Source organism: Megasphaera paucivorans, from assembly GCF_900103535.1.
GTDB classification, from domain to species: domain Bacteria; phylum Bacillota; class Negativicutes; order Veillonellales; family Megasphaeraceae; genus Megasphaera_A; species Megasphaera_A paucivorans.
Genome location: NZ_FNHQ01000013.1, coordinates 1 through 57,671 on the forward strand (window position 1 = coordinate 1; position 57,671 = coordinate 57,671).

Genomic DNA, 57,671 nt, shown 5'->3' on the forward strand with positions numbered 1-57,671 from the left:
GAGTCGGACGGGAGGGACTGCGATGGTGAAAGTGATTACGGCCATACGAAACAAGGAATTAGATCAGGCGTTTGCCGACTGGACCAAGGGGTTTACCGCTCCAGTCAGCCGCACTTTCCGTGGGACGATGAGACGAGTCATGCGGAAGATTCCCTTTCAAACGCATGTAGGGATTCATCACGGACGCATTTGCAATAATGGCCCGTCCAGCAGTGCCATAGGGAAGTTAGCTAACAGTTTCTCAACGCCTGCATTTTTATAAAAAAACGATGTCGATGAGGCTAGCTATTATCTAGGTCAATACATTCACCGAGAACTTCTTGACACATACCCGATGCAGAACAGCCCTTTTCAGGTGTTTCTGTATTATGTATAATTGTATTAGGTCCGCTATGCTAGTCAGATATAAGGCGGAAAAATGGTAGGGATCAGGTATGCTGGAGATAGTAGAAGCATTTTGCTTAAAACATAATTTATTTGCCCCCGGGGATACGCTCGTTGTTGCATGTTCCGGCGGGCCTGACTCACTGGCGCTGCTGGATGTGCTGGCGCGGCTGCAGGAGACGTATGCTTTGAAACTGGTCGTTTGTTACGTCCATCATGGCATACGCAAGGCAGCAGATCGTGAAGTTGGGTTTGTCAGTCGGGCGGCACAGGAGCGAGGCTGTTTGTTTGTTACCGAGCGGGTTGATGTCCCGGCACTGGCAGCGGCACGGCACGAATCGGAGGAGACGACAGGCCGGATAGAACGATACCGTATCCTGCGCCGGACGGCTGCGACGTATCATGCGGCGGCTATTGCCGTGGCACACCACCAAAACGATCAAGCCGAAACGGTGCTGCAGCATTTACTGCGCGGCAGTGGGCTGACCGGCTTAACCGGGATGCATCCGAAGAGCGGAGATATTATTCGTCCCTTTCTGGCGGTTACGCGGAAGGATATCGAAACGTATATTTCCGGGCAGGGACTGATTCCCTGCGATGACGAAACAAATCATTTGGATATATATCTGCGAAACCGCATACGGCGGCGCCTGCTGCCTGAACTGATGCAGTATAACCCCAATATCGTCAGCGATCTGAATCGCCTGGCAGATATTGTACAGGGAGAAAACGAATATATGGAAAAAGCGACAGCTGCAGCATATGCCGAATGGGTGTGTCAAGATACCCCGGGATGCCATATAGCTAAAAAAAAGCTGACCTCTTTGCCGGTAGCCTTGCAGCGGCGTCTGGTACGGAACATGTTTCAGCAGATTTCCGGACAGGCCGGCAATATTCCGTTCCATTATACAGAACAGTTACGGGCGATGGCCTCTCAGGATACGGGACGGCAGTTCCGGTGCCGGACGATATGGGCATATACGACGTATGACAATTTGCATATCGTTCCGGCAGACACTGCGATTCCGGTGATTCCCGATGCCCGGCGCCGGGATGATACCAAGGTGCCGCTGGACGGACCGGGAACCTATCAGCTGGGACCATATACCCTGACCGTTGTGCTTTCACGGGAACGGCCGCAGGAGAAGGATCTGCACGTGTGTGTACTCGATTATGATACACATTCTGCTTTTTATGTATTGCGTTATCGTCGTCCCGGTGATAAAATTCGACTTGGACCACATAGCAGCAAAACGTTGAAAAAGTACTTTATTGATAAAAAAATACCACTGTCACAGCGGGACAGTATTCCGCTGATAGCACATAATGAGAATATCCTTTGGATATTCGGACAGGCAGCGGCATTTGAAGCTTCGGTACAAACGGAAACACCACTATATATGATAGGCACTATTACAGGAGGAGATTTGCATGCATAGCGACTTACAAGAAATTCTTTTTACGGAAGAACAAATCAAACAACGGGTACGAGAAATGGGGGCTCAAATCACCAAGGATTATGCAAATGAAGAAATCGTACTGGTAGGTGTCCTGAAAGGTGCCGTTACTTTTTTTACGGATTTGGCGAGAATCATTGATCGGCCCGTGGCCTTTGATTTTATCAGCTGCTCAAGCTATGGATCGGGGGCGACGTCTTCCGGTCAGGTGGCAATAAAAAAAGATCTCGATAAATCGGTAGAAGGCAAAAACGTGCTGCTTGTCGAAGATATTATAGATACAGGTATTACGCTTAGCTGGCTGCTGCCGCTGTTGAGAGCCCGCAAAGCGAAATCCGTCAAGCTTGCGACGCTGCTGAGCAAACCGTCACGGCGCAAGGTGGATGTACCTGTCGACTATAACGGATTTGAAATCCCCGATGCCTTTGTAGTAGGGTATGGACTGGATTATGACGGGCGGTACCGTAATCTTCCGTATATCGGAGTTTTAAAACCGGAAGTATATTCTAAATAAAAATCATTGTTGGTTTTACTGAATTGTGGTATGATACAATTGTATTGGTATGACTACCCAATAACAGTTCTAGATTGAAATGAAAGGAGCAGTATTTTGAGTAAATTTGTACGCAATGTAAGTCTTTACTTGCTTATTATTATTGTTGCCGTGTCACTTATAGATGCTTTTACGACCAATAAAGCCGATAAATCGGAAATTACGTATACGAATTTCCTGAATCAGGTCCAGCAGAAGAAGGTAGACACCGTTCAGATTACCAATGATCATGCTATTTCCGGTAAGCTGAAAGATGGAACGGCCTTTACGTCGTATGCTCCCACGGATGTGGCACTGATGCCGGCTTTGCGCGACGCAGATGTCAATATTATCGCCAAGCCGCCGGAACAGCCATCCTGGTGGATGAGCATGCTGAGCTCTGTATTGCCTATCCTGATTCTTATTGGTGTATGGTTCTTTATCATGCAGCAGACGCAGGGCGGCGGCGGCCGGGTCATGAACTTTGGTAAAAGCCATGCGAAAATGCACGGAGAAGGGAAGATCAAAGTATCCTTCAAGGATGTGGCCGGCGAAGATGAAGCAAAGGAAGAATTAGCAGAAATTGTAGAGTTTTTACGCAATCCCAGCAAGTACAACAGCATAGGTGCCAAAATCCCTAAAGGCGTCCTCCTTTTCGGACCTCCGGGGACCGGTAAAACGTTGCTGGCCAGAGCCGTTGCCGGTGAAGCCGGTGTACCATTTTTCAGTATCAGCGGGTCTGATTTTGTAGAAATGTTTGTCGGTGTCGGGGCATCCCGTGTGCGTGACCTTTTCACACAGGCTAAGAAAAATGCACCTTGCATCGTCTTTATTGATGAAATTGATGCAGTAGGCCGTCAGCGTGGTGCCGGTCTTGGCGGCGGGCATGATGAACGGGAACAGACCTTGAATCAACTCTTGGTGGAAATGGATGGGTTCGGAGCGAACGAAGGTATTATTACCATTGCCGCGACCAACCGTCCGGATATCTTGGATCCGGCGCTGCTGCGTCCGGGCCGTTTCGACCGTCAGATCACTGTGGATCGTCCTGATTTGCGCGGACGTGTTGCGATTCTGCAGGTCCATGCCAAAGGAAAACCCTTGGCGAACGATGTCGACTTGAAAACGATTGCCAAAAAAACACCGGGCTTTACGGGTGCGGATTTGGGAAATCTTCTGAACGAAGCGGCACTGCTGGCTGCTCGCGCCAATAAAAAAATCATTGGCATGCCTGAATTGGAAGAAGCCAGTGAAAAAGTATGCTTTGGTCCGGAACGCCGCAGTCATGTGATCAGCGAAAAAGAAAAACGACTGACAGCGGTTCATGAATCAGGGCATGCCATTGTAGCACAATTGCTGCCAGAAGCCGATCCGGTGCATAAAGTCACGATTATTCCGCGTGGCCGTGCCGGCGGGTATACGATGATGCTTCCGGAAGAAGATCGTTCCTATGAAACAAAATCCTATATGCTGGCGCAGATCCGAGTCGCTTTGGGCGGACGAGCGGCAGAACAGATTATTTTTGATGAAATCAGCAGTGGTGCTTCCGGTGACTTGCAGAGCGTGACCAATATCGTACGGCAGATGATCATGCGTCTCGGCATGAGCTCCAAACTGGGGCCGATGGTATTCGGCGAACAGCAGGAACAGGTCTTTCTGGGCAAGAGCCTGGGACATGAGCGGAACTACGGCGATGGCGTAGCGGAACTCATCGACAAGGAAATGCACGATATGGTATCAGAAGCATACGCCGATACGCTGAAACTTCTCCATGCGAATATAGATGCCTTGAGAAGCATGGCCGATGCGCTGATGCAGGTAGAAACGATCGACCATCATCAGGTGGAAAATATTATTAAATACGGTTCGTTGGAAGCGCCTGAAGAACAAGCTCCGGCCAAAGCGGAAGAATCCGCAGTACCGCCGGCAGAAGAACCGCAGGTACCGGAACAGCCGGTGAAAAAAGAAACAGAAGACGAACATATTGGCATCAGCCCATGGGGCAATGTCATTTCGGATAATAAAGAGTAAAATGTAAGAAGCAGTAGTAAACAGAGTAAAGACGGCGCACCCTTTTGCGTCGTCTTTTGCGTAAAAATGCCGGAAAACGGGATACTTGGAGCAATTGACACGTGAGTCATATATGCTACAATGAAATTGTCAACGTCATTTATTTTTTGAAAATGGGGTGGAACTGTGAGAAAAGATATCTTGGAATATTTACTGAATCATAAAGGTGAATACGTTTCCGGACAAAAAATTTCTGAAGAACTGGGGATTTCCCGTACGGCGGTGTGGAAACACATCCGTGTGTTAAAATCGCGGGGATATGTCATTGAATCGTATACGAAACGAGGCTATTGCTTGATGGAAGCGCCGGAACTCTTGTTGCCGGAGTTAGTTGGGGAAGGACTGCAGACGAAAGTTTTCGGCAAAAAAATTCACTACAAAGAAAAGGTAGACTCGACGAATAATGTGGCTAAAAAATTGGCGGAAGAAGGGGCAGAGGAAGGAACGATCGTCTTGGCAGAAGAACAATCCGGCGGCCGCGGCCGGCTGGAACGGAGCTTTTTGTCGCCGTTTGCACAAGGGGTGTGGTTTTCCCTGATTTTGCGACCGACCTTTTTGCCTATGGAAGTTTCTAAAATGACACTGCTGGCGGCGGTTGCGCTGACCAAGGCACTGCATAAGATGGGACTTGTGGAATGCGGCATTAAATGGCCTAACGATATTCTGGTCAAGGACCGCAAGGTCGTCGGGATATTGACCGAGCTCAATGCCTCGATGGAACGTATCAACTATCTGGTCATGGGCATCGGCATTAATACCTCGCTGACCAAGAAAGAATTGCCGAAGGACTTGAGAAAAACCGTCACGAGCTTTACCATTGAAAATGTTCCGGTTCATCGCCAGGCGCTGCTGCAGGAAGTATTGCTGCAACTGGAACGGTATTATGAAATTGCGGAAACAGAAGGGTTTAAGCCGATTCTTGCAGAATGGAAAGTCTTATCCATGATGATGGGCAAGGAAGTAGAAGTAAGTGAACCAGGCCGATCCTTTACAGGCAAAGCCGTAGATCTTGATGACAGCGGCAATCTTATTGTTGAAACAGAAGCGGGACGAGAAACGGTACTTGCCGGAGATGTACGGGTACGTGCTGTACAATAATTTATTGTTAACCTATAATTGATTATAAAAATTGACAATTGAATTCTTTTTTGCTACCATAAGAAGCGGACATCATATATTTTGATACGGGAGGGACATACATGCCTATTCGAAAAATGATTGGTGCCGCTTTTTTTGCGGCTATTATTGCTATTTTATCTCAATTTGCGATTCCTATCGGATCTGTTCCGCACACGCTGCAGGTCATGGCGGTGACGTTGGCCGGTGTTGTTTTGGGACCGCGCTATGGGGCACTCAGTGTCTTGGTCTGGTTATTATTGGGGGCGTTCGGTTTGCCCGTATTTGCCATGGGTGGCTCCGGACTGGGTTCGGTATTTGGCCCGCTGTGCGGATTTTTTCTCGGCTTCATTTTTGAAGCGTGGATCTGCGGCTATTGTTATATTGGCAGCCGAGCCAAAAGAAAAGAACGACTGCTGGCCTTTGCGGTCGGTGTTTTCTCTATTCTGCTGGTGTACATACTGGGTGTACTTGGATTTATGGCGTATTTCCATTGGATGCTGCATAAGCCGATGGCCCTGTATCAGGCCATATTACTCTGTGCCGCACCCTTTGTGCCGTTTGATTTGATTAAAATGGTCATCGGTGTGACTGCCGGATCTAAAATTACGCAGGCTTTGGAAAAAACGGGGTTGAGTTTTCGGAATATAGGGAAAAAAGCATAGCATATATTTTGTTTATACCTTCAAAAAGTTCTGTATTTTTCATACAAACAATGGTATTATATAGGGCGTAAGCTAGAAATTGAAAATGTATGGGAGATAAAACTATGTTACTTGTAATTGATGTAGGAAATACCAATATTGTATTAGGTGTGTTTGACGGAAAGGATTTGCTTGATCATTGGCGCATTTCTACAGATCGTCTGCGTACAACAGATGAATATGGGGTATTGATCCGCAATCTTTTTAATTTTAATGAAGTGAACGCCGATCAAATCGACGCTATCATAATTTCTTCCGTAGTACCACCTGTTATGCCTACACTGGAACGCATGTGCCAGCGTTATTTCGGAGTGATGCCGCTGATAATCGGACCGGGTGTTAAGACGGGCATGGATATTAAATATGACAACCCTCGTGAAGTAGGAGCCGACCGGATTGTAAATGCAGTAGGGGCCTATGCTAAATACGGCGGACCGCTGATCATTATTGATTTTGGCACGGCGACGACTTTTTGTGCCGTATCAGCAGGCGGTGATTATCTGGGCGGGGCGATTGCGCCGGGGATCGGCATATCGACGGAAGCCTTGGTGCAGCGGACGGCGAAACTTCCGCGTATCGAGGTTGTTACGACGGAACGCGTTATCTGCCGCAACACCGTACAGAGCATGCAGGCCGGTGTCTTCTTTGGCTTTGTCGGCCAGGTAGAAGGGGTCGTTGGAGAGATGAAAAAGGAATTAGGCGGTAAAGCCAAGGTCGTAGCGACCGGCGGGTTATCCGTCATTATTGCCCCGGCTGCCAAATCGATTGATGTAGTAGAACCTATGTTAACATTGGAAGGACTTCGGGTTATCTATGATCGGAACCATTAAACCACTGTCTATCGGCAGTGTTACTCTGGAAATTCCCGTGATTCTGGCACCCATGGCCGGCGTCTGCGATTTGCCGTACCGTGTGATTGCACGGCACTACGGAGCCGCGATGGTTTGTGCAGAAATGGTCAGTGATAAGGGGCTGTTATATCACAATAGACATACACAAGAGATGCTCCGCATAGATCCACGTGAGCATCCTCTTTCTATGCAGATATTCGGATCCGATCCGGCGACCATGGCCAATGCGGCGCAGGAGGTAGAAAAAGCAGGAGCAGACGTAGTGGATATCAATATGGGCTGCCCTGTAAACAAAGTCGTAAAAAATCAAGAAGGATCGGCGCTTATGAAGGATCTGCCGCGGGCAGAAGCGATTATCGCCGCCGTCGTATCGGCAGTTTCGCTGCCGGTAACTGTGAAGATGCGCACCGGCTGGGATGCAGACCATAATACGGCCGTGGAACTGGCAAAACGGGCCGAACAGGCCGGCGCAGCTGCGGTCACCGTTCATGGGCGGACCCGGGAGCAATTTTACATGGGAAAAGCCGACTGGACAAAAATAAAAGATGTCGTGCAGGCCGTGACCATTCCCGTCATCGGCAACGGCGATATCACAGACGGTCCTTCGGCGCTGCAGATGTTTGAAGAAACGGGCTGCCGAGGGATTATGATCGGCCGCGGTGCACAAGGAAACCCTTGGATTTTTCCGCAGATCATCATGTATCTGAAAACAGGAAAAATCCTGCCGCCGCCGACAGCAGCAGAACGCTATGAACAATTGCTGGAACATTTTGAGAGCCTTCTGGCGTATAAAGGAGAATATATTGCACTCCGGGAAATGCGGGCGCATGCCGCCTGGTATACAAAAGGAATGCACGGATCAGCTGCCCTGCGCGAACGGATCAACCGAGCAGCGGGAGTAGCGGAATTCAGAAACATAATCCGGAAACTGCTGTAATCTATCCGGGTCGGTTCCTGCTTTTCCGACGGTATATTTCCTGCCATGTGCCTCTGTTGACAGACAGGGCATATAAGAATATAATAAAATGTACTTGTAATTGAATAGATACACGTATAGTGCCAAGGGCTGCTTGACACTATTTTCTGTATATGACCATACGAGCAAAGGAGCACAGCTATGACTGAAACATTAATCACTGAAGAAGGTCTGAAAAAACTAACCGATGAACTGGAAGAATTAAAATCTGTCCGCCGCATTAAGGTTTCCGAACGTATTCAAGAAGCGATCGCTTTAGGTGACTTGAGTGAAAACTCTGAATATGACGATGCTAAAAACGAACAGGCTTTTATCGAAGGACGTATTGCCGAATTGGAAGGCAAAATCCGCACGGCTAAAATCATAAAAGAATCGGAGGACAGCGCGGCCAGAGTCAGCCTGGGTTCTAAAGTCGTTTTGGAAGATGTAGAAACAGGCGACCGCTTTACCTATACTGTCGTTGGCACAGCAGAAGCCGATCCGTTCAATAATCGTATTTCTAATGAATCACCCGTAGGCGCGGCGATTTTGGGTAAAAACATCAATAAGCAGCATCCTGTCATTGTATCTGTAAAAGCACCGGCGGGACAACTCAAGTATCGTATATTACCGCCCGATGCGGAATAAGAAGCAGGAGGGAACTACATGTCCGAAGAAAAGCAAGCAACACCTGTTATAGAAGAAGAACAGTTAAATGATCAAATGATCGTACGCCGGGAAAAAATGAAGGAATTCAGCGAAGCCGGTGTGTATCCGTTTGGTGAAAAATACAACTGGGATCATCATGCCCGGGACGTAAAAGAAAATGCCGAAGCGCTGGAAAAGGATGAAGCAAAAGTACGGGTTGCCGGACGTTTAATGGCGATCCGCCGGCATGGCAAGACGGCATTCTGTGTATTGCGTGATATTACCGGCGAAGTACAGCTCTATTTCCGTAAAGACATTCTCGGAGAAGATTCGTATACACTCTTTAAACTATTGGATATTGGCGATATAGTAGGAGTGGAAGGTACTGTATTTACGACTCATACAGGAGAAACTACGGTCCGTGTCGACGAATGGAAGATGCTGTCCAAATCACTGCGGCCGCTGCCGGAAAAATGGCATGGCCTGACGGATACGGAAACCCGGTACCGCCAGCGCTATTTGGATCTTATTGTCAATCCGGAAGTCAAAGATACCTTTATCAAACGCTCCAAAATTATTAAAGGGATCCGCAAATATCTCGACGAACGAGAATTCCTGGAAGTAGAAACGCCGATGCTTCATACGATTGCCGGCGGCGCGGCAGCCAGACCGTTCAAAACGCATCATAATGCACTGGACATGGATATTTTCCTGCGTATTGCTCCGGAACTGCATTTGAAACGTCTCGTCGTCGGCGGGATGGAACGTGTATATGAAATGAACCGCTGCTTCCGCAACGAAGGCATTGATACCCGCCATAACCCGGAATTTACGACGGTAGAATTGTACCAAGCCTACGGCGATTTGGAAGACGTGATCCGCATTACCGAAGAAATGACGGCTGAATTGGCCAAAATGCTTTACGGAACAACCAAGATCACCTATCAGGACATGGAAATCGACCTCACGCCGCCGTGGAACCGCATGACCATGATCGAAGCTGTTAAAAAATATACAAGTGAAGATTTCGGACAGGTTACTACGATCGAAGAAGCCAGAGCCATAGCGGATAAACTCCACGTTGAATATACGGAACACTGCGGTATCGGCAAGATCATTAACGCCTGCTTTGAAGACTATGTAGAAGAAAACCTTATGCAGCCTACGATCATTACGGGACATCCGCTGGAAATTTCTCCGCTGACCAAGCAAGACCGCGAAAATCCCCTGCTGACCTATCGCTTTGAAGGCTTTATTTACGGCCGCGAGCTGGCAAATGGATTTTCCGAATTAAATGACCCGATTGACCAGCGAGATCGTTTTGTGCAGCAGATGAAAGAACGGGCGATGGGTGATGACGAAGCGCATCAGATGGATGAAGACTTCGTCCGCGCCTTGGAATATGGATTGCCGCCGACAGGTGGTTTAGGAATCGGGATCGATCGTCTCGTCATGATCTTGACGAACAGCGCCTCTATCCGTGATGTATTGCTATTCCCACTGACTCGGCCGGAACAGAAATAATATAATCAAACACCCTTTGAAAGAACGGCTTCAAAGGGTGTTTTTACTCTTTACATGGAGAAAGGACGAAAATAATATGAAACGCTCACGAAGAATTTTGGGTGCAGCACTACTCATTGGTAGTTTTTATACAGCTGCAGCGTGGGCAGCATCGGATGAGCCGGATTCGATCATTATCCGCAAACACCCTATGCCGATAGAACAGACAGTAGGGAAGACGGCGGGAAAAACGACTACGACAGCAACGACGCAGGCCGACGATACTACAAAAACGACCGGAACACCGCGTAACAGCACCGCAAAAAATGATGCGGCCAAGGACGCGAACTTGGCTAAACCCGAAGGAAAAGACCGTTATGAGGAGGAAGTAATACCCAATCCCAAATTATCCGATATGGCCGTAATTCCCTTGTATATTATACCGCTGACGGAAAAAGATTTTACCATCGGGGGCCTGGGTGCCGGCGATATGATGACGAAAGTACGGCGTGTACTGGGCAGTCCGGAAAGATATTTGGTTAGTGAACACTATACTACGCTGCGGTATAATGATGACACGCAAAAGCTGCGGGTCGTTCTGCGCAACGATACGATTGATATGCTCAAAGAGCCGAACGAACAGGGAAACCGTGTACAAGTCGGCGTCAATTCTATCTTTCTGGCGCAGGGAACGAATATAGCGGCAGGCCGCGACATCCATCTGGGATATCCGGTGGAGTCGGTCATACGGCGGTACGGGGCACCGACGAATATTTTGCGTGATACGGATTCCAATATCTATTACATGGTATATGAGAGTCCGCGAAAAGATACGATGCTTGTTTTTGCCATCTATAACCGGAAAGTGGAACGGATCGCGCTGATGCCGCCGCGCACACCGTACATCGATCCACCGAGTGAGACATTGCCGATCAATGCCATGTTTGCTCCCAGAGATTTTTCCCTTATGGGATTTTCACTGGAAGATCCATTTGAAGCCAATAAATATAATATGTGGACTAATATGATAACCAATAAGGGCAACAAATTTTGGATCTACGGTGATTATGGAGTGGAAATAGATCGACACAATACGATAAAGCGTGTGTTTCTGATGACAAATAATGCCTATACGAACCGTGGAGCGACGTTAGGCTATCATGTATCTACGATTTTAGGGCTGTACGGACTGCCGCAGCGGCTGGAAAAAGGTTCCGACGGCAGCAAATCTGTCGACGGATATTTCTATGACAACCCATACCAAAAAGGCACTTCCCTGTTATTCGTTGTGGATCATGCGCAAAATTATGTGGAGGATGTGCTTCTTCTCAATACTCCTATCGAAGATTTGCAGAATCCCAAGAAGCGATATGGTCTGGAAGCATAGGCAAGCATTACGGCTTATAGGAACCATGTAAAATTTAGATAGACAAAAGCCTTTACTTATGCAGGCCAGTTCCAGTATAATAAAGATAACAATAAAGCAGATGAAGGTGATTCCTATGGTTACAGATGCAGAGGTTTTGAAACGCTGGAAGTACATTGCCCAGGATGAAGAAAAATTGCTGATTCTTATCGGCGGTCCGGGCTCCGGCAAAAGTAGACTGATTCGAGAATTAACGTACCAGGAAGGATGGAAGATCGTCGATGCAAAAGAACTATTCGATGATGAGTTTTTGGAAATTCCACGGGCCGATCGTCCCGAACAAGCGATTTCTCTTATCTCGGCTGCGATTCACAGACTGAATGCACGTGTAGTAATGATTGACAATGTTGGGTTTTTATTTGCACCAATTTTGAACCTGAATCCCGTAAAGATGCTAAAACAGCTCAGTCATGAATGCCCCCTGATCGTGAGCTGGCGTGGACACATTGAAAAAGATACACTGTACTTTGAACATAATGGGGATCCAAAATATGCTAAGTTTAAGGTAGAAAACATGAATCATGTAGTTTCTTTGGATTAAAAGGCACGGTGAAGAGGCTGTACTGACTAGGATACTGTCAGTACAGCCTCTTTTTGTATGGAGGTACAGTATCCGTTCGGCAAAAGGGCAGCTGTTCCGTTTAAAAAGTGGATTGGAATGGAGCAAGACGAGCGTATTGAAAAATAAATTATCGCTCAACTCTGCCGCCTGCCGATTGACAAATGAAAAGTAAATAGATACTATTACCTTAAAGAAACGCATGCGAAGGGCGGTACTTTTTTATGATGCGGGTATTTGGCAGCGCTGCGGCTGCTGCGTTAATACTTTCAACAAATACGTATGAACGGAGAAGAGAATGATAAAAAAAGCCTATGAACGGGAATGGGAAAAACTGGGAGTATTTGAAGTAAGCAACAAATTAATTGATCTAGCACAAAAAAATAAAAAGTACAGTACGTTTTTGAATGCCGGACGAGGAAATCCTAACTGGATCAATACGCTGGGACGCCGTGCATTTGCCCGGTTTCTTGAATTTGGCATGGTTGAATCAGAACGTACGATGCAGGACGGCGATCTAGCCGGATATATCGAAGGCGATAAGATCGAAAGCCGGTTTGATCAGTTTTTCAGTCAAGAAAACCGTGTGGATTCCTTTATTCGTGAAGCGATGGAATATGCCGAGCATACGCTGTCCATTGATAAGAAAGAGTGTATTCTTGAATTATCCAATGGTATTGCAGGAAATAATTATCCCGTTCCCAGCAGATGTCTGGTAAATGTGGAAAAAGTCCTCAATGCATATTTGGAGGAGACCTTGTATCCGCAAACGGGATTGGCAAAGACGACAAAACTATTTCCCGTTGAAGGCGGAACCGCGGCGATTGTATATATTTTTGATTCACTCAAACACAACAGGCTGCTGCATGAAGGCGATCAAATTGCCATCAATATGCCGATTTTTACGCCATATATCCAGATACCACGCCTTACAAACTTTCAATTAACCGAGATTAACGTGACCTCTACAAAAGAAAGCAAGTGGGAAATCGCAAAAGAAGAAATGGAAAAACTTCTTGATCCGGCCATCAAGGCATTTTTTCTCGTAAATCCCTCCAATCCCGGCGCACACTCCTTGGGAAGCGAGTCCTTGCGGCAGCTTAAGAAAATTGTGGATCAGCGCAAGGACCTGATCATTATTACCGACGATGTATACGGGACTTTTGTCGATCGGTTCCAGTCGGTGTATGGACTGGCTCCGTATAATACCCTGCTGGTATACTCGTTTTCCAAACTATTCGGATGTACCGGATGGAGATTGGGATTAATTGCCGCCAATGAACACAATGTGTGTAATGATCTGCTGGAAAAGCTGCCGGAAGAAGAAAAATGCATATTAGACAGCGATTATTCCATTGTAACGACAAAGACACGGCAATTGCCTATATTAGACCGTATTTGTGCAGACAGCCGCTCGATCGGGTTGTATCATACCAGCGGCCTAAGCACACCGCAGCAATGTTTGATGGCGTTATTTTCCCTGACGCATCTGGTCTGCCAAAAACAAGAAGACATGTACTTTAAAAGTGCAGATGCCATTGTGGCACGGCGATATCATATACTGTGCGAGGCACTGGGAATTCCGGAAGACAATTCGCCGACCAGCGCAAAATATTATACGATTATCGATATATACCATATAGCAGAACAAAAATACGGAAAATCGTTCCGCACGTATCTGGAAAAAAATGTAGAGCAGATAGATTTTCTAGTGCGTCTGTCAAAAGAAAAAGGATTGGTTTTGATGGCGGGAATGGGATTTGATGCACCGGCGGGCACGCTGCGTATCTCTCAGGCCAATTTACCGGACGAGGACTATCGTCAAATCGGCATTCGCATTCTTGCGCTATTAGAGGAATATTACCGGAAATATAGTCGCTCCTAGGAAGGTCTGCGGGGAAACTTCTGTATATACTGGGTATAAATACTTTTTTTCTCTTTTTCCGCGTGGTATAATATTTCAGTATGGTTCATATTATTTTATCGTATACATAAAGGAGAAATCATCGAATGAACGATTATATCATTGCGGTCATACTCGGCGTTGTCGAAGGATTGACAGAATATCTTCCTGTTTCCTCCACGGGGCATATGATCCTCGTCGGCGACTGGCTGGGCTTTGACGGACCGCGGGCCAGCGTCTTTGAAGTGTTTATTCAGCTAGGGGCTATCTTATCCGTTCTATTGATTTACAAGGAAAAATTTTTACGCATGGCACGGCAGTACCGGTGCTGGAATATGTATCGCCGGGAAAACTGGTTCCGCCATGATACGGGGCTGACCTTAGCCCATGTCGCGGCCGGCATTGTTCCGGTCATGGGTGTCGGCTACTTGGCGCATCATGCGATCAAGACCTACTTATTTTCTCCCGGCACCGTTATCATCGGGCTGATCCTCGGCGGCTTTTTTATGCTGGCTGCGGAAAAAGTGCATATGCGGGTTGTGTGTGACGATGTGGAAAAAATGACGATCATGCAGGCTTTTTTGGTAGGGGCCTTTCAAATACTGGCCTTATGGCCGGGGTTCTCCCGTTCCGGATCGACGATTTCCGGTGGTCTGTTTTTAGGATTGAGCCGTAAATGCGCTGCCGATTTTTGTTTTATTATCGCCGTACCGGTCATGGTCGTGGCCTGTATTTATGATTTGCTCAAAAATCTGAGTAACCTCGCCGGCGGGGATCTGATCATGATTGCGATCGGATTTGTCGTGGCTTTTGCGGTAGCCTACGTTTCGGTTCTCTGGTTTCTTAAATTTCTCAATAAGTCCAGTTTGGCAAGTTTCGCCTACTATCGATTCGTAGTCGCACTGGTATCCTTCCTGCACTTTTTTGTATTGAACTAACAGAAGATATAAAGAAAACGGGTACATATTGCTGCAGCTTGTGCTGCGGCAGCATGTACCCGTTTTTGCGGGTATGCTTATTGGATGAATTCAGTCATTATTTCATCCATGAAGGCATCGGCGTGGACATCCTCCGGTAAATCCATGGAAATATTTTCGAGCAGGGTAGGAAACATGATTTTGATTCCCTGTTCGAACACGAAATAATAATACTGCAGTTCATCGCTGCCATGTGTTACGACGGGAACCATCGCTTCGTTAACGGCAAAAGCGACATTATAAAAATCGACCATTTCTGTTTTGAGCCGATCAAGATCCACTTTTTCTTCACTATAATCCTGCATGAGATTCGTACCCATCTGGGCCAGCATATCGGGAATCTGCGCCAGCTGTTCCGGCGGATCCAATTTGGCATGTTCCATGATGTGCAGCAAGGTATGCATGCTGCTGATAATAGATTCGCAGAAGAAATTGTAGGTGAATATTCCTTCCGAATTCACAAGATTTGTATATACATGTTTTTCCATATAAGAGTCTCCTTTAGCTAATGTAAGATAGACTTATTATATCATGATACGCGGTAATCGGAAACGGATAGAACAAGTAAGAAGTTTTTATTTGTATCTTCCGGTCAAATTCATTTGAGTAAGATCGTAGAATATGATACCATTACTATGATAGCTAAATGTAAGCACAAGCTTTTTGAGCGCCGTTAGGAGGAAATTATGTCTCGAGAAAAAAAGATCAAATTAAAGAAACGGTCGGATCAATCGATTAAAATCCGAAAAGGACTTGCCATGCCGGTCGGCCGCGTGGGAGAAAACAACGCAGTAAGTTTTCGTGATTGGCAGGATCTCAAAGCCAAATATTACACGTTTCACGGACGCGTACAGCGCCGCCCGTTTATTTTGCGGACCCTGGTCCTTGTTTTTGCACAGATTCTGTTTTCCTTGATTCTGTACAGCAAATTTGTGGAATCACTGATTATTGGACGCCCGGAACTTGCCGCTGTTTTTGCAATTATATTTATCGTATTGACGATTCCTGTCGTTTGGGCACAAATATCCTTGGGTATCAGACGGTGTCATGATTTCAATAAATCCGGCGCGTTATTTATCGTACCCTATGTCTGCTATATAGGAAGCCTGGTAGCTCCCGTACTGGGACTGCACAACTTGGAAATTCTTGTGCAATCCATTACCGCCGTATCGTATCTGGCGCTCTTTACCATAAAAGGAAACTCCGGTGACAATGCATACGGAGCCGAGCACGCACGCTGAGATACAGCGTGCAGCTGAGAATACAGAGGGGGGAGGCGGACGAATGACGTTGGATCAGGGAAAAGTAGGAATGACCTATCTTGTAGAAGAACTATCGCTGCCGACTAAAATGGAGAAGCGCCTGCAGGCGCTAGGGATGACAAAAGGAACGAAAATCGCGGTCCTGAACAATAAAAATGCCGGTACTTTGATTATTAAGGTACGCGGGACACGGCTGGCTATCGGTAAAGGGATTTCCAGCCGTATACAAGTTAGGAGTTGAATACAGTGGAACAGGATGTATCGAATGCCTCGAGCGGACGCAAGCATTTGCACCGCTATCGGCATGGCATAGCACACAAAGATTTGACAGTGGCATTTATCGGGAATCCGAACTGCGGTAAAACGACACTGTTTAATGCGTATACGGGAGCCAACCTCAAAGTGGCCAATTGGCCGGGCGTAACGGTAGAGAAAGTAGAAGGCTCTGTTGTCGATCATGGTGTCACTATACATCTTGTCGATTTACCCGGAACATACAGCTTGACCTCCTATACCATGGAAGAACAAGTATCACGTAATTTTATATTGAGCGATGAAGTCGATGTCATTATCGACGTGGTAGATGCATCGGCGCTGGAACGAAATCTGTATTTGACCCTGCAGCTCCTGGAACTGGGAAAACCGGTCGTGATGGCACTGAATATGATGGATATTGTAGAAAAGCGGGGCATGGAAATTGACCTGCACCGCCTGCCGGAAATGCTCGGCATTCCTATCATTCCAGTATCGGCCCTAAAGCGGCGCGGATTGAGCGTGCTCCTGCATGCGGCCATTCATCATCGAGACCATGTCCATCCGGACCGGCTCGTACACGATCACTCCAGTCATACCCGGCATCGGCATAACCACCACAGTGAATTTGCCATGGTGTACAGCGACCTGCTGGAAGACAAGATCGATGTCATCAAAGAACAACTCAAGCTGCAGTATCCGCAGATGTTCAATCACCGCTGGCATGCACTCAAACTGTTGGAGCAAGATGCGGAGGTCACGAGGAACTACCCGATCGATGAGAAAGGCCGTATTGTTGATAGAAGCTATGAAACGGATATTATTAACCAAAAATATGATTTTATCGAGGAAATCATACATGAAGTAGTCGTCAACCGAGAGGAAAAAGTAGCCGCCACAGAATACGCAGACCGTATATTGACCAACCGATGGCTCAGTATACCCGTATTTCTTCTGATCATGGCCGGCGTATTTTTCCTGACTTTTTATGTGGGTGATTATTTAAAATCCTATTTTGAACTGGCACTGGATGTCATATCCGCACAAGCGACCAGCGGGCTGACCCTGCTCGGAGCCAATGATATGCTCATCTCACTCGTCGTCGAAGGAATTATTGCCGGGGTCGGCGGTATCCTGACCTTTCTGCCCAATATCTGCATTTTATTTCTGACACTGGCCTTTTTGGAAGACAGCGGCTACATGTCGCGTGTCGCTTTTATTATGAATGACATTATGGAACGGCTGGGACTTTCGGGGCGTGCTTTTATCCCCATGATACTGGGATTTGGCTGCTCCGTGCCGGCGATCATGGCTTCGCGGGCGCTGGAAAATAAGACAGACCGGTATCGGACGATGCTCGTGACGCCGTTTATGTCCTGCAGTGCCAGACTGCCGATTTATATCCTGTTTTCAGGTATGTTTTTCCCGCAGAATTCGATGCTGGCAGCCTATTCCATGTATATCATCGGAATTGTCGTAGCCCTTCTTTCCTTATTGGGCATGAACCTTGTGGAAAAACGGACGCAGGAAAATGCGCTGCTCATCGAACTGCCGGAATATAAACGTCCCAGCAGCCGTACCGTGGGCATTTATGTATGGGAAAAAGTAAAAGACTATCTGAGCCGGGCCGGTACCATTATCTTTGCCGCCTCTATTATCATGTGGTTCATTCTCAACTTCGGCCCAGGCGGCTATGGCGAAATGACCAATAGCTACGGAGCACTTATGGGAAAATGGCTGGTGCCGATCTTTGCACCCATTGGTCTGGGATACTGGCAGATATCCTTAGCGCTTATCGCGGGGATATCTGCTAAAGAAGTCGTCGTATCCAGCTTTGTCGTCCTTTTTGACGGACTCAATATTAACTCCGGTGCGGCACTTATGAGCCTGGCAGGAACACTGGGAAGCGTAGGCTTTACTCCGCTCAATGCCTATTGCATGATGCTCTTTTCCCTGCTGTACATCCCCTGCGCAGCCACGCTGGCAACGGTACACTCTGAATCACACAGTTGGAAATGGACGATCTTTTCCGCCGTCTTTCAAATTGCCGTTGCCTGGATCGTTACCTTTATCGTATACCAAGTAGGAAGCCGGATACTATAAAGCAGGCGGGAAACGGATAAGGGCAGCTTCTCGGATCGCTGCTGTTGGAATAGAAAAGGTCGGAATATCATTATGTGAACTGTAATGTGATTTTAAAAAGTTTACATAAATAATAGACAAGCTGGGGAAAACACTGTATAATAATTGCGTGTAAAAACGGGAACGTTTTTTCACTTTATGTACTATATAGGAGATGTAAGGAGATACGAATGAGTATACCTATGATAAAGCTGGATCACATGAGCCATTCTTATACGGATGAAGAAGGAAAGCAAGTGTATGCCGTACGGGATGTATCGTTATCGATCCAGACCGGAGAATTCGTGGCGATTATCGGCACGAATGGTTCGGGAAAATCTACCTTGGCCAAGCATTTCAATGTTCTGCTTGTACCGACAGAGGGAACTTGTGAAGTCTGCGGCATGCGTACGGATGATCCTGATTTGACTTGGGATATCCGGCAGAAAGTCGGCATGGTTTTCCAGAATCCAGATAATCAGATCGTAGCCGCCATTGTGGAAGAAGATGTAGCCTTCGGACCGGAAAATCTGGGAGTGCCGTCGGAGGAAATAAAAAAACGTGTCAAAGCGGCGCTGGAACGCGTCAATATGACGCAATACGCGCACCATGGTCCGCATCTGCTGAGCGGCGGCCAAAAGCAGCGTATTGCCATTGCCGGTATTTTGGCCATGCAGTCGCAATGCATCGTTCTCGATGAACCGACGGCCATGCTTGATCCGATCGGCCGCAAAGAAGTGATGGATACGATTCATCAGCTGAATGCAGAAGGAATCACCGTTATTTTGATTACCCATTTCATGGAGGAAGCCGTCACGGCAGATCGTGTTGTTGTTATCAATCATGGCAGACTGCAGATGGATGGCAAGCCCCGGGATATTTTTACCCATGTACGGGAACTAAAGGACATGGGACTGGATGTGCCGGTTTCGGCTGAATTGGCCTTGCGTCTGCGGGAAAAGGGAATTTCACTGGACGGTACGATCATAACAAAGGAAGAATTAGGGGACGCATTATGTCAATACAGTTAGAAAACGTGTCGTATACCTATGGAGTAGGTACGCCGTTTGAAAAGACAGCGCTGCGCAATGTAACGATGGAAATCAGCAGCGGCGATTTTGTCGGAATCATCGGACATACGGGATCCGGCAAGTCCACACTGGTGCAGATGTTGAACGGATTGCTGCATCCTACGATGGGACAGGTCACGGTCAATGGCATGGATATCAGGCAAAAATCAAAAGCAGCGATGGATATGCGCCATAAAGTAGGCATGGTGTTCCAATATCCGGAATACCAGTTGTTTGAAGAGACCGTTGCCAAGGATATTGCATTTGGTCCGCGCAATATGGGGTTGACGGAAGAAGAAATAGAACAGCGCGTCAAGGAAGCTATGGAATTCGTCCATCTCGATTATGAAGAATATGGCAATCGCTCTCCCTTTCGGCTGAGCGGCGGGCAGATGCGCCGTGTTGCCATTGCTGGCGTTATCGCGATCCATCCGGAATACCTGATTCTCGACGAACCCTCGGCGGGACTGGATCCCGTAGGCCGTGAAGAAATATTTTCCGAAGTCCAGCGCTGGCATGAAGAAAAAAATATTACGGTTATCCTGGTGTCTCACAATATGGAGGATATTTCCCGCCTGGCCAATCGATTGATCGTACTGGACCACAGCGAAATTATTCTTGATGGAGAACCGCTGGAGATATTTGCTAAGCAGCAGGACCTGCTGCATCGTGCCGGAGTCAGTGTGCCGCCGGTCACGGAGGTGTTGCAGTATCTGCAGGGCCGCGGTCTGCCGGTCGAAGACCGTGTGCGGACCGTAGAAGAAGCCGCGGCCTCGATTTATGCGGGGGTAAGGGGGAATACGCATGCTCACTGATATTACACTGGGTCAATATTTCCCGGGACATTCCTTTTTGCATAAACTGGATCCGCGAGCCAAAATTATGGCGACGATGATTTTTATCATAGCGATATTTTTTGCGGAATCTCTTCCGGCCTATGGCGTAGTTACGGCGTTTGTGGTGCTCAATTTTGTGGTATCGCGGCTGCCGCTGAAACTGATCGTCAAGTCGTTGAAGCCGTTGTGGATTATTATTGTGTTTACGATGGGCATCCATATCTTTACGACGCCGGGGATCGTACTGTGGCAGTACGGATTTATTTCCATTACCAAGGAAGGCGTGTACCAAGGGAGTCTGATGACGGCTCGTCTGGTATACTTGATTATCTTTTCCTCCCTGCTGACCTATACGACGTCCCCCATCGTGCTGACGGATGGCATCGAACATATATTGAATCCCTTCCGGCGCATCGGGGTGCCGGCGCATGAACTGGCCATGATGATGACCATTGCCCTGCGCTTTATCCCGACGCTATTAGAAGAAACCGACCGGATCATGAAGGCCCAAACAGCCCGCGGTGCCAACTTTACGAGCGGCAGTATACTGCAGCGCGGCAAGAATATGATACCGCTGCTGGTGCCGCTGTTTGTTAGTGCGTTCCGCCGGGCCGACGAACTGGCGACGGCGATGGAAGCCCGCTGTTACCGCGGCGGAGAAGGCCGGACGCGTATGAATGAATTATCCTATACCTATCGAGACGGGATTGCCATGGCGGCTATCGTTCTCGTAACGGGAATTTTGATTTGGATGCGGTGGTTTATATGAAAAAGAACATCTGTCTGACCGTTGCCTATGATGGAACCGATTTTCACGGATTTCAGCGGCAGACCAATGCTCCTTCGATTCAGCTGGAAATTGAGCGGGCCTTATCTCGTATATTTTCCGCACCGATCACGATTTATGGAGCGGCTCGTACTGATGCCGGAGTCCATGCGCGCGGACAAGTCGTTAATTTTTACGGAGAAGGTTCGATCCCGATAGAGAAAATCCCCTATGCGGCCAAAGGATATCTGCCGTCGGAAATCGTCATACGTACGGCGCAGGAAATGCCGCAGCACTTCAGTGTGCGTCATGACTGTACCGGTAAGCACTATCGCTATACTATCAATAACGCACAAGTTTGTGATCCCTTCCTGCTGCGCTACGCCTGGTTCATACGCAAGCCGCTGGATATAGAAGCGATGAAAGCCGGCGCGGAAATACTGCTGGGGACCCATGATTTTTCTGCCTTTGAAGGGCAGAATACGACGCCCATGAATCCGCTGAAAACAATGTATGACATTACCTTTCAGCGAGAAGGAACAGCACTGCAGATCAATGTACTGGGAGACGGGTTTCTATATCATATGGTCCGCAATATGGCAGGCGGCTTTGTCGATCTGGGACTTCACCGCATGACCGTAGATTCGTTCCGCGCGATTCTGGAAGGACTGGACCGGACCCGGCTGGGAGCGACTGCCCCGGCTCGAGGACTATGTCTGGAACGCGTGTTTTATTCCTATGAAGGGCTAAAAGAAACAGAACAATTGCTGCGGGAACACGCATTATAACAGAAATATAAAAACTTGATGACGCATATTTAAAAATAATATGATAGAATGCAAGGCGTGTATATTGATACGCGCCTTTTTCTGTGTCATACTTTAAAGGTAACGTTAAAAAAGCAATACATGCAGAAAAAATGAAAAAGCAAGACAGGGCAAAGGGAGAGGTTAGACTTTTCCCTTATCTCCCTTGCCTTTGTCTCTCTTGACAGGGGCCTGCATTTAAAAGACGGCCTGCATGTACTTGGTAATTTTGAAAAGAAGGTATTATAAATGGCACAACATATTGAGATCATAGCACCGGACGAAAGAGAAGTCATACGGCAAATTGGCTTTGTTCATTTTATGTCGGTTTCTACTTTTGCCGCGTCCATGGGGTATTGCGGCATGTGTTTCGGATGGCGTCTGGCTCATCAGATTTGGGGAGCTCCGGCCTGGATCGGAGAATGTTTCGGAGCCGTGGCCCTGCTGATTTATTTTTGGGTATTTTTCCAGTATTTTCGTAAATTGCGAATCGATACGGCAGCCGTACGGGCAGAATGGAATTCTCCGTCTAAAGTCAATTTCTTCGGAACATTTACGGTTTCTACGGTATTGCTGGCAGCGGTACTGGCACCGTATAGTCATGTGGTGGCCAGCATATTCTGGTGGGTGGCACTGGTAATGATTCTGCTGTTTGGCTGGATATTACTTAGTCATTGGCTGCTGGAACGTCAGAATATCAACGAAGTGACACCGGCTTGGCTGCTTCCTGTACTGGGGCCTATTACGATCCCCATTGCCGGGAATGTGCTGCAGAACCCCGGGTTTCATGATATTTCCGTATTTTGTGTCGCTATCGGGATTGTGACGGGGATTCCGGTTATTGCGCTGCTGCTGACCCGCAGTATCATCGGCAAGCCGCTGCCGGATGCGGTGCAGCCCAGTTTGATGATTCTCATGGCACCCTTTGGCATGGGCTATATCACCTACAGTGATACGTTTGGCCCGGATAATTTTACGGCGTTATTTATCTGCGCCGGGATTTTCCTTCTCGTGCCGATCGCCTGCAAAGTTGCCTCGATCATGCTCAGTACTCCGTTTCGCATGGGCTGGTGGGCTGCTAGTTTCCCCAGTATGGCCTTTACAAACGGCGTATTGCATTTCAGTAACGACTACACCGTGTTTTGGACGCGTGCACTGGGATTATTCCTGTTGATTTGTGCGACATCCTTGATTTTATGGCTGTCAGGCAAAACGATATGGGCGATCCATCATAAGACACTTTGGAAATTATATTGATTACAATGCCGATGTGGTATAATATACATATAAGAAACATCGTTAGGATCACAAGAGGAATGTACGTACAAAGGAGTGAGGGCTATGTTGAAAAATTTACTGGTAAAACTAGCAGAAGGTAATGATTTGACATCTCGGGAATGTGTATTTGCCATGGATCGCATTATGGACGGACGCGTTTCCAATATTCAGCTCAGCGCATTTTTAGCAGCTTTGGCTGTCAAAGGGTGTACGGATACGGAAATAACTGGTTTTGCCCAAGGAATGCGGGAACACAGCCTGAAGGTGGAACATCATTTGAATTTATTTGAAATCGTAGGTACCGGCGGAGATACGGCCAAGACCTTTAACATTTCCACGACCGCGGCATTTGTCATTGCAGCCGGCGGCGTACTGGTAGCCAAACACGGCAACCGAGCCAAGACATCGCGCAGCGGTTCGGCAGATATGCTGGAAGCACTGGGCGGTAATATTTTTTTGGAACCCGATAGCTGTCTGGAGATGCTTCGTGCGATCGGCATCTGCTATTTCTATACACGATACTATTACTATATGATGAAACATATTGACTCCGTTCGCGAAGAACTGGGGATCCCGACCATTTTCGACGTGCTCCGTCCCTTGACCAATCCGGCCCGTGCCAAATATGAACTATTAGGTGTAAACAAGAAAAAACTTGTCGAACCGATGGCCCGTGTACTTTCCAATCTGGGCGTCGTGCGCGGCATGGTAGTATATGGACAAGATGGATCTGATGAAATTTCAGCTTCGGCAGTTACGACCGTTTGCGAATTCACAGGAAATGTCTTCAAGACCTATGAAATCCGGCCGGAGGATTTTTGTCTGAGCCGCTGCCGGCAGGACGAACTGGCAGGCAGCACACCGAAAGAAAATGCGGCGATTGCCCGCAGTATCCTGAAAGGGGAAAAAAGTGCTAAGCGTACGGCGATTATCATGAATGCCGGAGCCGGACTTTACATCTGCGGCAAAGCGCTTACGCTGGAAGCCGGCATGAAGGAAGCGGCACGCCTTATCGATTCGGGAAAAGCTATGCAGAAAATGGATGAATTTTTAAGAATGAGTCAGCAGTTATCTGCGATAGAACGTTCCCGCGTTGCGGAATTCTTATAATATATGGACAGCAGCGTATACGGGGCTGACAGGGGGGACGAGAACGCTCGACTCTCTCCTGTCAGTCCCTTTTAATGAGCGGCAGGCTATGCAATATCCGTATCTATATGGAATAGGGTGCACATAGTTGCTTAAAAAAGATGATTGAAACGGAACTAGTATTTTGGAAATAACAGTACTTGTGGTATAATAGAGTATCGAATTGCCTGTTTGGCCGAATACGTATATGTTGTGCATCGGTCAGTTTATCTATAGTTATCCCTATGACGTATTTTCTGATGGAAATAGGCGGGGATGAATCATTTCGAAACTACTCGTATAAAAGGATAGATATATAATATGAAGGATAAAACATTAGGGGTTTCGATCCACATCTTCGGTGTGCTGGCTGTAGTAGCCGTACTGTGGGCGATTCAACTTGTTCTGCCGGATTTTTACATGACCATGTGGAATCTCATGGTACAAGGAGATATAGACGGTCTTACGGACTATATTGCTTCCTTTGGCTATGAGGCTATATTGGTCAGTGTTTTCATGATTACCTTTGTCAATGCGATCGGATTTCCCTCCATCCCATTCCTTACGGTGAACGGTATTATTTTTGGTTTGGTCCCGGGAATCATCATTTCCTGGGCAGGTGAAGTATTAGGCATTGAAATCAGCTTTCATCTCACACGGACGCTGCTGCGCGGTCAGGCTAAAAAAATGATCGAGCGGAACGACATGCTGGAAAAACTCGATTCTTACAGCTGTATCAAGACGATCATCATGGGACGGGCTATACCGTATTCCCCGAATGTATTAGTAACGGCATTCAGTGCACTAAGTCATATCTCCTATAAAGATCATTTTATTGCCAACCTGATCGGCAAAATACCGGCAGTCGTCATAGAAGTCTGGCTGGGGCACGATCTGCTCCGTTTCCATGAACACTGGGGCCGTCTGTTGGTGTTGGTATTGCTGGTGGCCGTTGTATATGGATTTATGTGGTGGAGAAAAAAGCATCGTCCGAAACTGGCACATATGGAATGCCATCATCAGGAATCGGACAGTATCTCTGTTACAAAAAAATAGTGCGAAAGTATTGCAAAAAGAGGATCGGCGCAAGCCGGTCCTCTTTTTATGCCAATCATAGGATGTTACAGTGTCATTTTTTCCTTCAAGGTTTTGAAAAAAGCGTCGACGATCCGCTTATATACGCCCATCGTATCATCGGAACTGTACCGCGTCCGCGTTTCCTCACGGGAAAATACGACACTCCCTGTTTTGGTATCATACACATCAAATCGCAGCGTTACCGTCGTATTGGGGATATAGGTATCCGGTACATATTCGGGTACGGTGATCTCCTGAGACACGGTGTACGGTCTGCCGTCGCGGTCATATACGACACGATCGATCCACTGGGACCGCCACTCCGTATGAGCAGCGACAAAACTGCTGTCTTGGCTGTACTGCATCAGCCGGGCCTTTATGTATACATCGGCAGCAGGAACAGCAGAAGCGGCAGGGGACACAGGAGACGCGGCGGGGACAACTGCCGGAGAAGCAGGCGGCGGTGATGCGGGGGGTGCGATCTGCAGCGCTGTACGGACAGAACTGCCGTTCTTCTTTGCGCGTGTCAAATACGCATCCTGCAATGTTTTTGCCACAATATCATTTTTGATGCTTGCAGCTTCGGACGTATCCAGATTATACACCAGGACCGTCTTTATCTTTGGAAAAGCATACGAACTATCAGACCAATCATCCTTTTCTGCATGAACAGCCAGAGGAACGGAAACAACGATTGTCATCAATGCGGCTAGCAGCCAAGAACCCTTCATACGCAGCAACCTCCTTAGGATACACATACACAATATATACTGTATATCATAAAGGAAAGCAATAAAAAAATCCATGGATAGCACACTGAATTTTTTTCTTTTCCCTGTTTTAACCGACCGGTGAGTAGTAAATACAAAAAAATTTAAAATTAACGAAGAAATTACAAAAAAGCCTTGCTTTTCTAAAATACATCTGCTATAATTACAACATAACAAATAACAATTATTTGTTAGTATGAATTTTCAAAGCTTTATTCAATATAATTGTTATATAAATAGGAGGAATATATTATGAAAAAATTTGTTTGCAGCATCTGCGGTTATGTGTATGAAGGCGAAGAAGCTCCGGAAAAATGTCCACAGTGTGGTGCTCCGAAGGAAAAATTCAGTGAATTGGCAGCTGGTAAAAAAGAATATGTGGATGAACACATTGTTGGAATTGCCAAAGGTGTTGATCCCCGTATTATTGAAGGCCTTCGTTTGAACTTCACCGGCGAATGCACTGAAGTCGGCATGTACATCGCGATGGGCCGTCAGGCTGATCGGGAAGGTTATCCGGAAATCGCAGAAGCATTCAAACGCTATGCGTTAGAAGAAGCAGATCACGCATCCCGCTTTGCCGAAATGCTGGGCGAAGTGTTGACCGCGGATACCTTGAAGAACTTGGAACTCCGTGCGGCTGCGGAACAGGGTGCCTGTGCCGGTAAGAAAGAATTGGCAACTCTCGCAAAACAACTCAACTTGGACGCTATTCATGATACCGTGCATGAAATGGCAAAGGACGAAGCACGCCATGGTCGTGGATTCGACGGCCTCCTGGCTCGTTACTTCGGTCATAAAAACTAAACATATCCAGTTTTTACCCCCGCATGCTTAGCATACGGGGTTTTTGCTATGTAAGTTGCTTTTTGCACATAATTCTTATATAATGAAATAAATGTGTACTGAAGGAGGCGACCATATGAAAAAACAACTTATTGTGGGGGCTTTAGTAGTATCACTTGCCGGATTTAGTGGTACTTTGGCTACGCAGGCCTTTGGTCTAGGCTCTGTTCTCAAAATTGGCGGCGTGGGGGTAGTAGTCAGCAAATTTGGCGAACAACTCAACGATTTCCTGAATAAGCTTTTAATGAAGGACGGTGTAGGGACTGACTATGCAACAAAGGTGGTGCCTGTGCTTAGTGTAGGCAGCGGCGGGTATGTAGGTGCCGCGCAGGTGGTAGGCCCGTCAGAGCAAGTAGAGCAGGTCAAGGCTGTTGGCCAGATCGAAGCTGGGTTTAACGGGAATTTGTTCAGAGCCAAGGCATTGATTCCTATTGATGCCGAAAGCATTACCAACATGCACCGTATCCAGGGCGTCGGGGTTTCTGCTATCATCGACGTACGTTTTTAATTCATTACGATATACAGCAGGGCATTACATTTGTCTTCTTTTTTTATGAAGACAATACAATTACAGGAGGAATGTAGAATGCTGAAAAAGAAACTTGCCTGCATGGCGACAGTTATGGCATTGTGCGGTTCTATGCTGGTCAGTGCCGCAGGTTATACAATTTTGGAAAAGGCCCAGAAGGTGGAAAGCACTGTCTATGGGACCGTACAGCAAGGTGCTTTGAATGATCGTGTTTCATCTTTGGACAAACTGATCAACGGGCAGTCCGCCGCCGGTACGGGAAGCACGGAAAATCGTGTGGATACCTTATATAAGGAAGTATATGGCAATCCGGGTTCCGATTTATCCATGCTGGCTGCTGTCAATATGATGCAGTGGAAATATGGCGGTCAGATTTCGAATGATTCTCTGCTGTCGCGCGTATCCTCCTTGGAAGAAAACGTAAACGGCCAGGTCGGGACGGGTTCCTTGAGCGGCCGTATTGCCGTACTGCGCCGTTCTCTTTTGGGAAATGAAAAGTTTGTTTCCCAAGCTGTGACGATTCCGGCAGGGATGATCGTCAAATTGCAAAATGTCGATGCCCTGAGCTCCAAAACCTTGAAAAAAGGCGATACCGTACGCCTGGCTGCCTTGGAAAATGTCATGGTAGGCAGTGTAGTGGCGATTCCCAGCGGTTCACAATGTGAAGGCACCGTAACGGATGTACGCCGGTCCGGTATTTTCGGCCGTGACGGCAAACTGGTCATTACGTACGGCACGATTAAAGCCGTTGATGGATCGGCGGTTCCGTTGATCGTAGGCGATAAAGCAAAAGAACAATATAAACAAATGAAAATAGCGGCCGGCGCGTCTGTTGCCGGAGCGGTTATCCTAGGACCTGTAGGATTGGTAGGCGGACTGTTTGTAAAAGGCAGTGAAGTCAATATACCCGCCGGTACGACAATGTTTACAGAAGTCAAAACCGACACGGATGTCATGGGCTTTACAGAAACCCCCATGGACTCTTCGGAAATGAAGACCGCGAATATGGCCGCCAGCGGCGTAGCCGTTCCCGGTGTATCCGGCACAGCGACGCCTGCCGATACGCAGACGGTGGCAATCGGACCGAATGCTACGACTCCCATCGCGACACCGCCGGCAGCGGATGCCAAAATGCCCGTAGGAACAGCACAAGCACCCACACAGACTGTTCCGATGACAGATGAAAAAACACAGGAAGCACAAACAGCGACAGGAGATACACAAGATACTTCAAATCAAACAACGGTAGCCATTACTTCCAATGGAAAACAATAAATAGGTGACGTATATGAAAAAAAATTTGGCAGTATTTATTTTGGCTGCCGCCGTGCCTTTCGCGTTGCCTGTCTTTGCCGATCAGGACGCAGCAGATGCCGGTTCCGTTATGGACAAGACAGCATGGGTAACCAAAAGCACTGCCGATCAAGTGAATAAAAAAGAAAAAAAAGAAAAAACCGTAGACCCTGTGAATCTCGACTGGGCCTCCCGACGGTATGATATCGTGCTGCCGCAGCAGCCGGTAAAAGTAGCGGCGGACTCTCTGTATATGCGCAGTCAAGATGGCTATGTACAGGGGCGGGGCAATGTTGACATTCAGCAGGGAATTGATGAATTTCACAGCAACTATGTAGAAGGCAATACGAAAACGAAAATGTATTATATCCCGGGACCTGCGGTATGGATCCAGGGAGAAACCGCGCTGGACGGCTCGGGTATTACCTATGATGGAAATACGCACAGCGGCAAGGTGGAAAAAATAGCGGGATTTATTGCCGCTAACGTATATATCCGCGGTACGGACGGAGAACTGGCGGACGGCAACGGATACATGAAACACGGACTGATTACGACCCCTCACGCCGTAGCGGAAACCCCGGACTACTATCTGACGGGGGACGACATCCACATCTATCCGGGGGTTAAATTTACCTCGGAAAATACGACACTGTGGTTTAAGCATATCCGTATACTCACGTACGGCCATTATGAAGGCAATCTCGATTCGCAGCATAAGACCAATACCACACTTTTTTCACTGCTGCCCAGACCACGCTATACCTCCGATGACGGCTTTGGCGTTTATGGCGGTGCTACGCTTCCGCTGAATGCAGATGAAACATTCCAATTTGAATTCCAATATGCCATATATACCAAAGGCGGATTCCAGCCGACAGCCCTGTTCATCAGGGATACGAATATCGGGCGCTTTACATTAGGCTATTCGACAGAAGAAAGTACGCAGAGCACCGATAGAGTATGGGCCAAAAAATTCCCTGAACTAACCTACTACATGCCGCGTATCGTCTTTGGCAGTACCGGCATCTATATGGACAACAGCGCAAGCTGGGGCCGCTGGGCTGAAGACGGAGTAGAAACGGGCACGCATAAGGACTTCCAAACGGAAATCAGCCATACCCCGCTGCCTCTCTGGAAACAAGCCAACATTCGTTTTTTTGCAGGCTATCGTAAAGACCTGTACAGCACCAATGATGCCATCGTCCGCGATCCCTATACGGGCGTCGTATTGAACCAAGGCATCAACGACCGGCTATGGACCAGCTGGTGGTATACAAGACATAATATGAGCGGTGTGACACCCTATCGATTCGATACCATCGACCATCCGCGGCAAAAAGGCGTATCCATCGGCTATAAACTAACGCCCCTGGACACCTTTATCCTGACCTTTGATAAAGATCTGGACACCGATCAAGTAGCGGATCGTGATTTCACGTGGGTTCGCGACATGCACTCCTTTGTAGCCACGATTACATGGGAATCTGTCTCCCGCAGCTGGGACTTTCAACTCGTAGCAAAAGACTTTTTCTAATACAAAGAGGTACTCTGAAAAAAGGAGTACCTCTTTTTTGCAGTATCCGTTTTGTTTTTCCTATTTTCATGGTATTATATTTCTTAATAGGTATTTTTTTACTGATTTTTTACATTGGTTGCCTGTAATCTGAGGCGTTTCCTTGTATAATAATAAATGATAATCGGATTTTTTTGGGAGGTGATCACATGGCATTGATATATTGCGTAGAAGACGATGAAAATATTCGTGAACTCGTAGGGTATGCCTTGCGTAGTCAGAAGTTTGATGTAGGAACTTTTGCCGACGGGAAGGAGTTTTGGACCGCTATAGAAGAAAAAATCCCATCTTTGGTACTTCTTGATATCATGATGCCCGGAGAAAGCGGCGTGGAGATTTTGGGAAAACTCCGCAAACGGAAAGATTGCAGCGCATTGCCGGTCATTATGCTGACAGCAAAAACGAGTGAATACGATATTGTTAAAGGACTCGATACCGGAGCGGATGATTATATCTGTAAGCCTTTTGGCATCGTAGAACTGGTTTCTCGTATCCGCGCCGTACTGCGGCGGAGTACGGGACCGACTGATGAACAGACCGTATATACCTATGAAAATGTATCTCTTGATACGGAAAAACATGAGGTACTGGTGGACGGCAAACCTTGCCATTTGACGGTCAAGGAATTTGAATTACTGCAATATCTGCTGGTTAATATCAATATCGTTCTCAAACGAGAACAGATTATGGAAAAAGTATGGGGCTTTACGTATGAAGGAGAAAGCCGCACCATCGATATGCATATCAAGAGTCTTCGTCAAAAACTGGGGGCAGGCGGAGCTATTATCCGGACTGTCCGGGGCATCGGGTATCTCATAGGAGGTAAATAGTGAAAAAGCGAATTTACCTGAGTCTGCTTGCCATCGGCTTGACCTGCATGGTCATGGCCCTGGTCATTTCCGGCTGGATCTTTTGGCGGTCGGCACAAGAGCAGGCGGCCGTAGAAATGGAATCTGCCGTGGCCATGATTTCGGCGGGTATGGCCCGCGACCCGGATACCAAGGGGTATCTGCAGCAAGTGGCCGATGCCGAAAAGGGAGCCCTGCGGATCACATGGATCAATACGGACGGCAGTATCAAGTTCGAATCGGATTATGATGCAGCGAAAATGGAAAACCATCTCCAACGCCCCGAAGTCCAGCAGGCCTTTGCCTATGGGACGGGATCGGCTGTCCGGGAATCCGCTACGATTGAAAAGGCGCTGTATTATTCGGCTAAAAAACTTCCCGATGGGACGGTGCTGCGTGTCAGCCTGCAGCGGGCCACGCTGTATTCTCACTTTTTGGCGCTGCTGCCTATGGCCCTGCTGCTGTTGATCCTGGCGGGCATCTGCTGTATCCGTGCCTCGCGGATGCTGACGGCCAGCCTGTTATCTCCGCTGCGCAAAACGGCCCGAGTCATGGAAAATATCGGGACACCTTCGCAGCAGCTGCCGCAGGAAATGCCGCATGTATATCGGGAACTGCGTCCGCTGGTGCAAAAAATCATGGACCAAAGCAATTACATCAACCATACGATCCAGATCCTGGAACGGGAGCGAAACACGGTCCGTATTATTTTAGAAAACCTGCGGGAGGGTGTCATTCTGACGGATAAAGCCGGGAAAATACTGGCCCTCAATACCTGTGCCAAGGATATCCTGCAGATCCGCAGGATGATGACCGTCAGCGGTCTGTCCTTTGAAAAGATTTTTCCCGGTGTGGAATGGGATCAAATCAAAATGGGAGAAGACTTGCCGATGGCCTATACGCAGAAACTAGTCAAAAACGACCGTCTCTATCAACTCACCGTACGGCCTATATATAAAGAAGAAAACCTCTATGGGGCTCTGTTCATTCTTTATGACATCACCGAAAGCGAACATCGGGAACAACTGCGGCGGGAATTTACCTCCAATGTTTCGCACGAACTCAAAACACCGCTTACCTCGATCAGCGGCTTTGCAGAAATGCTTTCGGCAGGACTCTATGAAGAAGAAAAGGACGTCAAGCACTTCGGCAAACTCATCCAACAAGAATCGCAGCGCCTGCTGCGGTTGATCGAAGGCATCATCCACCTGACGAAAATAGAAGAACATAAGCCGAATATAGAAATGACATCGGTCAAACTCGACACCATCGTCGAAGAAATCGTCAACTTTATGGAACCGGTAACACAAGAAAAGCACGTGACGATACATCGGAAAATGGGAGACCTTGCGGTCTTTGGCAACAACGGCATGCTGCGGGAACTCTGCATGAACCTCATCGACAACGCTGTGAAATATAACCGCAGCGGCGGACACGTATATATCACCCTGCAGCAAGAAGGAAACAAAGCCGCCTTTACCGTCCGAGACACGGGAATCGGCATTCCCGAAGACAAACAAAAACGAGTATTTGAACGCTTCTACCGAGCCGATGCCAGCCGGAATAAGAAAAATGGCGGCAGCGGTCTGGGACTCTCCATTGTAAAGCACATCGTGGAACAACACCACGGGCAAATCAATCTGGAAAGTAAAGAAGGAGAAGGAACGAAGATAACCGTGTATCTTACACTGGCAACATGATATAAGGAAACAAGTAAAAACAACCATTTCGTTGTTGTAGTGCCTCCGATAAACTAGATTTTCAGGTCTAACTTATGGGGGGCACTACAGACATGGTTGTTTTTATTTGTTTTTGCTTTTTTTTATTATTTTCACATTCTTTACATTCTTTACACAGGACACTTACATAGACTTGGTACGATGTAATCACAAAAATAAAAAGGAGTGGATTATATATGAAATTGAAAAAGCTTATCTTCATAGCTCTCGCCGCTGTTATGGTAGTGGGTGCTGCCGGATGCGGCAGCCAGCAGAAGGCGGATGGTGACAAGTCTAGTTCTGCCGCTGTGTCTGGGAGCATTACCGGTTCCGGTTCTTCGGCATTGTTACCGTTGGTGAAGGATGCAGCAGATAAGTTCAAGATAGATAATCAGGGCGTGTCCATCAGCTTAAATGCCGGCGGTTCGGGAACAGGTCTTAAACAGATTGCCGATGGGTCCGTCGATATGGGGAACTCCGACGTACCTGCCGAAACAAAGTTGTCCAAGGACCAGGTTGCTAAACTCGTAGATCATAAAGTCTGCGTCATGACGGTTGCCACGATCGTAAACCCCGACATCGGACAGGTCGTCAAGAGCTTGACCAACCAACAGCTGCAGGACATCTTCACTGCTAAAATCACGAACTGGAAAGAGGTAGGCGGTCCGAATGAAGCCATCATCTTGGTAACACGTCCGCAGACGTCCGGTACCCGGGCACTCTTCAAAGAATATGCTATCAACGGAGCAGAAGAATCGAGCAACAAATCCCTCGAAACAGATAACTCCGGCCTCCTCGTACAGAGTGTGGCACAGAACAAAGGCGCTATCGGCTACGTAGCACTTCCGTACTTGATCAACGACAAGACGGTCAGCACGATCGCGATCAACGGAGTAGCTCCTTCGCTGGAAAATACCTATAACGGTACCTATGCGGTATGGGGATACGAACACATTTACACCAACAAAGAACCAAAAGCCGCTGTCAAAGCGTTCCTTGACTTTGTCCTCTCTGATACATACGGCCAGCGCATCGAAGAATTAGGCTACGGCGTATCGAGCAAAATGCAGACAAAGGAAGTTCACTAAGGTACGTTAGATAACGGAGGAAGTAACATGAATCCTATTGAAATCGCTGTTAAGAATGCACATCGTGATGAGCGGGCCGCCAGGCTCCTCATTACGATCTGTGGTATCGGAGCGGCACTGGTACCCTTCTTTATAGGAGGGTTCCTTCTGTTAAAGGGAAGCGACACGTTCCTGATATTCGGCCACAGTCTGGGAGAATTTCTCCTGTCCGGCCAATGGGCTCCGAGTGATACGGCAGTCGGCGGCGGCCATGTCGGGGCAGCCATGTTTTTATCGGGCTCCCTCGTGACCTGTGGACTGGCCCTGCTTATTTCCTTGCCGCTAAGTATTTCGACGGCCATCTTTATGACAGAAATCGCTTCACCGCGGACGCGGCGTCTGATACAACCGGCTGTGGAACTGTTTACGGGAATTCCCTCCGTCGTCTATGGCTGGATCGGACTTACGGTACTCATTCCGTTCCTGCGGCACTTCTTCATTATGCCATACGGGTTTTCCTTACTGGCAGCCGGCTGCGTGCTGGCAGTGATGATATTCCCAACCATCACGACGATGTCCGCAGATGCTATGGCAGCGGTACCCAAGACGTGGCGGGAGGCCTCCTACGGACTGGGGGCGACGCGCTGGGAGACCATTTCCCGGATCGTCATTCCGGCAGCTCGCGGCGGTATTTTTACCGGCGTCATACTCGGTCTGGCACGTGCCTTGGGAGAAGCCCTGGCAGTAGCCATGGTCATCGGACAGATGAAGGTATTTCCGACCTCCCTGTTCTTACCGGCCAGTACGCTTACGACCGCGATCGCCTCGGATATGGGCGGAGCCATGGAGGGCGGCGAATACAGTGCAGCCCTGTGGACGATGGCGCTGCTCCTGTTCCTTCTTTCGTTCTTGTTTATTTTTGTGATCCATCGCATCAACCGAGCGTCACAACTGAAAGGGAGGGCTTGATATGAGCCGCATTCAACACAAGAAAAAAGTGGACAAGATCATGACCGCTCTCTTTTTCGCTGGTACAGCCTTTGCCGTGATCCTGCTGGTTGCCTTTATCGGTTTTGTTATTGCACAAGGCTTTGGCGAAATGACCTTGGATATGTTGTCCTTCAGCGGCAGCGGTTTGGGAAATATGCTGTTCAATACGCTGTATCTGGTCTTTTTAGCACTCGTATTCAGTATGCTGACAGGCGTACCGGCCGGGATATTCCTCGCTGAATATGCCCATCAGGGAAAAGTAACCCACTGGGTCCGCATGGCCATAGAAACCTTGGCATCGCTGCCATCTATCGTCGTCGGCCTCTTCGGGTATTTAGCCTTTATCGTAATGACCGGGTCCCAATGGAATCTGTTTGCCGGGTCCCTGGCAGTATCTATCCTGACACTGCCGCTGGTGACCTCCGTGACCGAAGATGCCCTGCGCAATCTGCCGGACAGCTACCGCCAAGGAAGTCTGGGCCTGGGAGCGTCGCACTGGCAGACCATATGGCGCGTCTTAGTGCCCGCTTGTTTTCCGCGGATCATGACGGGACTCATCATGGCCGCCGGACGTGGTTTCGGGGAAGCAGCGGCACTCATGTTTACCGCCGGTATGTCAACGGATATCAACTGGAACAACTGGGATATCACCTCTGCCTCATGCCCCTTGAATCCCTTCCGTCCCGGTGAAACCCTGGCCCTGCACATCTGGTCGCTGCGGACAGAAGCACTTCACCCCAATGCGGCACAACTGGCCAGTGTATCCTCGGCGATCCTTATGGTACTCGTCGTCAGCTTTAGTCTGGCGGCCCGATATATTAGTTGGAGACTGGATAAGAAAATGGGAGGAACCAATTCATGACAGAATTAACGACGACCCTTACGGGATATGCGGCACAAGCTCGCGACGACGCGCACGTTAGGGACGAAGCGGCGGCTGCCGATATAACACAAGAAAATACCTTCGACGTGAAGGGACTGAACTTGTTTTATGATAAAACACAAGCCTTAAAAAATATCAATATGACCATCAAAAAACATGAAATCACTGCTTTGATCGGACCGTCGGGCTGCGGGAAATCGACCTTTATCAAAACCCTGAACCGCATGAACGACTGGATAGAAAACTGCCGCGTCACGGGGGAGATCCTCTTTGAAGGCAGAAATATCTACAAAGAAGTAGACTCACTGGCACTGCGGTATCGTGTTGGCATGGTATTCCAGCAACCGACCCCCTTTCCTAAGAGCGTCTTTGAAAATATTGCCTACGGCCCCCGTATTCAAGGCATTTCCAATAAAAAGAAATTGGCGGAAATCGTAGAAGAAAGCATGCATCAGGCCGCCGTGTGGGATGAACTGAAAGATCGGCTGCACGAAAGTGCCCTCGGTCTTTCCGGCGGGCAGCAGCAGCGGCTGTGTATTGCCCGTACGCTGGCGGCGCGTCCGTCCGTTATCCTCATGGACGAACCGACCTCGGCACTTGATCCGATTTCCACACAAAAAATAGAAGATCTGGCGCTGCAGCTCAAAGAAAAATACACGATCGTCATCGTTACGCACAGCATGCAGCAAGCCCGTCGGATATCAGACCGGACCGCGTTCTTCCTGCTCGGGGAATTACTCGAATTCAACAACACCGTAGACATGTTTACCAAACCGGCCAACCCCAAAACGGAAGCATATATCACCGGCCGTTTCGGCTGATGGAGGAGAGACCCTATGAGAGATGCATACGTAGAATCATTGAACGAACTATCCCAAGACATGATGCAGCTGGCCCAAATTGTAGAAACCACGATTGCCAACACGTGGACCGCCTTGGAATCCTTAGATAATAAACTAGCCAGTGAAATCTATCACGGCAACGAAGACATCAACACAAGGGTGCGCGAATGCATGAAAAAAGATCTTACGATCAGTCTCATGCAGACTCCGGTCGCCACAGACTGGCGGCACCTGATGGCTACCCAGAAAATACTATACGATATAGAACGCATTACCGATAACTGTGCGGACATCTGCCACTATATCTTCCACCTCAATAAAGAAGGCGGACCTGTGACACCGCCCACAGGCCTGCAGGAAATGTATCAAGTCATGGCATCTATGGTCGTAGACGTTCTGCGGCTGTACAACGAAGGCGGCATAGACGATATAGACTTGATTCGGGACAAAGACGATATTGTGGATATGGCTTTTACCAAAAGCATGGAGGAAATCAGTGAAAAAATGGTCAAAGAACCCAATCATGTACGCCAATACATCTCCTATGTACTTATTGTCAAATACATAGAACGGATGGCCGACCATGCCTCAAACATTACAGACTGGATACTATACAGAAGCAATAACATGCTGAAATGACAAGCAATAAAAAAAGTCTGTCCCATATTTGCCATACCGACAAATACAGGAACAGACTTTTTATGCTGGAAGAGAGAAAAAGCAACTGCTATTAAATCCGTTACTAATACACATTAAATATAGGACTTGATTAATTCATTCATATAATGGAAATCTGTTTTTTTATCGAGCAGTGGAGTTCCTTGTCGTAGAACGACATTTTTTTGATGAAATGTCGCCTTGTCCTCCCGATACAGAAGACCAATGGGAATGTGGTCACCAAATTCCATGGCTTTTTGCATCGCATTCATTTTGTTTTTGTAGTTATAGGATTCATCTAGTTCATAAACACGTTGATTGTACCACGCAAAGGTGTTGGTTTTGTTAAAACTTACACAGGGCTGCAAAATATCGACCAATGCGTATCCGTTGTAGGTAATTGCCTGTTTCATCAGGGATATCAAATGCTCTTTATGACCGGTAAACGCGCGGGCAACGAATCCGGCACCGCATGCGATAGCAAGAAGAACCGGATTGAGCGGTTCATTACTATTCCCGTCCGTCTGAACCCCGGTTTTCAATCCTAGTACGGAAGTCGGCGATGCCTGTCCTTTTGTCAGTCCGTAAATCTGATTGTCGTGAACAAAATGTGTGATATCGACATTACGGCGGATATTGTGGATAAAATGGTTTCCGCCTTCTCCGTACGAATCACCGTCCCCCGTATCGACGATGACCGTCAATTTCTCATTGGCAATTTTAGCTGCTGCGGCGGCGGGGAGAGAACGTCCATGAAGGCCGCAGAATGCATTGGCACTGATATACTGTGGTGTTTTCGCTGCCTGACCGATACCGGCAGCAATCAATACCTCAGAAGGATTTTTGTCAAGCTGTTCAAGGGCAATTTTCAGACATTCCAGAATGGTAAAATTTCCGCAGCCGGGACACCATGCCGTTTCATACGTACAAAAAGTTTTCGCATTCATTGTACCGCCCCTTTCCGAATCCGTTCGACAATTTCCTCGCCGGAAATCTGGCGACCATCGTATTTCAAAATGCGGCTTTCGCAAAGAATACCAGTTTCTTGCCGGATCAGATCTGCCAATTGACCGGTTGCATTTTGTTCGATATCAATAATATGGTGAGCTTTTGCTGCCTTTTCTTGGAGTTGTTTTACTGGCAGCGGGTAGACATCGCCAAAGACGAGAGCGCCATAGCGGGTATTAGTATCTTTATTCAGCAAAGTAACCGCTTCTTCGATCGGTCCCCATGTGGAGCCCCATCCGATCAAAAGAGTTTCAAAATCGTTGTCACCGATAAAGAGGGGTTCCTGCAGTTCCCGTTTCAGCCCTTCTCGTTTTTTCATGCGTTTATCCATCATTTGAGTACGTACTTCAGCCGATTCGGTAATCCAACCGCGTTCATCATGTTCGTCGCTATCGATTGCCACCAGTTGTTCTGTTTTTCCGGGGACGAGTCGGGGGGATATGCCATTTTCCGAATAGTGGTATCGCAGGTATTCTTTGTTTTCCGTGTATTCCGACATAGGATCCATTATTTGAATCTTTTCTGGGTTGAAAGGATCAACCGTAAATGTAGCATCACCCAGATACTGGTCACTCAAGAGGATAACAGGAATTTGATATTTTTCTGCCAGATTAAAAGCTCGCATTGTCTGATAGAAGGCGTCATACGCGTTTCGCAGCGCGATTACCATACGAGGAAATTCACCCTGCGAAGCGGAAATAACAAATTTCAAATCGCTCTGCTCCGTCCTTGTCGGGAGGCCGGTTACCGGTCCCGGACGCTGGACATCGATTACGACCAGCGGAATTTCCGCCATACCGGAAAGACCGAGCGCTTCCACCATCAAAGAAAAACCACCGCCCGATGTGCCGGTCATAGCACGAGCACCTCCATAGGAAGCTCCTAATGCCATATGGATAGCGGCGATTTCATCTTCTGCCTGCTCTACTACAATACCCGCTTTATCGGCTTTTGACGCGATCGTTTCCATGATAGCAGTGGAAGGAGACATCGGGTATGCGGAATAAAATCGAAGGCCTGCGCAAATAGCTCCGAGAGCAACTGCTTTACTACCGGAAATAAGCATTTGATCGCAATACACTCCATGCAGATGGGAAAAGTGCGTTTCCGTAGATGCATAGCCATCTTCTACCGCCTTGACATTAATATCGAGATATGGCTCTTTTACAAAGGCTTGAAGAACCGCTCTGACATTATCAAGGGATTCTCCAAACAGTTTCAGAACGGCTCCCACCGCAATACTTCCGGAAACCCGCGGATTGCCGAGAACCTTTGCCATGGCATCCATTTGTATGCGGATAAGACGCGGATCAAATCCGGATAATTTAGCGTCGCCGAGAATAAATCCCGTATCCTTCAATTGGTTCGTATGCAGTTCGATGGTGTCTTCGTCGAGAGCAACAATACCGTCGAGCTGATTGCTGTGTGAATGTATCGGTTCGATTCCGAAACGCAGCAAGGAGAAATTATGTCCGCCTCGTACTCGGGACATAAGATCCCTTGTTGTAAAAACGTTGTATCCAGAATACCTTAACAGTTTTTCAAGGATGGACACCGTGGTGTCAATTCCCTGACCCGCTGCTCCGCCAATTAGTAAATTATACATGAGAGCCTCCTTTCAAACATGTCCCCTTTTCGGATGAGAGAGTCTCTTACTTAGCAGGAATCTCTCATTTCATAATTTAGAACTTCGTTTTCCAAAAACATGTAAATTGCAGCAGGTATACAGGGTTCCTTGCTTTTCCGCATGTTTCACAGCAGTATAAATAGCAATAGACCTCCTTTTCAAAAATTTACCGTGAACCATACTTAAAAACCAAGGATACATCTTGTATTAGCCTGTAATTCCTAAACAATAAGTTGAAAAAAATCGCGATACATTAGCTTCATTTTAACACAGGCGATACGTTACGTAAACGAAGTGCATATTTTGTCATGCTGTATCGATGCAGGGGGACGATAGATAGAAATAAATTATATTCTATTCAAATGTAATACGATACTTTTCTTGAGGTGTTTTCTCGTTTGACGAAGAAAAAATGGAGTTGAACAAAAAAAGGGGAGAATACCTTGTTTTGTTACAACTCCATTTTAAATCATATTTTGAAATATAAGTAGTAAAAGTTTTAGAAAATTAAGTGTGTATTAGTCTTCCAATTTGCAACCGCCAAATTCAGGAGAACACCCTCCTAGTACGGGTTGTTGTAAGGATTCCTTGCCAAAATTTTTCTTCCATAGGCCATGGAGGTTACAATAGGCATAAATTGTTCCCTCTTCAGCCCCTTTAAAGGTTGTTTTGGGAGCTTGTCCTGCAAATAATTTATGAACTTCTATTCTATTTCCATTGACCAATGCGATCCATTGTATGAAATGTTCGTCAACCATAGGATGTTCAACGGCACCCACAGTAACCATAAGCTCACCATTAGATACACTAATTTCTGGAACATGTTTTTCTTTAGCGGCATCCACGGCACCGGCAATCAATTTCTTCATAGGTTGGCCGCAACAAGATAACTGACCATTCGTGCCTTGAAGGACAGCTACAAGGTTTCCACAACGTTCACAGTAATAAAAATCTACTTCATTTTCATTCATAATAAAACCTCCTAATTTAATAATATACATAATGTACTTTGCATAAGTAATTATTACTTCATAAGTATTACTTTAATTACTATAGTATATAATTAATGCTTGCTATATGTCAATATTGATTTGATAAGAATAAAAATATATAATAGAATCATAAAAAATAATAAGGAGGAATGTTTTATGTATGAAGATCAGGTACTCGGTATGATAAAAAAAGAACCGGCATTTATGGCGTCTGTAGATGGCCAGCGGCCGCGGATTCGGCCTATGAAGGTTTTTGTTGATGAAACAGGCCATTTATGGCTCTTCAGTCGGTTTGATTCTAAAAAAGTGAGCGATTTGAGTGTGAATCCTCGTGTTGAATTGGGATTTATGGGAGAAGATTCCAGTGTGGTAACTGTTTTTGGACAGGTTAAAGATGCAACGAAGCCGGGAACTCCTCAATTTCGTTTAGTGCGGGATATGATGCTTAACCATGTTCCGGAAATGAAACATTATTTTTCTGAAAATGAAGAAGATAGTATTGTTTTATATCAAGTTATTGTTCATGAAATAAATTATATGCGGCCTGACAGAACGGTTGTTTCCAATATTAACTTGCCGATGACGTACAATCCGGAAGTAGAGGTAACCTTTTGCAAGGGCGGGTTTTGCTTAACGGAGGATAAGTAATACATGCATGGAACAATGATGGCTAAATAAAACAACTCTGTTACAGGGTATAATATGAAAATTTGTACTGATATATAAAAAAGGAGCAGCGCATATGATAGATAAGGAAATTGTAAATTTACTTAATGACCAAATTAATAAAGAATGGTTTTCCGCGTATTTTTACTTAGATATATATGGATATTACATGGATCAAAACCTAAATGGTTTTGGCAACTGGTTTTTAATTCAAACGCAGGAAGAACGAGATCATGCTCTTTTGTTTACACAGTATGTATTAAATAATAATGAACGATTTGTTCTACAGGATATAAAAGCCCCTCATATTGTTTTTACTGATTTTAGAGAACCGGCTAATGCAGCATTGCAACATGAAAAAGGAATAACAAAATCAATCAACACGATCTATGCAGCTGCATATGAAAAAAAGGATTTTCGTACGATGCAGTTTTTGGATTGGTTTGTTAAAGAACAGGGAGAGGAAGAAAAAAATACAGAAGACATTGTGAAAAGATATGATCTCTTTGGAAAAGATGTCAGGGGCTTGTATCTTCTGGATTCAGAACTAGCTGCTCGAGTCTATGCACCGCCTACGTTGACAGTATAATTTTGGATAAAATAAATTATTGTACTAAATGGAATAAGTTGCATAGCTTAATAAAAGATAACATGTTGAAAAGACCTATTTTTTCGTAGAAATACGTGAAATAGGCCTTTTCTTATCGTATGTCTTATGGATTTTTGGAGTACAGAAACATTCCGGCTTGCAACAATGTCATGCATAATAATAGAATAAAAGTTGTAATATGGAACGATTTTGTTGATGAGTGCATGCGTTTTTACATCCGGTCGGAGGGGGCCTGTTTTTTAGTTTGCGGCCGGGCGAGGGATTCGTCGTGGAGCTGATAGAAGGCGTTGCTGGGGCGTGTGAAGCCTTTGCCCATGACTTCCGAGGCTTCGCTGATGATCATAAAGGCTTTGGGGTCTACTTTGTTGATCATGTCTTTGACCTTGGCTATTTCCGTCATCTTGATAACGACGTAGATAATGCGTTTTTCCTGATGGGTGTAGGCTCCCTGTCCGTACATGATGGTGGCGCCGCGGCCGATGTAGCGCATGATGACGTTGGCGATTTCGTCGGCGTGAGCCGAGATGATGATGGCGGTTTTCCGCTGATTCAGGCCCATGACGACTTTATTGGTGACGTGGGCGGCGATGTAGGTGCCCACGAAGGTCAGGACGGCGAGTTCCAGTCCGTACATATACGCAGCGCCGATGATGATGAAAGCGTTGATGCCCATGACGACATTGCCCATTTCCAGCGCATAGAATTTTTTGATGATAGCGGCGACGACATCCAGTCCGCCGCTGTTGCCGTTATAGCGATAGATGATTCCCATGCCGATACCGGTCATGATACCGCCGGTGATGGTGGAGACAATGGGATCCTTGATGACGTTCCAGCCGGACATGAAGGAGGTCATATCGACTAAGACTGAAAAGATGATCGTACCGATGATGCTGAGAATCGTGTACTGCCGTCCCATGAATTTGTAGCAGAACCACATGATCGGCAGATTCATGACGAAGAGACCCGTCCCAACGGGAAAACCCGTGGCATAATGGAGCATAATAGCAATCCCTGTAATACCGCCGCTGAGCAGATGATGAGGAATGAAGAATGTATTAATGCCGATCGACGATACAACAGCACCTACTAAGGTAGCAACATAGGCAATCGTGTATTTGTTCATAAAAACCTCCTGTAGAAAAGAGAATATTCACTGTATCAATTTACTGTGTTATATTGTCAAGTTATCCTAAAACAGGTATAATCAAATGTATAAAATATAATCATTATTAGTTATAAGGTAATTGCATATTATGCATAGATTTTACTTATATCTCGGCAACATGTGCTTTATATGTTAAAATTATAACATACGATTACCCGATAATGAATATGTGGATAGCAATAAACGGGGAAAAAGATTTCAGAATGGAGATACGCGAATGATAGTAGAAAAAGCACATGCAAAATTAAACTTGGCATTACGTATTTTAGGAAAACGCAATGACGGATATCATAACATCGATACGATATTCCAATCCCTTGAACTCAGTGACATAATCCGGGTGGAGGCGGCGGATACCATAGAAGTAACCTGCACGGATCCCACACTTGCCTGTGATGAAACGAACCTGGCCTATAAAGCAGCAATGGCACTGCAGCCGTATTGCCGGAAGGGGCAGGGGGCTCGCATTCATATAGAAAAAAAGATACCGATTGCGGCAGGATTGGGCGGCGGCAGTGCCGACTGTGCTACGACACTGCGTTGTCTGAACCGGTTGTGGGGCTTGAAACTTCCGTATGAAGACTTGTGTCGTATCGGTGCCACCATCGGTGCCGATGTGCCGTTTTGTCTTCGCGGTGGTACCGCCCGAGGCCGAGGTCAGGGCGATATTATTACCCAGCTGCCTGATTTTCCGAGCATGATGGTCATGCTGATCCATCCGCATATAGTGGTCCATACAGAGCAGGCCTATGCCAAGTTTGATGCCAATCCCGTAGATCTGCCGATTCGCCTCGATCTGATGGAAAAGGCGGTATGGCATGGTTCCTTGGATGAATTATCAACATTGATGGGCAATACCTTTGAATCACTGGTCATTCCCGACTATCCTGAAATCGAACGCTGCAAGGACATTTTGGAAATGTACGACTTGAAACCGATGCTGAGCGGCAGCGGCCCGACCGTGTTTGCTATCGTTCCGCCGCCGGGAGATATCGGCATGCTGGGCATCGTTGGCGGCGTATTGGATGATACAGACGTCTTCGTCAGCAGATTTTCTAGGGGAGAAGGGTATGGAGATGAATACTGAAGTAAAACATCAGAAACTGAGTCCGATCAAGCTGGATGCCTATAAACCGCTGCGTGAGGTCGTCAGTGAAACCTTGCGGCAGGCAATTAAAGACGGCATATTAAAGCCCGGGGAACGGCTGATGGAGATCCAGTTGGCCGATGAACTTGGTGTCAGCCGCACGCCGATCCGGGAAGCGATCCGCCGGCTGGAGCTGGAAGGGTTCGTCGTCATGGTACCGCGGCGCGGCACGTATGTGGCCGACATTTCTCTCAAGGATATCGCCCAGGTGTTTGAAATCCGCGGGGCCCTGGAGGAACTGGCTGCCGGATTGGCGGCCGAACGCATTACGGACGAAGAACTGGAAACACTGGAACGTATGATGGTAGAAATCAACGAATACATCGACCAAGGTGCCTTCGACAAAATAGTCGATACGGATGTGCGGTTTCACGACGTCCTGTATCATGCCAGCCGCAATACCCGCTTGGTAGATATCCTGCACAACCTGCGGGAACAGATGCTGCGGTTCCGCTCCATTTCCATGCATTATCCGGGACGACTGGCGGCAACGTGGGAGGAACATCGGCAGATGGTGGAAAGCATTGCCAACCACAACAGCACGATGGCCCGCCGCGTAGCCAAGAAGCACATGGAAAACTCGGAAAAAACCTTGCTCAAGGGGATGAGCAAGGACGAGAAATCAGCACAAATGGTGCATGACCTGTTTCCCCATACGAATAACTAAAAGAAGATGACATACATGAGGAGGCATACTATGATAGACGTTTGGCACGGCTTGCAGCGCATATTCCATAGAGTAGATGATTTTGAGAATTTTCTGCTGATTTTGGTGACGATCCTTTTTTCCCTGCTTTTTGTGCGGGTTATCGTGGCTATGATTATGGGGCGCTGGAATTTGTTCCCGCCGATGTAAAGTAAAAATACTGAAGGAAAGGTCGTCATTTCATGAAATCAATTTCGATTCCCTTTGGGAAAGAAGTACAGCATATAGAACTGCCGGAGGATCATCTGTTGTATGACCTGCACGGCAATATGGCATCGATCGTAACCAATGAAAAAGAAGCGATCCTCCGAGCCCTGCGGCAGCCCATTGACAGTAAGCCGCTGCGTGATATCGTGCGGGAGGATGATACAGTCGCAATCGTCGTCAGTGACATTACCCGTCTGGTGCATACGGAGGCGATGCTGCCGGTTATTGTGTCCGAACTGAACGAAGCCGGGGTACGGGATGATCAGATCACCATTATCGTGGCACAGGGAACGCATCGGGCCCATACACCGGAGGAAGATGTCATCGTCTGCGGAACAGAGATGGCTCGGCGCCTGCGCATCGTGCAGCATGACTGCCGGGACAAGGAGAACCTGACCTATGTAGGAACGACCCGCTTTGGCAACGACGTATATATCAATGCCGAAGCCCTGCAGGCAGACAAGCTCATTTTGACCGGAGCCGTATCCTTTCATCCCATGGCCGGTTACGGCGGCGGCCGCAAGGCCATACTGCCGGGGATTGCCGGATTTGACTCCATCATGACGAATCATTCTTTAGCGTTAGCTGAAACACAGGGAGACGGATGCAATCCGCACTGTGACACGGCAAGTCTTGAAGAAAATCCGTTCCATCAAGACATGCTGGAAGCGGCGCAGATGGTTCATCCCGACTTTTTGGTCAATACAGTGTTTACGGCAGATGGCGATCTCTGCGACGTCGTAGGCGGACATTGGCGCAAGGCCTGGGAAAAGGGCTGTCAGGACGTATTGGCGACCGGCGGCGTACCTATCGAAGAGCAGGCAGATGTAACCATTGCCTCCGCCGGCGGCTACCCGAAGGACCTGAATCTGTACCAAGGCTGCAAAGCCTACATGAATGCCGTCTTTGCGACAAAGCCGGGCGGTGTCCTAATCTTGGTATTGGACTGCCCGGATATCAAAGAACCGGAAATCTTTACGAAATGGTTTTTCCGCAGTGACTTGGATCAGGTAGAACAAGAACTGCGCCGGGAATTTCTCATGCCCGGATTTGTAGCGTTTAAGACACGCTGTATCATTGCCTCGATGAAAACCTGTTATGTGGTTACCCGGCCGGAAAATTTCGACATCATCCGGCAGACCGGCCAGATTCCGGCTCCCGATGTAGAGACTGCCTGGAAAATGGCACAGCAGGAAGTACCCGAACACTATACGGTGACGATCATGGGACATGCGGCAGCAACCTTCCCTGTATATACGAAATGACATCGAAAACCAACAACTGCGCACGCATCAAGAAAAGTGCACAATTGTTGGTTTTCGTGACTATAAGAATACGTTATACGTTTTACTAGTATCGATAAGAAAAAGTCATAGGTATTCCGGCGTAATTTGTATAGGAACTTTGCAAGACAAACGCGGTCCGCTGCGGTATAATGGGGACAATTTAACACAGCCGCCGGCTCATAAAAACAGGCGCAATACGTCCGGGCCGGTGTGATACAGAGAGGAAATGATCTATCATGAGACAGTACCATCCCGTAACATACGAAGTTGTAAAAGCCCTGCAGGCAGTCGTCGGTGAAAAATATGTCAAGACCGATGCCGACACGCTGGACAAATATAAACTCGATGAAAATCTGGACCCCACCTTCTGGCGTCTGCCGGAGGTCGTGGTATCGGCAGGCAGTACGGAGGAAGTAGCCAAGGTCATGCAGATCGCCAATCAGTACGGCGTTCCCGTTACCCCGCGCAGTGCCGGTACCAGTGTGAGCTGCGGTGCCATCCCGACATATCACGGTATCGTACTGCTGCTGGAACGGATGAACCAGATACGGGAAATCAATGAAGAAGGCATGTACATGGTCGTGGAGGCCGGTGTCCGTACGATCGATATCCAGAACCTGGCCCACGAAAAAGGACTCATGTATGCTGGAGATCCCTGCAGTTCGGACAGCTGTCTCATCGGCGGCAATCTGGCAACCAATGCCGGCGGCAACAAGGCAGTCCGCTACGGTACGACACGCCATCAGGTCTACTCGGTGGAAGTCGTGCTGCCGAACGGCAAAGTGACGACACTGGGAGCTACGTTGAAGAAATGTTCTACGGGTTTCTGTCTCGATCAATTGATTATCGGCTCCGAAGGGACGCTGGGCATCATCACCAAGGCGACGCTGAAGCTCGTGCCCCTGGCTCCGTATAAACTGGATGTACTGGCGGTATTCACGGATCTGGCCAAAGCGACGGCACTGGTGCCGAAACTGGTCAAAGCCGGACTCAATCCGACGAGTGTGGAATTTATGGACAACAACTTCGTCCGCAGTGCCAGCGACTATTCAGATCTGAAGCTGCCGCATTACGAAGATGGCTGTTATGATATTGTTTCGATCGAAACCTTCAATGAAGACGAATTGGACGACAAAATGGAAAAGCTGAGCGCCATCTGCGAAGAATGCGGGGCTACGGACGTACTCGAAGCCGACGACCGCGTATGGCAGGTGCGCCGCAACTGTCTGGAAAGCACGCGGTCTCTGTCCGAGGTACAGACGTCCGAGGATCTGGTCGTTCCGGTTACGAAAATCGCCGCCTGCATTCAGGCCCTCGTCAAGGAAAGCGAACAGTATGACTTCCGCGTCTTCTGCCTGGCCCATGCCGGGGATGGCAACCTGCACTTCCAGATCCTCAAATGCGACATGAGCGATGCCGAATGGGAACGGCAGCTGGAGGAATTCCGCCATACGGCGTACCGTTACGTGTATGACTTGGGCGGCCGTCTCTCCGGTGAACATGGTATCGGCATGAAGCGGGTATGCTACATGGAAGAATATACAGATCCCGTGGAAATGGAACTGATGAAAACCATCAAGGGCGCTATGGATCCGAACTGGATACTCAATCCGGGGAAGGTATTCAATCCAGTGGAAAAACAATAAAGAAAGTAAGAAAAGGTATTTGATCAAACTATATCAAATAACTTTTTTTCTAAAGATGTGATTATGTTTTTTTATGTATCTAAGAATATAATTGTAATGGGTATGTAGGATGCGATTATATGTAACATGAAACCATTATGATGAATATAGATACTGCTGGTTTATAATTTTTTATATAATCTAAAAGATAGAATACAAATAAGAAAAAAAGAATTGTATATATAAAAACGAATTAATTATATTTAAACAACATTATTTTTGTAAACATTGACGATACCGTTAATGTTGGTGTATATTTATAAAAAAGAGTATCCTTGCGTGTTATGCTAAACTGTATATAAAAAAGGAGCGGGAGCACCATGATAGATATACATTCTCATATTTTGTACGGTATAGATGATGGATCACAGTCATTAGATATGTCTTTGGAAATGCTGCGCATGTCTGCAGCTTCTGAAGTGACAGATATTTTTGCTACACCCCATGTAAACCGCCGCGGCGTAGTACCGGAATGGTCCGTGATCGTGGACAAGACTGCAGAACTGCAGCAGCAGGCACAAGATGTGGGTATTCCTATCCGCATTCATACAGGGGCTGAAGTAGAACTCAATTATGATACCTTGGAATTTATAAAAGAGGGCAGCCGGGACTATTGTCTGGCAGGCAGCCGGTATATTCTATGTGAATGTACCGCGCAGAGCCAGCCGGATCAGGCAGAAGCTTTATTATATGAACTGATGCTGCGGGAATTCGTGCCGATCCTGGCGCATCCCGAACGCTATGATCGAATCATGACTCGTCCCAGCCGCGTGTTGGAATGGATGCATAACGGCGTGCTGGCACAGTGCAACACCGGCAGTTTCAAAGGCTCTTTCGGAAAAGATACGCAGCTCCGGGCAGAAAACCTGCTGCGCCACCATATGGTTATTTTCCTGGGGAGTGATGCCCATCGGACAGAAGCCCGCAATACAGATATGCGGGAAGGTCTCCAGGCGATAGAAGCCATGGGAGATACGGATGCAGAGGATACGTGTACCTGGAATGCCGAACGGATTCTGGAAGATCGCGTTCTCTATCCGGAACTGCCGGAACATTGGGATAAACCCAAAAAAGGAATTTTTTCCCGCATATTCGGAGCGTAATATAACGTGGAAATATAAACAAAAAATAAAGTGTCCATTGTTGTATTCTATATGACGATATGATACAATAATAAATATATTTTGATGAGAAAAAAGCATATGAGAATAAATACATATGCATTATTATTATGATAATTATGCAAAGGAGGGACATTATGTTGCGTCAGTATTTGTTGCCGGGATTTTTGGTTCTGGCTGATATTATTACACTCACCCTTGTTGCATTTATGAGCCTTTTTCTGCGATTTGATGGCAATGTTTTTAATGAATATTTTGTGCAGGTTGTTTTTGGCCTGCCTTTTTTTATTTTTTCCTATCTGTTAATGCTGGGCATCATGCATCTGTATACTCGGATATGGCGCTATGCCGGAACACGGGAAGTCGGGGCGGTTTTATTTGCCACTACGACAGCTGCCATGCTCTTTTTTATCTGTGCCATGGTGGTCGATATTCATTTACCACGTTCTTTATTTATTATTTCGTATATACTAGCAACAGGTTCTATTGGTTTAGGTCGTCTGTTGCTGCATTATGTCATCGTGCATGCAGATAGAAAAAAGGTTGTTGAGTCGGAACAGACGCCGGTCTTGATCGTAGGGGCCGGAGATGCCGGGGCGATGATAGCGCGGGAAATCATGCAGTTCCATGCACAGCGCCGACGTATTGTGGGATTTATTGATGATGAGCCACGGAAGCAGCATCATCTCATGGGCGGGATACGCATTCTCGGTGATCGTCATGATATTCCGGCAATGGTGGAAACATACGGGATCAAGGAAATCATCATTGCTATGCCGTCAGCTAAACGGGCAGTTATCAAGGAAACCATAGAAATCTGCACGCCGCTGAAATGTAAAATCAATACATTGCCAGGCTTGTATCAACTGCTGGATAACGAGGTGCTGGTACAGCGTCTTCGGCCGGTATCCATTGAAGATTTACTGGCACGGGACGTGGTGAAGTTGGATATACAGAACATAGAAGAGTATATTACGGGGAAAACAATACTCGTTTCCGGGGCCGGCGGTTCTATCGGCTCGGAAATATGCCGTCAGGTCATGTATATGAAGCCGGCGCGGCTGATCCTCATGGGACACGGAGAAAACAGCATTTATCTTATTCATCAAGAACTGAGCCAAAAATACGGGACGGAACGAATTATTCCTATTATTGCCAGTGTCCGCGATCCGCGGCAGCTGGACCGTATCTTTGCCACATACCGGCCTCATGTCGTATTCCATGCCGCAGCACACAAGCATGTACCGCTCATGGAGCATCAGCCCATGGCAGCCGTTCTGAATAATATCTACGGCACGCGCAATATAGCGGAGGCCGCCGGTGGCTATGGTGCTGAACGATTTGTCATGATCTCTACGGATAAAGCCGTAAATCCCACCAGTGTCATGGGAGCAACGAAACAGGTCGCGGAAAAAGTGGTTCATGTCATGAATGACCGCTATGCGACAAAATATATTACCGTCCGATTTGGCAATGTCCTAGGCAGTCGGGGGAGTGTCGTTCCGTTATTCCGGCGTCAGCTGGCAGCCGGTGGTCCGCTGACAGTGACGGATCCTAAGATGACACGATACTTTATGACCATTCCCGAGGCCAGTCAGCTGGTGCTGCAGGCCGGTTCCATGGGACAGGGAGGCGAGGTATTTCTCCTGGAAATGGGCGAACCGGTTAAAATCATCGATCTTGCCAGAAATATGATTCGTCTCTCCGGGTATGAACCGGAGGTCGATATTCCAATACAAATTACCGGTGTCCGTCCCGGCGAAAAGCTCTATGAAGAACTGTTGACACAGGCAGAGGGGACACGGAAAACGAATCACGAAAAAATTTTTACAGCGCAGATGGAGGAAGTAGAGGAAACATGGCTCCATCAGCAAATTGATTCATTTCAGCAATGTCAGACGGAAGAAGAAGTCATTCATGTGCTGCAGCGGATCATCCCGACCTATCATCCGAATCATGATCCGAAGTAAAGGAAATTAGAAGTACCGTTGTGAAAATGAACAGTTGTGGAAAAAGAGGTTGCAGGAACGAGTAGACAAGAAACGCGTGTTAGAGATGAATCTAACTATACAGCGATTCACTACTGTTACCTGTATATTTTTACTGACTCGGGATATAGAATATGCTATACTTAATAGTAAGATAATAGTGTCATACTGCATTTATTTATTATTATCAGTTGGAGTGAATGATATATGAAAAAAAAGTAGTAGCGATAGCCTTGGCACTGGCTATGTCGACAGGCATGGTATCGGCGGCGGACTATCTCATGCGTCCCGGTGACGAATTATATATTACGGTTACACAGGAACCGGATCTGAGTAACTCAACGACCAATCCCAATCCGTTTATCGTGCGTCCCGATGGGAAGGTATCTTTTCCTATGGTAGGAGAGATCGATGCCCAGGGCATGACGGTGGCGCAGTTTACAGATACCCTGCGCGACGGATTAAGCAAGTATATCGTAAATCCCGATGTGGCTGTGAACATTGCAAAACTGGGAACGGTCCGCGTCTATGTCTTTGGTGAGATCAATCGGCCCGGTGTCTATCAATTGGAAAAATCCCACCGAGTCTTGGATGCTATCGGAGCGGCCAATGGGTTCAACTGGGATACGGCAAAGAAGAAAATCTTTTTGATCCACCAGGATGAACCGGATAAACCCATTGTCATCAATCTGAATCATATTTTGGAAACAGGAGACATGAGCCAGAACTACGTCATGCGCGAAGGCGATGTCCTGTACTTTACGAGGAACAGCCGCATCAGCTTCTCCCGTGATATAGCACCTATCTTGACAGGAGCCTATATGGTCTCGGAAATCAAGAACAATACGAATTAATATCATTGTGTATTATCTTCTACGGCTCCCTTGTCAGGGGAGCTGGCACCGAAGGTGACGGAGAGGTTATAACAAGCACGTTCATCTAGTACTACCATTATCCTTTAGGAGTTGATTTTTTTTGGAAGAGGAAATGACCATTGACCTGCGGGAACTGCTGCAGGTTCTGGATACACATAAAAAGACCATAGCAAAAATCACAGCTGCCTTTGTAGCCTGCGGCGGCTTATATCTCTTCATCGTCCCGCCGACCTATGAGTCCGTATCCTTGCTCCGTGTAAAGGAACAGCAGGGATTGGGCGATTCTATTTTGCAGAATATTCCGGCTGTCGGGGCAGATAGGACGAAACAGATCATGAATACGGATGCGGAGATACTCAAGAGCCGCAACGTAGTCATACCGGTCATTAAAGCCACACAAGAGCCCAATGAAAAAGGAATATATCCCGACTACGACGGTTTTGTGAAAGGACATATCAAGACGCTCCCTTTTAAGGATACAGAAATATTGCAAGTATCGGTAACGGGAAAAACAGCAGAACAAGCCCATCAAACGAATAAAATGCTGGTCAGGGGATTTTTGAACCGGCTCACGGAGATGTCTCACGACGAACAAAAAGCGACACGGGAATTTCTGGAAAAACGAGTGGGTTCAGCGAAACAGGAACTGACAGATGCGGAAAATAAGTTACAAGCTTATCAGGTCGCCAACAAAATCTATTCTCCCGATGACCAGATGAAAAGTGTAGCGGATAAGCTGACTACGATTGACAAGGCCAAAGCTGCCAATCAGCTCGATTTGGAAACAGCGAAAGCAGCCTTAGCCAGTATCAATAACCAATTGGGGAGCGCCGGACAGAGCATAGCCGACAGTCCGGCTATCCAGCAGTACAAGGTACAGCTGGTACAGCTGGAGGGAACGAAAGCCGGCTATATGGGAAAATATACGGATGAACATCCCCAGATGCAGTCCATCAATAGTCAAATCAATGCCACGCGCACGGCACTGGAACAGGAAATCGCCAAGGTCGTAGCGCAGCAGTCCCCCTCCAGTAGTGCGGTGCAGCAAGGATTGCTGGCGGATAAGTTTAAGAATGAAGCGGCTATTGCCGTTGCTGAAGGAAAAAACCAAGCCTTAGCCTCGCAGGAGGAGGAAGGCAATGCAGTCGTGGCTGCTCTGCCGCAGCGGGAACAAGGGTTTATCCGCGTCAAACGGGATGCCGACGTGGCACAGGAAATCTATATCATGCTTTCCAAACGGTTAGAAGAAGCCAAGGTAGCGGAAGTCATGATTCCCAATGAAGTACAGGTCGTCGACGGGGCGACGCTGCCGGAAAAACCTATTAAACCGAGAAAAACATTGACGATGCTGTTATCTCTGATATTAGGAATTTTTTGCAGCAGCGGGTTTGTTATGGCTCACTATTTATTGTATCGTAAGGTACGGACGGCCGATGATGTGGAACAGTTGCTGGGACTTCCAGTGCTGGGAATGATACCCGATGCACAGACTATGCAGTATAAAGAAAAAAACAAGAATATACTGGCAAAGGTGAGGGACAAACTATGGCGGAAATAGATCTCATAACCCAATATAATAAGAAATCCCCTGTATCCGAAGCCTATCGGGCGATTCGTACGAATCTGCAGTTTGCCGGCGCGGGAAAACCGTTGAAATTAATCAGCTTTACGTCGGCAACACCCTACGAAGGGAAGTCGACGACCGTATCCAATCTAGCCATCGTCATGGCACAGAATGAAAAGAACGTATTGCTCATCGATTGTGATATGCGAAAACCGGTGCAGCATAAAAAATTTGGGTTACCGAATCGGGGACTCAGCAATTATATAGCGACAGGAGCCGCATTGGAGAAGGTCATTCAAAAAAATGTGCTGCCCCATTTGGATATTCTGCCTAGCGGGCCGGTGCCGCCGAATCCATCAGAGCTGTTGAGTTCAACGAAGATGGAAGAGGTCTTGCAGGCAGTCCGGGATATGTATGACTACGTGCTGCTCGATATGCCGCCGGTCCTGCCGGTGACGGATGCAGCGGTCATGTCCTCGAAGGTGGATGGGGTTGTCCTTGTGTTATCTTCAGGGGATATCTCTCCGGATGAAGCCAATCGGACAAAGGCACAACTGGAACAAGGGGGAGCTAAAATATTGGGAGTAATTCTCAATAAAGTACCGACACAGCGGAGTTATGGTTATAGCCAGTATTACTATTATTACTATTACGATGAAGACCATGTAAAACATAAGGGACACAGACACCATAGTAAGGAAGAAAATAGTGGGCAGTAGTTGGTAGTTTTGTTGTTAGTAGTTAAGGTTACTCAAGACTTCCAAAATAAGGATAGGTAGAGCACTCTTTTTAAAGAAATATAGTGATGAAGAGAAAGAAACAATTTGGTTTTTCTGCTAGTCGGTGCTGAAGGTGTATAAGAAGTTTTTATTATATCTTTTACTTCCATATTTTAAACATAAGAAGGGGATTCTATTGCCAATTAAAAATTTTCCAGTATTTGAAAAACGAGTATATCTATCGTCTCCCACAATGCATGGGGAAGAACAGCAATATGTTCAGGAAGCATTTGATACCAACTGGGTGGCTCCATTGGGAAAAAATGTCGACGAATTTGAAAAAACGGTAGCGACGTATGTAGGGGTACAAGAAGCAGCGGCGCTGACTGCCGGTACGGCAGCACTCCATTTAGCCGTAAAACTTGCCGGTGTACGACCAGGAGATATTGTATTGTGTTCCGATCTTACCTTTGCGGCGACGGTGAATCCGGTAAGCTATGAAGGAGGCATTCAGGTATTTATCGATAGCGAACGGGATACGTGGAATATGGATCCGCAGGCACTGGAAGTGGCATTTGAAAAATATGATGGGAAGAAATATCCCAAACCTAAAGCTGTTATTGTAGCCAATCTCTACGGAACGCCGGCAAAGCTCGATGAAATACGAGCCATCTGTGACGCTCATGATACGATTCTGATTGAGGATGCCGCAGAAAGTCTGGGAGCTACGTATAAGGGACAGCAGACGGGTACCTTTGGAACGTGGAATGCTGTAAGTTTCAACGGCAACAAAATTATTACCACCAGTGGCGGCGGCATGTTTCTTAGCGACGATGTGGAAGCTGTCAAAAAAGGTACGATTCTGGGCAACGCAGGCACGGGAACCATTTCCCTACTATGAACACAAGGAAATCGGCTATAACTATCGCATGAGTAATATCGTGGCCGGTATCGGTCGAGGACAGATGCATCATATTGGCGAACACATTGCACAAAAGCGAGCTATTTATCATCGCTATAAGGAAGGGTTTACTGGGGTTCCCGTGGAAATGAATCCCTATGTACCTTGCAGTGAACCTAATTTTTGGCTTAGCTGTTTCACTATTAATAAAGGACAAGCTGTTACACCTGATGATATTCGGTTAGAATTGGCAAAGTATAATATTGAATCCAGACCGATATGGAAGCCCATGCATTTGCAGCCCGTATATGCTGCAAACGATTTTATTACATTAGACGATCCTGTGGGAGAAGATATATTTGCTAGAGGACTTTGTTTGCCGAGTGATAATAAAATGACCGAAGAACAGCAACAAGTAGTTATAGAAATTATAGATGGATTATTTAAATAAGGAGTATATATATGAAGAGATTGCTGATTATAGGAACTGGAGGATTTGCGAGAGAAGTATACTGGCATGCACAAAATTCTATTGGGTATGGAACCGAATTTGAGATAAAAGGATTTTTAGAGGGAACACTGCCAGTAGCACCTGAAAAATATTCTTTATTACCGGCTAAAGTATATGAAAATGTTATTAACTATGAAGTGAAGAAGGATGATGTATTTGTTATTGCACTAGCTAATTCGCAGGTTAAAAATGAAATAGCAAATATTATTACTGAAAAAGGTGGACATTTTATTAACCTTATTCATAAAACTGCGTTGGTTGCACCGAATGCAATATTAGGAGAAGATTTGATTTTATGCCCTTATACGTTTATTACCTGTGATACTACTGTAGGTAATCATATAATATTGAATATATATTCAAGTATTGGACATGATTCCATTGTGGGAGATTATACGAGTATTATGTGTTATGTGGGTATAGCGGGAAATGTAAAAGTTGGTACATGTAATTTTTGGGGAGATGGTTCAATCGCAATTCCGGGCAGTCGAATTGGAGATAATGTGACCGTTGGAGCAGGTGCAGTAATTCTTAAAAAAATAGAAGATAATCAAACAGTAGTAGGTATTCCTGCAAGAGAAGTTCATAAAAACAAGGTGGTGTAAATATGTATCGACATTGCATAAAGCGACTAATAGATCTGGTATTATCTTTGATGGCATTTGCAATGTTATCACCATTATTGATCGTTATTGGAATTTTAGTTCGCATAAAATTAGGAAAACCTGTTTTTTTTAAACAACAACGGCCAGGTAAAGATGAAATAATTTTTGAGATTTTTAAATTTAGGACAATGAAAGATACCAAAGATAGAAATGGAAATTTATTATCTGATGAACTCCGATTGACTAGGTTTGGGGGATTTTTACGTTCTACTTCTATAGATGAATTGCCGGAATTGATAAATATCTTAAAAGGTGATATGTCTATTGTTGGGCCAAGACCCCTATTGGTCAAATATTTACCGTTATATAATGAGCGACAGCATCATCGTCATGATGTTCGACCGGGACTCACGGGTCTGGCTCAGGTGAATGGTAGAAATGCGATTACGTGGGAAAAAAAATTTGAATATGACGTTACATATACTAAAAATATTACCTTTATGGGAGATTGTAAAATTATTTTTCAAACAGTGTTAAAAGTATTACAAAGAAATGGTATTTCATCGAAAACCTCTGCGACGATGG

General features: G+C 46.8%; 56 protein-coding genes and 1 pseudogene (1 of these 57 running past the window's edge). 51 read left to right on the top strand and 6 right to left on the bottom strand.

The window, feature by feature from the left end:
- The 14 genes and pseudogenes from BLR11_RS07120 to BLR11_RS07185 all read left to right on the top strand — a co-directional run.
- Positions 1-262 (top strand): annotated as a pseudogene (locus tag BLR11_RS07120) (hypothetical protein); the annotation flags it as partial.
- A gap of 172 nt (positions 263-434) precedes the next feature.
- Positions 435-1,823, top strand: a complete 1,389-nt coding sequence (tilS, locus tag BLR11_RS07125) for a tRNA lysidine(34) synthetase TilS (protein ID WP_176762904.1) — start codon at positions 435-437, stop codon at positions 1,821-1,823.
- Positions 1,816-2,355, top strand: coding sequence for a hypoxanthine phosphoribosyltransferase (hpt, locus tag BLR11_RS07130; protein ID WP_091650004.1), 540 nt, complete (start codon positions 1,816-1,818; stop codon positions 2,353-2,355). The genes tilS and hpt overlap by 8 nt, the downstream gene beginning before the upstream one ends.
- Before the next feature lie 96 nt (positions 2,356-2,451).
- Positions 2,452-4,404, top strand: coding sequence for an ATP-dependent zinc metalloprotease FtsH (ftsH, locus tag BLR11_RS07135; protein WP_176762905.1), 1,953 nt, complete (start codon positions 2,452-2,454; stop codon positions 4,402-4,404).
- Between the two features lie 165 nt (positions 4,405-4,569).
- Positions 4,570-5,541 carry a biotin--[acetyl-CoA-carboxylase] ligase gene (locus tag BLR11_RS07140; protein WP_091650013.1) on the top strand — a complete coding sequence of 324 codons (972 nt, stop codon included), beginning with the start codon at positions 4,570-4,572 and terminating at the stop codon, positions 5,539-5,541.
- Positions 5,542-5,642: 101 nt separating this feature from the next.
- Positions 5,643-6,224, top strand: a complete 582-nt coding sequence (locus tag BLR11_RS07145) for a biotin transporter BioY (protein ID WP_245675110.1) — start codon at positions 5,643-5,645, stop codon at positions 6,222-6,224.
- Positions 6,225-6,328: 104 nt separating this feature from the next.
- The gene (locus BLR11_RS07150; RefSeq protein ID WP_091650016.1) at positions 6,329-7,093 is read left to right on the top strand and encodes a type III pantothenate kinase; all 765 of its coding nucleotides are present in this window, start codon (positions 6,329-6,331) and stop codon (positions 7,091-7,093) included.
- Positions 7,077-8,051 (top strand): tRNA dihydrouridine synthase DusB, encoded by a 975-nt coding sequence (dusB, locus tag BLR11_RS07155; protein ID WP_091650019.1) that lies wholly within the window; start codon positions 7,077-7,079, stop codon positions 8,049-8,051. The genes BLR11_RS07150 and dusB overlap by 17 nt, the downstream gene beginning before the upstream one ends.
- Positions 8,052-8,231: 180 nt before the next feature.
- Positions 8,232-8,717, top strand: coding sequence for a transcription elongation factor GreA (gene greA / locus BLR11_RS07160; RefSeq protein ID WP_091650022.1), 486 nt, complete (start codon positions 8,232-8,234; stop codon positions 8,715-8,717).
- Positions 8,718-8,735: 18 nt separating this feature from the next.
- Entirely contained in the window at positions 8,736-10,241 is a 1,506-nt protein-coding gene (lysS, locus tag BLR11_RS07165) for a lysine--tRNA ligase (RefSeq protein WP_091650025.1), read from the top strand.
- Positions 10,242-10,317: 76 nt separating this feature from the next.
- Positions 10,318-11,607, top strand: coding sequence for a hypothetical protein (locus BLR11_RS07170; RefSeq protein WP_091650027.1), 1,290 nt, complete (start codon positions 10,318-10,320; stop codon positions 11,605-11,607).
- 115 nt (positions 11,608-11,722) lie between these two features.
- Entirely contained in the window at positions 11,723-12,187 is a 465-nt protein-coding gene (gene brxF, locus BLR11_RS07175) for a BREX-3 system P-loop-containing protein BrxF (protein ID WP_091650029.1), read from the top strand.
- 316 nt (positions 12,188-12,503) lie between these two features.
- Positions 12,504-14,090 carry a bifunctional aspartate transaminase/aspartate 4-decarboxylase gene (locus BLR11_RS07180; RefSeq protein WP_091650032.1) on the top strand — a complete coding sequence of 529 codons (1,587 nt, stop codon included), beginning with the start codon at positions 12,504-12,506 and terminating at the stop codon, positions 14,088-14,090.
- Between the two features lie 125 nt (positions 14,091-14,215).
- A complete protein-coding gene (locus tag BLR11_RS07185; protein WP_091650034.1) occupies positions 14,216-15,046 on the top strand; it encodes an undecaprenyl-diphosphate phosphatase in 831 nt (276 codons plus the stop codon).
- A 77-nt stretch (positions 15,047-15,123) separates the two neighbouring features.
- On the opposite strand, the gene BLR11_RS07190 is transcribed toward BLR11_RS07185, so the two are convergent.
- A complete protein-coding gene (locus BLR11_RS07190) occupies positions 15,124-15,573 on the bottom strand; it encodes a hypothetical protein (RefSeq protein WP_091650037.1) in 450 nt (149 codons plus the stop codon).
- 198 nt (positions 15,574-15,771) lie between these two features.
- Between BLR11_RS07190 and BLR11_RS07195 the strand changes: the two genes are divergently transcribed.
- The 10 genes from BLR11_RS07195 to BLR11_RS07240 all read left to right on the top strand — a co-directional run bounded on the left by BLR11_RS07195 (position 15,772) and on the right by BLR11_RS07240 (position 25,660).
- Positions 15,772-16,326, top strand: coding sequence for a DUF805 domain-containing protein (locus tag BLR11_RS07195; RefSeq protein ID WP_091650041.1), 555 nt, complete (start codon positions 15,772-15,774; stop codon positions 16,324-16,326).
- Positions 16,327-16,369: 43 nt separating this feature from the next.
- Positions 16,370-16,588: a FeoA family protein gene (locus BLR11_RS07200; protein WP_091650044.1), complete on the top strand. Its 219-nt coding sequence runs from the start codon at positions 16,370-16,372 to the stop codon at positions 16,586-16,588.
- Between the two features lie 5 nt (positions 16,589-16,593).
- Positions 16,594-18,702 carry a ferrous iron transport protein B gene (gene feoB, locus BLR11_RS07205; protein ID WP_245675111.1) on the top strand — a complete coding sequence of 703 codons (2,109 nt, stop codon included), beginning with the start codon at positions 16,594-16,596 and terminating at the stop codon, positions 18,700-18,702.
- 209 nt (positions 18,703-18,911) lie between these two features.
- On the top strand, positions 18,912-19,751 hold the full coding sequence (locus tag BLR11_RS07210; protein WP_091650048.1) for an energy-coupling factor transporter ATPase: 840 nt from the start codon (positions 18,912-18,914) through the stop codon (positions 19,749-19,751).
- On the top strand, positions 19,736-20,605 hold the full coding sequence (locus BLR11_RS07215; RefSeq protein ID WP_091650051.1) for an energy-coupling factor transporter ATPase: 870 nt from the start codon (positions 19,736-19,738) through the stop codon (positions 20,603-20,605). Before BLR11_RS07210 ends, BLR11_RS07215 begins: the two co-directional genes overlap by 16 nt.
- The gene (locus BLR11_RS07220) at positions 20,595-21,395 is read left to right on the top strand and encodes an energy-coupling factor transporter transmembrane component T family protein (protein WP_091650052.1); all 801 of its coding nucleotides are present in this window, start codon (positions 20,595-20,597) and stop codon (positions 21,393-21,395) included. The genes BLR11_RS07215 and BLR11_RS07220 overlap by 11 nt, the downstream gene beginning before the upstream one ends.
- Positions 21,392-22,180, top strand: a complete 789-nt coding sequence (gene truA / locus BLR11_RS07225; RefSeq protein ID WP_091650055.1) for a tRNA pseudouridine(38-40) synthase TruA — start codon at positions 21,392-21,394, stop codon at positions 22,178-22,180. Before BLR11_RS07220 ends, truA begins: the two co-directional genes overlap by 4 nt.
- A 267-nt stretch (positions 22,181-22,447) precedes the next feature.
- On the top strand, positions 22,448-23,455 hold the full coding sequence (locus tag BLR11_RS07230; RefSeq protein WP_091650057.1) for an SLAC1 family transporter: 1,008 nt from the start codon (positions 22,448-22,450) through the stop codon (positions 23,453-23,455).
- A gap of 84 nt (positions 23,456-23,539) precedes the next feature.
- Positions 23,540-24,586 carry an anthranilate phosphoribosyltransferase gene (gene trpD, locus BLR11_RS07235; protein WP_091650060.1) on the top strand — a complete coding sequence of 349 codons (1,047 nt, stop codon included), beginning with the start codon at positions 23,540-23,542 and terminating at the stop codon, positions 24,584-24,586.
- A gap of 339 nt (positions 24,587-24,925) precedes the next feature.
- A complete protein-coding gene (locus BLR11_RS07240) occupies positions 24,926-25,660 on the top strand; it encodes a TVP38/TMEM64 family protein (RefSeq protein WP_091650063.1) in 735 nt (244 codons plus the stop codon).
- 65 nt (positions 25,661-25,725) lie between these two features.
- On the opposite strand, the gene BLR11_RS07245 is transcribed toward BLR11_RS07240, so the two are convergent.
- A complete protein-coding gene (locus BLR11_RS07245) occupies positions 25,726-26,412 on the bottom strand; it encodes a hypothetical protein (protein WP_091650066.1) in 687 nt (228 codons plus the stop codon).
- Positions 26,413-26,703: 291 nt separating this feature from the next.
- Between BLR11_RS07245 and BLR11_RS07250 the strand changes: the two genes are divergently transcribed.
- The 11 genes from BLR11_RS07250 to phoU all read left to right on the top strand — a co-directional run bounded on the left by BLR11_RS07250 (position 26,704) and on the right by phoU (position 37,682).
- A complete protein-coding gene (locus tag BLR11_RS07250) occupies positions 26,704-27,258 on the top strand; it encodes a rubredoxin-like domain-containing protein (RefSeq protein WP_091650068.1) in 555 nt (184 codons plus the stop codon).
- Between the two features lie 115 nt (positions 27,259-27,373).
- On the top strand, positions 27,374-27,805 hold the full coding sequence (locus BLR11_RS07255) for a hypothetical protein (RefSeq protein WP_091650071.1): 432 nt from the start codon (positions 27,374-27,376) through the stop codon (positions 27,803-27,805).
- A 78-nt stretch (positions 27,806-27,883) separates the two neighbouring features.
- Positions 27,884-29,101 carry a hypothetical protein gene (locus tag BLR11_RS07260; RefSeq protein ID WP_091650074.1) on the top strand — a complete coding sequence of 406 codons (1,218 nt, stop codon included), beginning with the start codon at positions 27,884-27,886 and terminating at the stop codon, positions 29,099-29,101.
- Positions 29,102-29,114: 13 nt separating this feature from the next.
- Positions 29,115-30,656 carry an LPS-assembly protein LptD gene (locus tag BLR11_RS07265; protein WP_091650077.1) on the top strand — a complete coding sequence of 514 codons (1,542 nt, stop codon included), beginning with the start codon at positions 29,115-29,117 and terminating at the stop codon, positions 30,654-30,656.
- 188 nt (positions 30,657-30,844) lie between these two features.
- On the top strand, positions 30,845-31,525 hold the full coding sequence (locus BLR11_RS07270) for a response regulator (protein ID WP_091650080.1): 681 nt from the start codon (positions 30,845-30,847) through the stop codon (positions 31,523-31,525).
- A complete protein-coding gene (locus tag BLR11_RS07275; protein WP_091650083.1) occupies positions 31,525-33,243 on the top strand; it encodes a sensor histidine kinase in 1,719 nt (572 codons plus the stop codon). The genes BLR11_RS07270 and BLR11_RS07275 overlap by 1 nt, the downstream gene beginning before the upstream one ends.
- 215 nt (positions 33,244-33,458) lie before the next feature.
- A complete protein-coding gene (locus BLR11_RS07280; protein WP_091650086.1) occupies positions 33,459-34,349 on the top strand; it encodes a phosphate ABC transporter substrate-binding protein in 891 nt (296 codons plus the stop codon).
- A gap of 27 nt (positions 34,350-34,376) precedes the next feature.
- Positions 34,377-35,297, top strand: a complete 921-nt coding sequence (gene pstC, locus BLR11_RS07285; protein ID WP_091650089.1) for a phosphate ABC transporter permease subunit PstC — start codon at positions 34,377-34,379, stop codon at positions 35,295-35,297.
- 1 nt (position 35,298) lies between these two features.
- Entirely contained in the window at positions 35,299-36,180 is an 882-nt protein-coding gene (gene pstA / locus BLR11_RS07290) for a phosphate ABC transporter permease PstA (protein WP_091650093.1), read from the top strand.
- A complete protein-coding gene (pstB, locus tag BLR11_RS07295) occupies positions 36,177-37,022 on the top strand; it encodes a phosphate ABC transporter ATP-binding protein PstB (protein ID WP_091650096.1) in 846 nt (281 codons plus the stop codon). Before pstA ends, pstB begins: the two co-directional genes overlap by 4 nt.
- A gap of 15 nt (positions 37,023-37,037) precedes the next feature.
- On the top strand, positions 37,038-37,682 hold the full coding sequence (phoU, locus tag BLR11_RS07300; protein WP_091650100.1) for a phosphate signaling complex protein PhoU: 645 nt from the start codon (positions 37,038-37,040) through the stop codon (positions 37,680-37,682).
- Positions 37,683-37,795: 113 nt separating this feature from the next.
- On the opposite strand, the gene BLR11_RS07305 is transcribed toward phoU, so the two are convergent.
- The 3 genes from BLR11_RS07305 to BLR11_RS07315 form a co-directional block, all read right to left on the bottom strand.
- Positions 37,796-38,647 (bottom strand): thiamine pyrophosphate-dependent enzyme, encoded by an 852-nt coding sequence (locus BLR11_RS07305; RefSeq protein WP_091650103.1) that lies wholly within the window; start codon positions 38,645-38,647, stop codon positions 37,796-37,798.
- The gene (locus BLR11_RS07310) at positions 38,644-40,314 is read right to left on the bottom strand and encodes a 2-oxoacid:acceptor oxidoreductase subunit alpha (protein WP_091650106.1); all 1,671 of its coding nucleotides are present in this window, start codon (positions 40,312-40,314) and stop codon (positions 38,644-38,646) included. The genes BLR11_RS07305 and BLR11_RS07310 overlap by 4 nt, the downstream gene beginning before the upstream one ends.
- Before the next feature lie 539 nt (positions 40,315-40,853).
- Positions 40,854-41,306, bottom strand: a complete 453-nt coding sequence (locus BLR11_RS07315) for a desulfoferrodoxin family protein (RefSeq protein WP_091650108.1) — start codon at positions 41,304-41,306, stop codon at positions 40,854-40,856.
- A gap of 177 nt (positions 41,307-41,483) precedes the next feature.
- On the opposite strand from BLR11_RS07315, the gene BLR11_RS07320 reads away from it, so the two are divergent.
- Both BLR11_RS07320 and BLR11_RS07325 read left to right on the top strand, forming a co-directional pair.
- Positions 41,484-41,975, top strand: coding sequence for a pyridoxamine 5'-phosphate oxidase family protein (locus BLR11_RS07320; protein WP_091650109.1), 492 nt, complete (start codon positions 41,484-41,486; stop codon positions 41,973-41,975).
- 94 nt (positions 41,976-42,069) lie between these two features.
- Positions 42,070-42,582, top strand: coding sequence for a ferritin (locus BLR11_RS07325; RefSeq protein WP_091650112.1), 513 nt, complete (start codon positions 42,070-42,072; stop codon positions 42,580-42,582).
- Between the two features lie 232 nt (positions 42,583-42,814).
- On the opposite strand, the gene BLR11_RS07330 is transcribed toward BLR11_RS07325, so the two are convergent.
- Entirely contained in the window at positions 42,815-43,729 is a 915-nt protein-coding gene (locus BLR11_RS07330) for a YitT family protein (RefSeq protein WP_091650114.1), read from the bottom strand.
- Between the two features lie 259 nt (positions 43,730-43,988).
- Between BLR11_RS07330 and ispE the strand changes: the two genes are divergently transcribed.
- The 14 genes from ispE to BLR11_RS07390 all read left to right on the top strand — a co-directional run.
- Positions 43,989-44,858 (top strand): 4-(cytidine 5'-diphospho)-2-C-methyl-D-erythritol kinase, encoded by an 870-nt coding sequence (gene ispE, locus BLR11_RS07335; protein ID WP_091650116.1) that lies wholly within the window; start codon positions 43,989-43,991, stop codon positions 44,856-44,858.
- Positions 44,848-45,585: a GntR family transcriptional regulator gene (locus BLR11_RS07340; protein ID WP_091650118.1), complete on the top strand. Its 738-nt coding sequence runs from the start codon at positions 44,848-44,850 to the stop codon at positions 45,583-45,585. Before ispE ends, BLR11_RS07340 begins: the two co-directional genes overlap by 11 nt.
- A gap of 30 nt (positions 45,586-45,615) precedes the next feature.
- Positions 45,616-45,774 (top strand): hypothetical protein, encoded by a 159-nt coding sequence (locus BLR11_RS14130; RefSeq protein WP_176762906.1) that lies wholly within the window; start codon positions 45,616-45,618, stop codon positions 45,772-45,774.
- Between the two features lie 32 nt (positions 45,775-45,806).
- Positions 45,807-47,096 carry an NPN-dependent 2-hydroxyacid racemase, LarAH10 family gene (gene larAH10, locus BLR11_RS07345; protein ID WP_091650122.1) on the top strand — a complete coding sequence of 430 codons (1,290 nt, stop codon included), beginning with the start codon at positions 45,807-45,809 and terminating at the stop codon, positions 47,094-47,096.
- Positions 47,097-47,353: 257 nt separating this feature from the next.
- Positions 47,354-48,763 (top strand): FAD-binding oxidoreductase, encoded by a 1,410-nt coding sequence (locus tag BLR11_RS07350; RefSeq protein WP_091650124.1) that lies wholly within the window; start codon positions 47,354-47,356, stop codon positions 48,761-48,763.
- 359 nt (positions 48,764-49,122) lie between these two features.
- Positions 49,123-49,905, top strand: a complete 783-nt coding sequence (locus tag BLR11_RS07355) for a tyrosine-protein phosphatase (RefSeq protein ID WP_091650126.1) — start codon at positions 49,123-49,125, stop codon at positions 49,903-49,905.
- A gap of 155 nt (positions 49,906-50,060) precedes the next feature.
- The gene (locus tag BLR11_RS07360) at positions 50,061-51,893 is read left to right on the top strand and encodes a polysaccharide biosynthesis protein (RefSeq protein WP_245675112.1); all 1,833 of its coding nucleotides are present in this window, start codon (positions 50,061-50,063) and stop codon (positions 51,891-51,893) included.
- Positions 51,894-52,156: 263 nt separating this feature from the next.
- Positions 52,157-52,765, top strand: a complete 609-nt coding sequence (locus BLR11_RS07365) for a polysaccharide biosynthesis/export family protein (RefSeq protein WP_342707191.1) — start codon at positions 52,157-52,159, stop codon at positions 52,763-52,765.
- 121 nt (positions 52,766-52,886) lie between these two features.
- A complete protein-coding gene (locus tag BLR11_RS07370) occupies positions 52,887-54,344 on the top strand; it encodes a GumC family protein (RefSeq protein ID WP_245675113.1) in 1,458 nt (485 codons plus the stop codon).
- The gene (locus BLR11_RS07375) at positions 54,332-55,069 is read left to right on the top strand and encodes a CpsD/CapB family tyrosine-protein kinase (RefSeq protein ID WP_091650133.1); all 738 of its coding nucleotides are present in this window, start codon (positions 54,332-54,334) and stop codon (positions 55,067-55,069) included. Before BLR11_RS07370 ends, BLR11_RS07375 begins: the two co-directional genes overlap by 13 nt.
- Positions 55,070-55,265: 196 nt before the next feature.
- Entirely contained in the window at positions 55,266-55,970 is a 705-nt protein-coding gene (locus tag BLR11_RS14590; RefSeq protein ID WP_281240845.1) for an aminotransferase class I/II-fold pyridoxal phosphate-dependent enzyme, read from the top strand.
- Positions 55,903-56,421, top strand: coding sequence for a DegT/DnrJ/EryC1/StrS family aminotransferase (locus BLR11_RS14595; RefSeq protein WP_281240846.1), 519 nt, complete (start codon positions 55,903-55,905; stop codon positions 56,419-56,421). Before BLR11_RS14590 ends, BLR11_RS14595 begins: the two co-directional genes overlap by 68 nt.
- 11 nt (positions 56,422-56,432) lie before the next feature.
- The gene (locus BLR11_RS07385) at positions 56,433-57,086 is read left to right on the top strand and encodes an acetyltransferase (protein WP_091650136.1); all 654 of its coding nucleotides are present in this window, start codon (positions 56,433-56,435) and stop codon (positions 57,084-57,086) included.
- 2 nt (positions 57,087-57,088) lie between these two features.
- Positions 57,089-57,671, top strand: partial view of a sugar transferase gene (locus BLR11_RS07390; RefSeq protein ID WP_091650138.1) — the 5' portion only. 20 nt of this gene lie beyond the right edge of the window; 583 of the gene's 603 nt are visible here — the first part of the coding sequence; the start codon lies at positions 57,089-57,091; its stop codon lies off the right edge, out of view.

What these genes read in the sequence shown, in the direction of transcription:
- tilS (WP_176762904.1), top strand. Translation starts at nt 435, where the DNA reads ATGCTGGAGATAGTAGAAGCATTTTGCTTAAAACATAATTTATTTGCC.
- hpt (WP_091650004.1), top strand. Translation starts at nt 1,816, where the DNA reads ATGCATAGCGACTTACAAGAAATTCTTTTTACGGAAGAACAAATCAAA.
- BLR11_RS07145 (WP_245675110.1), top strand. Translation starts at nt 5,643, where the DNA reads ATGCCTATTCGAAAAATGATTGGTGCCGCTTTTTTTGCGGCTATTATT.
- BLR11_RS07150 (WP_091650016.1), top strand. Translation starts at nt 6,329, where the DNA reads ATGTTACTTGTAATTGATGTAGGAAATACCAATATTGTATTAGGTGTG.
- dusB (WP_091650019.1), top strand. Translation starts at nt 7,077, where the DNA reads ATGATCGGAACCATTAAACCACTGTCTATCGGCAGTGTTACTCTGGAA.
- greA (WP_091650022.1), top strand. Translation starts at nt 8,232, where the DNA reads ATGACTGAAACATTAATCACTGAAGAAGGTCTGAAAAAACTAACCGAT.
- lysS (WP_091650025.1), top strand. Translation starts at nt 8,736, where the DNA reads ATGTCCGAAGAAAAGCAAGCAACACCTGTTATAGAAGAAGAACAGTTA.
- BLR11_RS07170 (WP_091650027.1), top strand. Translation starts at nt 10,318, where the DNA reads ATGAAACGCTCACGAAGAATTTTGGGTGCAGCACTACTCATTGGTAGT.
- brxF (WP_091650029.1), top strand. Translation starts at nt 11,723, where the DNA reads ATGGTTACAGATGCAGAGGTTTTGAAACGCTGGAAGTACATTGCCCAG.
- BLR11_RS07180 (WP_091650032.1), top strand. Translation starts at nt 12,504, where the DNA reads ATGATAAAAAAAGCCTATGAACGGGAATGGGAAAAACTGGGAGTATTT.
- BLR11_RS07185 (WP_091650034.1), top strand. Translation starts at nt 14,216, where the DNA reads ATGAACGATTATATCATTGCGGTCATACTCGGCGTTGTCGAAGGATTG.
- BLR11_RS07190 (WP_091650037.1), bottom strand. Translation starts at nt 15,573, where the DNA reads ATGGAAAAACATGTATATACAAATCTTGTGAATTCGGAAGGAATATTC.
- BLR11_RS07195 (WP_091650041.1), top strand. Translation starts at nt 15,772, where the DNA reads ATGTCTCGAGAAAAAAAGATCAAATTAAAGAAACGGTCGGATCAATCG.
- BLR11_RS07200 (WP_091650044.1), top strand. Translation starts at nt 16,370, where the DNA reads ATGACGTTGGATCAGGGAAAAGTAGGAATGACCTATCTTGTAGAAGAA.
- BLR11_RS07210 (WP_091650048.1), top strand. Translation starts at nt 18,912, where the DNA reads ATGAGTATACCTATGATAAAGCTGGATCACATGAGCCATTCTTATACG.
- BLR11_RS07215 (WP_091650051.1), top strand. Translation starts at nt 19,736, where the DNA reads ATGTCAATACAGTTAGAAAACGTGTCGTATACCTATGGAGTAGGTACG.
- BLR11_RS07220 (WP_091650052.1), top strand. Translation starts at nt 20,595, where the DNA reads ATGCTCACTGATATTACACTGGGTCAATATTTCCCGGGACATTCCTTT.
- truA (WP_091650055.1), top strand. Translation starts at nt 21,392, where the DNA reads ATGAAAAAGAACATCTGTCTGACCGTTGCCTATGATGGAACCGATTTT.
- BLR11_RS07230 (WP_091650057.1), top strand. Translation starts at nt 22,448, where the DNA reads ATGGCACAACATATTGAGATCATAGCACCGGACGAAAGAGAAGTCATA.
- trpD (WP_091650060.1), top strand. Translation starts at nt 23,540, where the DNA reads ATGTTGAAAAATTTACTGGTAAAACTAGCAGAAGGTAATGATTTGACA.
- BLR11_RS07240 (WP_091650063.1), top strand. Translation starts at nt 24,926, where the DNA reads ATGAAGGATAAAACATTAGGGGTTTCGATCCACATCTTCGGTGTGCTG.
- BLR11_RS07245 (WP_091650066.1), bottom strand. Translation starts at nt 26,412, where the DNA reads ATGAAGGGTTCTTGGCTGCTAGCCGCATTGATGACAATCGTTGTTTCC.
- BLR11_RS07250 (WP_091650068.1), top strand. Translation starts at nt 26,704, where the DNA reads ATGAAAAAATTTGTTTGCAGCATCTGCGGTTATGTGTATGAAGGCGAA.
- BLR11_RS07255 (WP_091650071.1), top strand. Translation starts at nt 27,374, where the DNA reads ATGAAAAAACAACTTATTGTGGGGGCTTTAGTAGTATCACTTGCCGGA.
- BLR11_RS07260 (WP_091650074.1), top strand. Translation starts at nt 27,884, where the DNA reads ATGCTGAAAAAGAAACTTGCCTGCATGGCGACAGTTATGGCATTGTGC.
- BLR11_RS07265 (WP_091650077.1), top strand. Translation starts at nt 29,115, where the DNA reads ATGAAAAAAAATTTGGCAGTATTTATTTTGGCTGCCGCCGTGCCTTTC.
- BLR11_RS07270 (WP_091650080.1), top strand. Translation starts at nt 30,845, where the DNA reads ATGGCATTGATATATTGCGTAGAAGACGATGAAAATATTCGTGAACTC.
- BLR11_RS07280 (WP_091650086.1), top strand. Translation starts at nt 33,459, where the DNA reads ATGAAATTGAAAAAGCTTATCTTCATAGCTCTCGCCGCTGTTATGGTA.
- pstC (WP_091650089.1), top strand. Translation starts at nt 34,377, where the DNA reads ATGAATCCTATTGAAATCGCTGTTAAGAATGCACATCGTGATGAGCGG.
- pstA (WP_091650093.1), top strand. Translation starts at nt 35,299, where the DNA reads ATGAGCCGCATTCAACACAAGAAAAAAGTGGACAAGATCATGACCGCT.
- pstB (WP_091650096.1), top strand. Translation starts at nt 36,177, where the DNA reads ATGACAGAATTAACGACGACCCTTACGGGATATGCGGCACAAGCTCGC.
- phoU (WP_091650100.1), top strand. Translation starts at nt 37,038, where the DNA reads ATGAGAGATGCATACGTAGAATCATTGAACGAACTATCCCAAGACATG.
- BLR11_RS07305 (WP_091650103.1), bottom strand. Translation starts at nt 38,647, where the DNA reads ATGAATGCGAAAACTTTTTGTACGTATGAAACGGCATGGTGTCCCGGC.
- BLR11_RS07310 (WP_091650106.1), bottom strand. Translation starts at nt 40,314, where the DNA reads ATGTATAATTTACTAATTGGCGGAGCAGCGGGTCAGGGAATTGACACC.
- BLR11_RS07315 (WP_091650108.1), bottom strand. Translation starts at nt 41,306, where the DNA reads ATGAATGAAAATGAAGTAGATTTTTATTACTGTGAACGTTGTGGAAAC.
- BLR11_RS07320 (WP_091650109.1), top strand. Translation starts at nt 41,484, where the DNA reads ATGTATGAAGATCAGGTACTCGGTATGATAAAAAAAGAACCGGCATTT.
- BLR11_RS07325 (WP_091650112.1), top strand. Translation starts at nt 42,070, where the DNA reads ATGATAGATAAGGAAATTGTAAATTTACTTAATGACCAAATTAATAAA.
- BLR11_RS07330 (WP_091650114.1), bottom strand. Translation starts at nt 43,729, where the DNA reads ATGAACAAATACACGATTGCCTATGTTGCTACCTTAGTAGGTGCTGTT.
- ispE (WP_091650116.1), top strand. Translation starts at nt 43,989, where the DNA reads ATGATAGTAGAAAAAGCACATGCAAAATTAAACTTGGCATTACGTATT.
- BLR11_RS07340 (WP_091650118.1), top strand. Translation starts at nt 44,848, where the DNA reads ATGAATACTGAAGTAAAACATCAGAAACTGAGTCCGATCAAGCTGGAT.
- BLR11_RS14130 (WP_176762906.1), top strand. Translation starts at nt 45,616, where the DNA reads ATGATAGACGTTTGGCACGGCTTGCAGCGCATATTCCATAGAGTAGAT.
- larAH10 (WP_091650122.1), top strand. Translation starts at nt 45,807, where the DNA reads ATGAAATCAATTTCGATTCCCTTTGGGAAAGAAGTACAGCATATAGAA.
- BLR11_RS07350 (WP_091650124.1), top strand. Translation starts at nt 47,354, where the DNA reads ATGAGACAGTACCATCCCGTAACATACGAAGTTGTAAAAGCCCTGCAG.
- BLR11_RS07355 (WP_091650126.1), top strand. Translation starts at nt 49,123, where the DNA reads ATGATAGATATACATTCTCATATTTTGTACGGTATAGATGATGGATCA.
- BLR11_RS07360 (WP_245675112.1), top strand. Translation starts at nt 50,061, where the DNA reads ATGTTGCGTCAGTATTTGTTGCCGGGATTTTTGGTTCTGGCTGATATT.
- BLR11_RS07365 (WP_342707191.1), top strand. Translation starts at nt 52,157, where the DNA reads ATGTCGACAGGCATGGTATCGGCGGCGGACTATCTCATGCGTCCCGGT.
- BLR11_RS07375 (WP_091650133.1), top strand. Translation starts at nt 54,332, where the DNA reads ATGGCGGAAATAGATCTCATAACCCAATATAATAAGAAATCCCCTGTA.
- BLR11_RS14595 (WP_281240846.1), top strand. Translation starts at nt 55,903, where the DNA reads ATGTGGAAGCTGTCAAAAAAGGTACGATTCTGGGCAACGCAGGCACGG.
- BLR11_RS07385 (WP_091650136.1), top strand. Translation starts at nt 56,433, where the DNA reads ATGAAGAGATTGCTGATTATAGGAACTGGAGGATTTGCGAGAGAAGTA.